54 protein-coding genes and 1 pseudogene (1 of these 55 only partly in view) are annotated in these 55,814 nt (G+C 71.2%); 29 read left to right on the forward strand and 26 right to left on the reverse strand.

The window, feature by feature from the left end:
- The 4 genes in view from ABTY62_RS14105 to ABTY62_RS14120 are tightly spaced (at most 11 nt apart) and all read left to right on the forward strand, a layout consistent with a single transcriptional unit that may run on beyond the window.
- Positions 1-900, forward strand: the 3' portion of a protein-coding gene (locus ABTY62_RS14105; protein WP_352129679.1) for an ABC transporter permease. 27 nt of this gene lie to the left of the window's left edge; 900 of the gene's 927 nt are visible here — the last part of the coding sequence; the start codon falls outside the window, past its left edge; its stop codon occupies positions 898-900.
- On the forward strand, positions 893-1,858 hold the full coding sequence (locus tag ABTY62_RS14110) for an ABC transporter permease (protein WP_352129680.1): 966 nt from the start codon (positions 893-895) through the stop codon (positions 1,856-1,858). Before ABTY62_RS14105 ends, ABTY62_RS14110 begins: the two co-directional genes overlap by 8 nt.
- An 11-nt stretch (positions 1,859-1,869) precedes the next feature.
- Positions 1,870-2,928, forward strand: coding sequence for an ABC transporter ATP-binding protein (locus ABTY62_RS14115; protein WP_352129681.1), 1,059 nt, complete (start codon positions 1,870-1,872; stop codon positions 2,926-2,928).
- Complete coding sequence (locus tag ABTY62_RS14120) at positions 2,921-4,066, forward strand: ABC transporter ATP-binding protein (RefSeq protein ID WP_352129682.1); 1,146 nt, start codon at positions 2,921-2,923, stop codon at positions 4,064-4,066. The genes ABTY62_RS14115 and ABTY62_RS14120 overlap by 8 nt, the downstream gene beginning before the upstream one ends.
- Before the next feature lie 143 nt (positions 4,067-4,209).
- Here the strand turns inward: ABTY62_RS14120 and ABTY62_RS14125 are convergent, their stop codons facing one another.
- From ABTY62_RS14125 to ABTY62_RS14145, 5 genes are all read right to left on the reverse strand, one after another.
- On the reverse strand, positions 4,210-4,908 hold the full coding sequence (locus tag ABTY62_RS14125; RefSeq protein WP_352129683.1) for a hypothetical protein: 699 nt from the start codon (positions 4,906-4,908) through the stop codon (positions 4,210-4,212).
- Entirely contained in the window at positions 4,908-5,807 is a 900-nt protein-coding gene (locus ABTY62_RS14130) for an ATP-binding cassette domain-containing protein (RefSeq protein ID WP_352129684.1), read from the reverse strand. Before ABTY62_RS14130 ends, ABTY62_RS14125 begins: the two co-directional genes overlap by 1 nt.
- Entirely contained in the window at positions 5,804-6,196 is a 393-nt protein-coding gene (locus tag ABTY62_RS14135; RefSeq protein WP_352129685.1) for a GntR family transcriptional regulator, read from the reverse strand. Before ABTY62_RS14135 ends, ABTY62_RS14130 begins: the two co-directional genes overlap by 4 nt.
- Positions 6,197-6,358: 162 nt before the next feature.
- Positions 6,359-6,640, reverse strand: a complete 282-nt coding sequence (locus ABTY62_RS14140) for a hypothetical protein (protein ID WP_352129686.1) — start codon at positions 6,638-6,640, stop codon at positions 6,359-6,361.
- 35 nt (positions 6,641-6,675) lie between these two features.
- A complete protein-coding gene (locus ABTY62_RS14145; protein WP_352129687.1) occupies positions 6,676-7,515 on the reverse strand; it encodes an MmyB family transcriptional regulator in 840 nt (279 codons plus the stop codon).
- Between the two features lie 120 nt (positions 7,516-7,635).
- Here ABTY62_RS14145 and ABTY62_RS14150 point away from each other — a divergent pair, with 120 nt between their 5' ends.
- The gene (locus ABTY62_RS14150) at positions 7,636-8,649 is read left to right on the forward strand and encodes a zinc-dependent alcohol dehydrogenase family protein (RefSeq protein ID WP_352129688.1); all 1,014 of its coding nucleotides are present in this window, start codon (positions 7,636-7,638) and stop codon (positions 8,647-8,649) included.
- 90 nt (positions 8,650-8,739) lie between these two features.
- Here ABTY62_RS14150 and ABTY62_RS14155 read toward each other — a convergent pair whose 3' ends face one another.
- Positions 8,740-9,879, reverse strand: a complete 1,140-nt coding sequence (locus ABTY62_RS14155) for an epoxide hydrolase family protein (RefSeq protein WP_352129689.1) — start codon at positions 9,877-9,879, stop codon at positions 8,740-8,742.
- 86 nt (positions 9,880-9,965) lie between these two features.
- The gene (locus ABTY62_RS14160) at positions 9,966-10,799 is read right to left on the reverse strand and encodes an NAD(P)H-binding protein (protein WP_352129690.1); all 834 of its coding nucleotides are present in this window, start codon (positions 10,797-10,799) and stop codon (positions 9,966-9,968) included.
- 91 nt (positions 10,800-10,890) lie between these two features.
- On the opposite strand from ABTY62_RS14160, the gene ABTY62_RS14165 reads away from it, so the two are divergent.
- The 7 genes from ABTY62_RS14165 (at position 10,891) to ABTY62_RS14195 (ending at position 18,334) form a co-directional block, all read left to right on the forward strand.
- The gene (locus tag ABTY62_RS14165) at positions 10,891-11,781 is read left to right on the forward strand and encodes an AraC family transcriptional regulator (RefSeq protein WP_352129691.1); all 891 of its coding nucleotides are present in this window, start codon (positions 10,891-10,893) and stop codon (positions 11,779-11,781) included.
- A 104-nt stretch (positions 11,782-11,885) separates the two neighbouring features.
- Positions 11,886-13,502 carry a peptide ABC transporter substrate-binding protein gene (locus ABTY62_RS14170; RefSeq protein WP_352129692.1) on the forward strand — a complete coding sequence of 539 codons (1,617 nt, stop codon included), beginning with the start codon at positions 11,886-11,888 and terminating at the stop codon, positions 13,500-13,502.
- A 3-nt stretch (positions 13,503-13,505) separates the two neighbouring features.
- Complete coding sequence (locus tag ABTY62_RS14175; RefSeq protein WP_352129693.1) at positions 13,506-14,429, forward strand: ABC transporter permease; 924 nt, start codon at positions 13,506-13,508, stop codon at positions 14,427-14,429.
- Entirely contained in the window at positions 14,422-15,426 is a 1,005-nt protein-coding gene (locus tag ABTY62_RS14180) for an ABC transporter permease (RefSeq protein ID WP_352129694.1), read from the forward strand. Before ABTY62_RS14175 ends, ABTY62_RS14180 begins: the two co-directional genes overlap by 8 nt.
- Before the next feature lies 1 nt (position 15,427).
- The gene (locus ABTY62_RS14185) at positions 15,428-16,474 is read left to right on the forward strand and encodes an ABC transporter ATP-binding protein (protein WP_352129695.1); all 1,047 of its coding nucleotides are present in this window, start codon (positions 15,428-15,430) and stop codon (positions 16,472-16,474) included.
- A complete protein-coding gene (locus ABTY62_RS14190) occupies positions 16,446-17,507 on the forward strand; it encodes an ABC transporter ATP-binding protein (protein ID WP_352129696.1) in 1,062 nt (353 codons plus the stop codon). The genes ABTY62_RS14185 and ABTY62_RS14190 overlap by 29 nt, the downstream gene beginning before the upstream one ends.
- Before the next feature lie 122 nt (positions 17,508-17,629).
- A complete protein-coding gene (locus tag ABTY62_RS14195) occupies positions 17,630-18,334 on the forward strand; it encodes a GNAT family N-acetyltransferase (protein WP_352129697.1) in 705 nt (234 codons plus the stop codon).
- 14 nt (positions 18,335-18,348) lie between these two features.
- On the opposite strand, the gene ABTY62_RS14200 is transcribed toward ABTY62_RS14195, so the two are convergent.
- Genes ABTY62_RS14200 through ABTY62_RS14215 form a run of 4 tightly spaced genes read right to left on the reverse strand, consistent with a single transcriptional unit; the run spans position 18,349 to position 22,839 of the window.
- Positions 18,349-19,551: a Gfo/Idh/MocA family protein gene (locus ABTY62_RS14200; RefSeq protein ID WP_352129698.1), complete on the reverse strand. Its 1,203-nt coding sequence runs from the start codon at positions 19,549-19,551 to the stop codon at positions 18,349-18,351.
- 41 nt (positions 19,552-19,592) lie between these two features.
- Positions 19,593-20,936, reverse strand: coding sequence for an ABC transporter substrate-binding protein (locus ABTY62_RS14205; protein ID WP_352129699.1), 1,344 nt, complete (start codon positions 20,934-20,936; stop codon positions 19,593-19,595).
- A 10-nt stretch (positions 20,937-20,946) separates the two neighbouring features.
- Entirely contained in the window at positions 20,947-21,864 is a 918-nt protein-coding gene (locus ABTY62_RS14210) for a carbohydrate ABC transporter permease (RefSeq protein ID WP_352129700.1), read from the reverse strand.
- An 18-nt stretch (positions 21,865-21,882) separates the two neighbouring features.
- Entirely contained in the window at positions 21,883-22,839 is a 957-nt protein-coding gene (locus ABTY62_RS14215; RefSeq protein ID WP_352129701.1) for a carbohydrate ABC transporter permease, read from the reverse strand.
- Between the two features lie 167 nt (positions 22,840-23,006).
- Here ABTY62_RS14215 and ABTY62_RS14220 point away from each other — a divergent pair, with 167 nt between their 5' ends.
- Positions 23,007-24,167 (forward strand): ROK family protein, encoded by a 1,161-nt coding sequence (locus ABTY62_RS14220; RefSeq protein WP_352129702.1) that lies wholly within the window; start codon positions 23,007-23,009, stop codon positions 24,165-24,167.
- 3 nt (positions 24,168-24,170) lie between these two features.
- On the opposite strand, the gene ABTY62_RS14225 is transcribed toward ABTY62_RS14220, so the two are convergent.
- The 7 genes from ABTY62_RS14225 to ABTY62_RS14255 all read right to left on the reverse strand — a co-directional run bounded on the left by ABTY62_RS14225 (position 24,171) and on the right by ABTY62_RS14255 (position 31,918).
- Entirely contained in the window at positions 24,171-24,569 is a 399-nt protein-coding gene (locus tag ABTY62_RS14225; RefSeq protein WP_352129703.1) for a cupin domain-containing protein, read from the reverse strand.
- A gap of 40 nt (positions 24,570-24,609) precedes the next feature.
- Complete coding sequence (locus ABTY62_RS14230; RefSeq protein WP_352129704.1) at positions 24,610-25,488, reverse strand: phage baseplate protein; 879 nt, start codon at positions 25,486-25,488, stop codon at positions 24,610-24,612.
- Between the two features lie 221 nt (positions 25,489-25,709).
- Entirely contained in the window at positions 25,710-26,849 is a 1,140-nt protein-coding gene (locus ABTY62_RS14235) for an ABC transporter ATP-binding protein (RefSeq protein ID WP_352129705.1), read from the reverse strand.
- An 11-nt stretch (positions 26,850-26,860) separates the two neighbouring features.
- Positions 26,861-27,922, reverse strand: coding sequence for an ABC transporter ATP-binding protein (locus ABTY62_RS14240; protein WP_352129706.1), 1,062 nt, complete (start codon positions 27,920-27,922; stop codon positions 26,861-26,863).
- 13 nt (positions 27,923-27,935) lie between these two features.
- Entirely contained in the window at positions 27,936-28,913 is a 978-nt protein-coding gene (locus tag ABTY62_RS14245) for an ABC transporter permease (protein WP_352129707.1), read from the reverse strand.
- Between the two features lie 151 nt (positions 28,914-29,064).
- Positions 29,065-30,864 carry an ABC transporter substrate-binding protein gene (locus ABTY62_RS14250; RefSeq protein ID WP_352129708.1) on the reverse strand — a complete coding sequence of 600 codons (1,800 nt, stop codon included), beginning with the start codon at positions 30,862-30,864 and terminating at the stop codon, positions 29,065-29,067.
- Between the two features lie 16 nt (positions 30,865-30,880).
- Complete coding sequence (locus ABTY62_RS14255) at positions 30,881-31,918, reverse strand: ABC transporter permease (protein ID WP_352129709.1); 1,038 nt, start codon at positions 31,916-31,918, stop codon at positions 30,881-30,883.
- Positions 31,919-32,388: 470 nt separating this feature from the next.
- Here ABTY62_RS14255 and ABTY62_RS14260 point away from each other — a divergent pair, with 470 nt between their 5' ends.
- Positions 32,389-33,609 carry a hypothetical protein gene (locus tag ABTY62_RS14260; protein ID WP_352129710.1) on the forward strand — a complete coding sequence of 407 codons (1,221 nt, stop codon included), beginning with the start codon at positions 32,389-32,391 and terminating at the stop codon, positions 33,607-33,609.
- Between the two features lie 6 nt (positions 33,610-33,615).
- On the opposite strand, the gene ABTY62_RS14265 is transcribed toward ABTY62_RS14260, so the two are convergent.
- On the reverse strand, positions 33,616-35,799 hold the full coding sequence (locus ABTY62_RS14265) for a S9 family peptidase (RefSeq protein WP_352129711.1): 2,184 nt from the start codon (positions 35,797-35,799) through the stop codon (positions 33,616-33,618).
- Positions 35,800-36,060: 261 nt separating this feature from the next.
- On the opposite strand from ABTY62_RS14265, the gene ABTY62_RS14270 reads away from it, so the two are divergent.
- The 8 genes from ABTY62_RS14270 (at position 36,061) to ABTY62_RS14305 (ending at position 43,838) form a co-directional block, all read left to right on the forward strand.
- Positions 36,061-36,255, forward strand: a complete 195-nt coding sequence (locus ABTY62_RS14270; protein WP_311727619.1) for a hypothetical protein — start codon at positions 36,061-36,063, stop codon at positions 36,253-36,255.
- Positions 36,256-36,304: 49 nt separating this feature from the next.
- Positions 36,305-37,210 carry an N-acetyl-1-D-myo-inositol-2-amino-2-deoxy-alpha-D-glucopyranoside deacetylase gene (gene mshB / locus ABTY62_RS14275; RefSeq protein ID WP_352129712.1) on the forward strand — a complete coding sequence of 302 codons (906 nt, stop codon included), beginning with the start codon at positions 36,305-36,307 and terminating at the stop codon, positions 37,208-37,210.
- Positions 37,207-37,575, forward strand: coding sequence for a DUF6113 family protein (locus tag ABTY62_RS14280; RefSeq protein WP_311727621.1), 369 nt, complete (start codon positions 37,207-37,209; stop codon positions 37,573-37,575). The genes mshB and ABTY62_RS14280 overlap by 4 nt, the downstream gene beginning before the upstream one ends.
- 173 nt (positions 37,576-37,748) lie before the next feature.
- Positions 37,749-39,938 carry a peptidoglycan binding domain-containing protein gene (locus ABTY62_RS14285; protein WP_352129713.1) on the forward strand — a complete coding sequence of 730 codons (2,190 nt, stop codon included), beginning with the start codon at positions 37,749-37,751 and terminating at the stop codon, positions 39,936-39,938.
- Between the two features lie 135 nt (positions 39,939-40,073).
- Positions 40,074-41,045, forward strand: a complete 972-nt coding sequence (locus tag ABTY62_RS14290; RefSeq protein WP_352129714.1) for an ABC transporter ATP-binding protein — start codon at positions 40,074-40,076, stop codon at positions 41,043-41,045.
- A complete protein-coding gene (locus ABTY62_RS14295; protein WP_352129715.1) occupies positions 41,042-41,785 on the forward strand; it encodes an ABC transporter permease in 744 nt (247 codons plus the stop codon). Before ABTY62_RS14290 ends, ABTY62_RS14295 begins: the two co-directional genes overlap by 4 nt.
- A gap of 160 nt (positions 41,786-41,945) precedes the next feature.
- Positions 41,946-43,112 (forward strand): sensor histidine kinase, encoded by a 1,167-nt coding sequence (locus ABTY62_RS14300; RefSeq protein WP_352129926.1) that lies wholly within the window; start codon positions 41,946-41,948, stop codon positions 43,110-43,112.
- A gap of 78 nt (positions 43,113-43,190) precedes the next feature.
- A complete protein-coding gene (locus ABTY62_RS14305) occupies positions 43,191-43,838 on the forward strand; it encodes a response regulator transcription factor (protein WP_352129716.1) in 648 nt (215 codons plus the stop codon).
- Between the two features lie 56 nt (positions 43,839-43,894).
- Here the strand turns inward: ABTY62_RS14305 and ABTY62_RS14310 are convergent, their stop codons facing one another.
- Together ABTY62_RS14310 and ABTY62_RS14315 are read right to left on the reverse strand one after the other, a co-directional pair.
- On the reverse strand, positions 43,895-44,734 hold the full coding sequence (locus tag ABTY62_RS14310) for a transglutaminase-like and tetratricopeptide repeat-containing protein (protein ID WP_352129717.1): 840 nt from the start codon (positions 44,732-44,734) through the stop codon (positions 43,895-43,897).
- A gap of 17 nt (positions 44,735-44,751) precedes the next feature.
- A complete protein-coding gene (locus ABTY62_RS14315) occupies positions 44,752-45,792 on the reverse strand; it encodes a GNAT family N-acetyltransferase (protein WP_352129718.1) in 1,041 nt (346 codons plus the stop codon).
- 114 nt (positions 45,793-45,906) lie between these two features.
- Between ABTY62_RS14315 and fdxA the strand changes: the two genes are divergently transcribed.
- Positions 45,907-46,233, forward strand: coding sequence for a ferredoxin (fdxA, locus tag ABTY62_RS14320; RefSeq protein WP_014054705.1), 327 nt, complete (start codon positions 45,907-45,909; stop codon positions 46,231-46,233).
- A 114-nt stretch (positions 46,234-46,347) separates the two neighbouring features.
- Positions 46,348-47,460 carry a succinyldiaminopimelate transaminase gene (gene dapC, locus ABTY62_RS14325; RefSeq protein ID WP_352129719.1) on the forward strand — a complete coding sequence of 371 codons (1,113 nt, stop codon included), beginning with the start codon at positions 46,348-46,350 and terminating at the stop codon, positions 47,458-47,460.
- A 99-nt stretch (positions 47,461-47,559) separates the two neighbouring features.
- Here the strand turns inward: dapC and ABTY62_RS47500 are convergent, their stop codons facing one another.
- Positions 47,560-48,276, reverse strand: a complete 717-nt coding sequence (locus ABTY62_RS47500; protein WP_502997457.1) for a hypothetical protein — start codon at positions 48,274-48,276, stop codon at positions 47,560-47,562.
- A gap of 202 nt (positions 48,277-48,478) precedes the next feature.
- On the reverse strand, positions 48,479-49,393 hold the full coding sequence (locus ABTY62_RS14335) for a VldE C-terminal domain-containing protein (protein ID WP_502997458.1): 915 nt from the start codon (positions 49,391-49,393) through the stop codon (positions 48,479-48,481).
- Between the two features lie 141 nt (positions 49,394-49,534).
- Here ABTY62_RS14335 and dapE point away from each other — a divergent pair, with 141 nt between their 5' ends.
- Together dapE and ABTY62_RS14345 are read left to right on the forward strand one after the other, a co-directional pair.
- Entirely contained in the window at positions 49,535-50,605 is a 1,071-nt protein-coding gene (gene dapE / locus ABTY62_RS14340) for a succinyl-diaminopimelate desuccinylase (protein WP_352129721.1), read from the forward strand.
- A 122-nt stretch (positions 50,606-50,727) separates the two neighbouring features.
- On the forward strand, positions 50,728-51,477 hold the full coding sequence (locus ABTY62_RS14345; RefSeq protein WP_311727632.1) for an LOG family protein: 750 nt from the start codon (positions 50,728-50,730) through the stop codon (positions 51,475-51,477).
- 62 nt (positions 51,478-51,539) lie between these two features.
- Here ABTY62_RS14345 and folP read toward each other — a convergent pair whose 3' ends face one another.
- Positions 51,540-52,400: a dihydropteroate synthase gene (gene folP / locus ABTY62_RS14350; protein ID WP_352129722.1), complete on the reverse strand. Its 861-nt coding sequence runs from the start codon at positions 52,398-52,400 to the stop codon at positions 51,540-51,542.
- A 120-nt stretch (positions 52,401-52,520) separates the two neighbouring features.
- Here folP and ABTY62_RS14355 point away from each other — a divergent pair.
- Positions 52,521-52,931 (forward strand): annotated as a pseudogene (locus ABTY62_RS14355) (DivIVA domain-containing protein); the annotation flags it as partial.
- Between the two features lie 107 nt (positions 52,932-53,038).
- On the forward strand, positions 53,039-53,635 hold the full coding sequence (locus tag ABTY62_RS14360) for a DNA-3-methyladenine glycosylase I (RefSeq protein ID WP_352129724.1): 597 nt from the start codon (positions 53,039-53,041) through the stop codon (positions 53,633-53,635).
- A gap of 4 nt (positions 53,636-53,639) precedes the next feature.
- Here the strand turns inward: ABTY62_RS14360 and chcB are convergent, their stop codons facing one another.
- Positions 53,640-54,443, reverse strand: a complete 804-nt coding sequence (gene chcB / locus ABTY62_RS14365) for a 2-cyclohexenylcarbonyl CoA isomerase (RefSeq protein WP_352129725.1) — start codon at positions 54,441-54,443, stop codon at positions 53,640-53,642.
- 381 nt (positions 54,444-54,824) lie between these two features.
- Here chcB and ABTY62_RS14370 point away from each other — a divergent pair, with 381 nt between their 5' ends.
- Positions 54,825-54,992 (forward strand): DUF3117 domain-containing protein, encoded by a 168-nt coding sequence (locus ABTY62_RS14370; RefSeq protein ID WP_003966491.1) that lies wholly within the window; start codon positions 54,825-54,827, stop codon positions 54,990-54,992.
- Positions 54,993-55,142: 150 nt separating this feature from the next.
- Here the strand turns inward: ABTY62_RS14370 and ABTY62_RS14375 are convergent, their stop codons facing one another.
- Positions 55,143-55,808, reverse strand: coding sequence for an O-methyltransferase (locus ABTY62_RS14375; RefSeq protein ID WP_352129726.1), 666 nt, complete (start codon positions 55,806-55,808; stop codon positions 55,143-55,145).
- Positions 55,809-55,814 lie beyond the last annotated feature (6 nt).

Below are 55,814 nucleotides of genomic sequence, written 5' to 3' on the forward strand. Positions count from 1 at the left end.
CTCCAGATGATCCCGGTGTTCATCGGGACGACTCTGTTGATTTTTCTCATGATCCACGTCCTTCCCGGCGACCCCATCAGGGCGATGTGGGGCGACAAGGCCGCGGACCCCGCGCAGGTCGTGCAGCTGCGCCACAAGTTCGGGCTGGACAAGCCCCTGTGGCAGCAGTACGTCGACTACATGGTCAACCTGTTCAAGGGCGACTTCGGCGAGACGTTCGGCGGCCAGCCGGTCCTGGACGAGATCACCCGGGCGTTCCCGGTGACCCTCCGGCTCGCGGCGGTGGCCCTCACCATCGAGATGATCGTCGGCATCGGGCTCGGCGCCTGGGCCGGACTGAAGGCCGGCAAGGCCGTCGACACCGGCGTGCTGATCTTCACGCTCATCGTCATCGCGATGCCGGTGTTCGTCCTCGGCTACCTCGCCCGGTTCCTCTTCGCGGACGAACTCCAGTGGCTGCCGCCCAACGTCCAGGACTCCACCAACCTGGAGCAACTGCTGCTGCCGGGCCTGGTCCTCGGGCTGCTGTCCATGGCGTATGTGGCCCGGCTGACCCGCACCACCTTCGCGGAGAACCTGCGCGCCGACTACATGCGCACCGCGCTCGCCAAGGGCCTGCCGCGCCGCCGCATCGTCGGCGTCCACCTGCTGCGCAACTCGCTCATTCCGGTGATCACCTTCCTCGGCACCGACGTGGGCAGCCTCATCGGCGGCGCGGTCGTGACCGAGGGCATCTTCAACGTCCAGGGTGTCGGGAACCTGCTGTACACCGCGCTCGTACAGCGCGAGGGCATCACGATCGTCGGCATCGTCACGGTCCTCGTTCTCATCATCCTGCTGATCAACCTGCTGGTCGACCTGCTGTACGCGGTCCTGGACCCGAGGATCCGTTATGCCTGACGTGACCAAGACCAAGACCGACACAGCGGTCGACACGGTGGCCCCGCCGGCCGAGCCGGCCGCCGCCCCGGCCGCCGGACCCGCCCCCCAGGGCAAGCCGCGCTCCCTGTGGGGCGACGCCTGGTACGAGCTGCGCCACCGGCCCATGTTCTGGATCTCGGCGGTCCTGCTGGTGCTGCTGCTCGCCATCGCCGCCTTCCCGGGGCTGTTCACCGGTGCCGACCCGCGCGACGGCGACCTGACCAACCACTTCCTGACCAAGCCGGAGCTGACCCACTTCTTCCAGGCCGACTGGTTCGGCTACGACGGCCAGGGGCGCTCGATCTACGCGCGTGTCATCTACGGCACCCGCGCCTCGGTCCTGGTCGGCCTCGGCACCACCGTTGTGGTCACGCTCGTCGGCGGGGTGCTCGGCATGCTGGCCGGCTACTTCGGCGGCTGGATCGACACGATCATCTCCCGGATCACCGACATCTTCTTCGGCTTGCCGTTCCTGCTCGGCACCATGGTCGTGATGAACGCCTTCACCGAGCGCAAGGTGTATGTCGTCATCGGCGCACTGGCGTTCCTCGGCTGGACCACCATCGCGCGGGTGACGCGCAGCTCGGTGATCACCGCCAAGCAGGCGGACTACGTGGTGGCGGCGCGCGCTCTCGGCGCCGGTACGCCCAGGATCCTGCTGCGCCATGTGCTGCCGAACGCGATCGCCCCGACGATCGTCGTCGCGACGATCGCCCTCGGTGCGTACATCTCTGCCGAGGCCACGCTGTCCTACCTGGGCCTGGGCCTCGCCGACCCGACGGTCTCCTGGGGCGTGGACATCTCCTCGGCCAAGGACGCCATCCGTGACAATCCGCATGTGATGCTGTTCCCGGCGGGGATGCTGAGCCTCACCGTCTTCGCGTTCATCATGCTCGGCGACGCGGTGCGCGACGCCCTCGACCCCAAGCTGCGCTGAGGAGGGCGTACGTGACCACCATCGAGAAGACCACGAGCGCCCCGGCGGCGCAGACCGAGGGTGACGACGCCACCCCGCTGCTGGACGTGCGCGATCTGCACGTCGAGTTCCACACCCGGGACGGTGTCGCCAAGGCCGTCAACGGCGTCAACTACAGCGTCAGCGCGGGCGAGACCCTCGCCGTGCTCGGCGAGTCGGGCTCCGGCAAGTCGGTGACCGCCCAGGCGATCATGGGCATCCTCGACATGCCGCCCGGCAGGATCCCGCAGGGCCAGATCCTGTTCCGCGGCGAGGACATGCTCACCATGTCCAATGAGGAGCGCCGCAAGATCCGCGGCCGGAAGATCGCCATGATCTTCCAGGACGCGCTCTCCTCGCTGAACCCGGTGCTCTCCGTCGGCTACCAGCTCGGCGAGATGTTCCGGGTCCACCAGGGCCTGTCCAAGAAGGCGGCCAAGGCCAAGGCCATCGAGCTGATGGACCGGGTGCGCATTCCGGCGGCGAAGGAGCGGGTGGGGGACTATCCGCACCAGTTCTCCGGCGGTATGCGCCAGCGCATCATGATCGCCATGGCGATGGCGCTGGAGCCGGACCTGATCATCGCCGACGAGCCCACGACCGCCCTGGACGTCACCGTCCAGGCCCAGGTCATGGATCTGCTCGCCGAGCTCCAGCGCGAGTTCAACATGGGCCTGATCCTGATCACCCACGACCTGGGCGTGGTCGCCGACGTCGCCGACAAGATCGCGGTGATGTACGCGGGCCGGATCGTCGAGACCGCCCCGGTCCACGAGCTCTACAAGCGCCCGTCCCACCCCTACACCCAGGGGCTGCTGGACTCGATCCCGCGCCTGGACCGCAAGGGCCAGGAGCTCTACGCGATCAAGGGCCTGCCGCCCAACCTGCTCAAGATCCCGACGGGCTGCGCCTTCAACCCGCGCTGCCCCAAGGCGCAGGACATCTGCCGCACCGACGTTCCTGTGCTGGAGCCGGTGACGGAGCAGGACGGCACCCCGCTGCCGGGCCGCGGCAGCGCGTGCCACTTCTGGAAGGAGACGATCCATGGCTGAGACCGACAAGAACGACGAGGCCATGGACGCCACCCCCAACGTGACCGAGGTCGAGGTGGTCGAGGCGGCCACCGAGGAGGCGGCCGTGGCCGCCCTCGACGCCCCGGTCGAGCGCGGCGAGCCGATCCTTCAGGTGCGAAACCTGGTCAAGCACTTCCCGCTGACCCAGGGCATCCTGTTCAGGCGGCAGATCGGCGCGGTCAAGGCCGTCGACGGCGTCTCCTTCGACCTCTACCAGGGCGAGACCCTCGGCATCGTCGGCGAGTCCGGCTGCGGCAAGTCCACGGTCGCCAAGCTGCTGATGACCCTGGAGACCGCCACGGCGGGCGAGGTCTTCTACAAGGGCCAGGACATCACCAGGCTGTCGGGGCGTGCCCTGAAGGCGGTCCGGCGCAACATCCAGATGGTGTTCCAGGACCCGTACACCTCGCTGAATCCACGGATGACGGTGGGCGACATCATCGGGGAGCCCTTCGAGATCCACCCGGAGGTGGCCCCGAAGGGTGACCGCCGCCGTAGGGTCCAGGAGCTGCTGGACGTGGTCGGCCTCAATCCGGAGTACATCAACCGGTATCCGCACCAGTTCTCCGGCGGTCAGCGCCAGCGCATCGGCATCGCGCGCGGTCTGGCGCTCAACCCGGAGATCATCATCTGCGACGAGCCGGTCTCGGCGCTGGATGTGTCCGTCCAGGCACAGGTCATCAACCTGATGGAGAAGCTCCAGGACGAGTTCAACCTCTCCTACCTCTTCATCGCCCACGACCTGTCCATCGTGCGTCACATCTCCGACCGCGTCGGCGTGATGTACCTGGGCAAGGTGGCCGAGATCGGCACCGACACCGAGATCTACGACCACCCGACCCACCCGTACACCCAGGCCCTGCTGTCCGCGGTGCCGGTCCCCGACCCGTCCTCGCGCGAGGGCCGGGAGCGGATCATCCTGGCCGGAGACGTCCCCTCCCCGGCCAACCCGCCCTCCGGCTGCCGCTTCCGCACCCGCTGCTGGAAGGCCGAGGACCGCTGTGCCAAGGAGGCCCCGCTGCTCGCCATCCCCGAGCGCTTCGCGGGCACGGACACGCCCGCGGCGCACGAGTCGGCGTGCCACTTCGCGGAGGAGAAGGACGTGGTCCACGCGTAGCGTTTGCTGCTCGGGCCATGACGAGGGCCGCCCGGACCGTATCGACGGTCCGGGCGGCCCTCGCGGTTGTTCAGGCAGGCCCGGCAGGCGGCCTCGATCCCGTCTGCCTGTCCACGGCGCGCTTTTCCGGGTGCGGCGCGGTCTTACACGGTCAGGCGGCGGATGGTGGCGAAGCCGCCGGCGAGCATGAGTGCGACGACGGCGGCGAGGGCGGCGGTGACTCCGGGGGCGGTGATGGTGGTGAAGAAGTGGCCGATGTCCGTCCAGCCGTGCACCCACGTCGCGATGATCGCGGCGAGGGCCAGCGCGCCGAGCTGTGCCGCGCCGAAGATCGCGGTGCCGGGTAGCCCGGCGCGGCGGTAGATCAGGCCGTACCACATTCCGTAGACGAACAAGAGGACGAACGTGGTCGTCGCGGTGATCCAGGACAGGTACCAGGGGCCGTCCAGGAGGTAGGGGACGCGGAAGTAGGCCATGTTGATGCCCCATCCGCCGGTCGCGCGTTCGAGGGTCTGGCCGACCGCGACGACGAGACCGAAGCACACGGCCAGGGCGAGGGCCAGTGAGGTGACGCCGAGAAAGTAGATACGGCGGCTGACTCCGAGGGCCAGGGCGAACGGCAGTGCGCGGGCAACGGACTGCACGCCCAAGACGAGTACCACGCTGAAGACCGCGGCCAGGCCGCCGACCCAGCGGTGGTCGGTGTGACCGGCCGGGGTGAGTCGCAGGACCACGACGTCGAGGACGAAGCCGAAGGCCGCCCACGCCCAGGGCAGAACGAGATAGGTGACGCGATCGAGGAGCAGGTAGCGGACGACGGTGACGACCGGGGTGGGACGCATCAGGATGCTCTCGCTGTCGTGAGGCCGGACGGGGCGTGGCGCTCGGCCGCGTAGACCGCGAGTTGCTGAAGGCTGACCCCCTCCAGACGCAGGCGGAGGTGGTCGGCGAGTTCGTGGTCGCGTTCGTCGAGCCGACCGACCATCACCGCCTTGGCCTGCGTGCCCATCGTGCGCCGGCTCAGCGTGGTGCGGTCGGCGACGAACCGTTCCACGCCGCCGGCCGGGCCGGTGACGATCGTGGCGGTACCGCGCAGGTCGTCGGTGAGCGCGTCGAGGACCAGTCGGCCGTGGTCGAGGACCAGGACCCGGTCGAGGAGCTCGGCGGCCTCGTCGATGAGGTGGGTCGAGAGCACGATGCACCGTGGGTGGGCGGTGTAGTCGGCCAGCAACTGGTCGTAGAAGAGCGTGCGGGCGACCGCGTCCAGGCCCGCGTACGGCTCGTCGAACAGGGTGAGTTCGGCGCGGGCGGCCAGCCCGACGGTGATGCCGAGCGCCGTCCGCATGCCGCGCGACAGCTTCTTGATCGGTCGGTTCGGCGGCAGCTCGTACGCGTCGAGCAGCGTGCCGGCCAGGTCGGCGTCCCAGTTCGGGTACACCAGCGACGCCGCTGTGACCGCGTGCCGAACCCGCAGGTCGGGGTACGTCTGGTCCTCCCGTACGAGGATCATCCGGCGCAGCACCGCATCGTTCTCCAGCGGCCCGCCCCCGAACACGTGCACACGCCCGGAGGTGGCGAACTCCTGGCCGGCCAGGATGCGCAGCAGCGTGGTCTTCCCGGCGCCGTTGCGGCCCAGCAGTCCGGCGATGCATGGCGTGTCGATGTCGAAGGTGACATCGGTCAGCGCCTGGTGGTCGCGGTAGCGGCGCTCGACCCCTGCTACCGAGATCGCCGGCGTCATGCCACTCCTCCCGTCGTCACCTCGACCGAGGTCAGCTCCTCGCGTACCAGCCCGAGCAGTTCGTCCAGCTCGATCCCGAGCCGTGCCGCCTCGACCGCCAGCGGCCGTACGTAGCGGTCGGCGAAGCGGCGCCGCCGGGCTTGCACCAGCCGCTCCCGCGCCCCCTGCGCGACGAACATGCCGACGCCACGCCGCTTTTCCACCAGGCCCTCGTCCGAGAGGACGGTGAGGCTGCGCGCCGCCGTGGCCGGGTTGACCCGGTAGAACGCCGCGAGTTCGTTGCTGGACGCGACTCGTTCTCCCTCGCCCACAGTGCCGTCGGCGATTTGATTCGCCAACTCGGCAGCGATTTGGGCGAAGATCGGCCCGCCGTCATCGAGGAGTGACATCATGCCTCCGTTGCTCAACTGGTTCACTACCTTACTAATGAACCTATGGGCTGAGCAAGGGGCACGGCCCACCCCCACCTCCGGGAGAGCGACGGCTCCGCGCGCTTCAGCGGGCCGCGAAGGCGGGGGAGTTCGACCGGATGATCTAGTGCCCGGCGACGGTCACTTCATGTAGCAGACCTTGTGGCCCTCGATCCAGATCTTGTAGGTCTTGCCGTTGTGGGTGACCGTCTTGGTCTTGGCCTTGACTTCCTTACAGTTTTTGCCCGTCATGGTGGGTGAGGGCGTGGGCGAGGGCGTGTCCTGGGCGGAGGCTGCTTTGGCGTGCGTCACCGACGCGACGGGGGTCGCGAAAGCGGTACTCGTGGAGGCCACCGCCGCTCCACTGGCCAGCAGGGCCGCCGCAGCGCCGGTCGCCAGGGTGCGTACGATCGAGTTCCGCATCACTGTCACCTTCTCGGATCGATTCTGAACTGCCTTTATTTCAATTCTTCGCTCGCTCTCGGCGAGGACGCACGTCGATCACCTCGATGCCGCTCCGCCCGAATCCGCAGCAGTTCCGCCGTGGCCTGATCGGCGGGCAGAAACGCCTCCAGGTGGAGTTCGGCGAGGGTGATGTCCGTGGCGGTGGCGAAGGAGGTCAGCGTGGTGATGAGGCGTAGCTCACCGCCCGCCGACGCCAGTCGCATGGGGACGGAGAAGCCGAGGTGGTCAGGGCCGACGGGGGCCTGGGGGACGTAGGCGGCCAGCTCGTCGGTGAACGCGTCGAGGCGGGGGTCCGGGCTGCGCCGGCCCCTGGCGCGGAGGTTTTCGATGACGTGGCGGCCCCACTCGGGCAGATTGCGGACGCGGCAGGCCATCCCGTCCGGGTGGAGCATGAGCCGCAGCATATTGACCGGGGGCACGAGCAGTTCGGGGGCCGCGTCCTCGGTGAAGACCTCGACGGCGTCGTTGGCCGCCACCACGCGTCCGTACGGCGCGATGACGAGCGCCGGGTAGGGAAGATGGCCGTGCAGGATCTGCTCGAGGGCCGTACGGACCGGCTGTAGCGCCGACTCGTCCAGGCCCGACTCGGCGAACACGGGGGCGTAACCGGCCTTGCCGAGCAGGTCGTTGCGCTCCCGCAGGGAGAGGCGGAGCGATTCGGCGAGCCGGATGAGGATCGCGCGGCCCGGCTGGGAGCGGCCGCTTTCGATGAAGCTCAGGTGGCGTTGGGTGGTGTCGGCCAGCGCGGCCAGTTCGAGCTGGCTGAGCCGGCGCGCCCGGCGCCAGCGTCTCAGCTCGGCGCCGACGCCCGGCTGCTCGACGGTGTTGTTCACCCGGGTAGTTGTATCCGGAGGTCGTGACATGCGGCGATTCCCTTGAGGGAATTGCCGCATCGCGGGCCGCCTCGCAGGATCGCTCGGCACAACCACTGAGCGACTGCGAAAGGCCGTTTCATGAAGAGCTACCACCTTGTTCCGGGCCATGGCCTCGCCGGGCTGACCGTCCGGGACCGGGACGAGCCCGAGCCGGGGCGTGGACAGGTCGTGGTCAGGATGCGCGCGAACTCGATCGGTTTCCGCGATCTGATGGTGCTGGCCGACAACTATCCGCTGCCGATCACGCCCGGCGTGGTGCCCGGCTGCGAGGGGGTGGGCGAGGTCGTGGCGGTTGGCGAGGACGTGGGGCGGGTGAAGGCGGGCGACCGGGTGGCCGCCGCCGTCTTTCCCCGCTGGCTCGACGGCCCGTTCCGGCGCGACAACGCCGCACAGCTCGGCACCATGATCGACGGCGCGCTGACCGAGTACGCGGTGCTGAGCGAGGACGGCGTCGTGCCGATTCCGGAGCATCTGTCGTACGAGGAGGCCGCGACGCTGCCGCTGGCGGCGGTGACCGCCTGGAACGCCCTGACCACCGGCGGCGCGCCGCGCCCCGGCTCGACCGTGCTGACCCTCGGCTCGGGAGCCGTCTCGCTGTTCACCTTGCGGTTCGCGAAGCTGGCCGGCGCCCGGGTGATCGTGACCACCTCCGGCGCGGCCAAGGCCGAGCGGCTGAGGGCGCTCGGGGCCGACGAGGTGATCAACTACCGGGAGCGCCCGCAGTGGTGGCGGGACGTACGCGCCCTGACCGGTGACCTCGGCGCCGATCGGGTCGTCGATCCGTCGGGCCCGCTGGAGCAGTCGCTGAAGTCGGTCGCGGTCAGCGGGGAGGTGGCGCTCGTCGGCCGCTGGCTGTCCGGGGTCGAGGGGGCCAAGCCCCTGGACCCCGCGGTCCTGTTCGGCGCGGGCGCGGTGCTGCGGCGGGTCGCCACGGGGAGCCGGGCCCATTTCACCGAGCTGAACCGGGCGGTCGCGGCGCATCGGGTGCGTCCGGTGATCGACCGGGTGTTCCCGTTCGACGAGGTGCCGGACGCGTTCCGGTACGTCCAGGCCGGCGGCGGCTTCGGGAAGGTCGTCATCAGCCACGGCTGACCCCGGCGGCCGAGACGGCCCTGCGGTGCGTGGCGTCGGCGTCCTCGGCATAGGGGCGCAGGCCGGCTCCTGGCCTAGAAGGACCGGCAGTCAGCGCAGCGTGCGGAAGAACGCCCGTACGTCGCCGACGAGCGGCTCCGGCACCTCCATCGCCGCGAAGTGGCCGCCCGCGTCGAACTCCGACCAGTGCGTGATCGTGTGGTACGGCTCGGTGAGGCGGCGGATGGCGCCGTCGCCGTGGAACACCGCCACGCCGGTGGGGATCCCGGACCGCTCCGGGGGAGTGCGCCACACCGACGCCGCCTCCTTGTAGAGCCGGGCGGCCGAGCCGGACGTGTCGGTGAACCAGTAGATCGAGACGTTGGTCAGCACGGCGTCGCGGTCGAGCGCGTTCGGCTTGTCGCCGTGGGCGGCGAACCAGTCGAGGTTCCAGGCGAGTTGGCCGGAGGGGGAGTCGGCGAGGCCGTAGGCCAGGGTCTGGGGGCGGGTGCCCTGGATGGCGGCGTAGCCGGAGAGGTCGCGGTGCCAGCGGCGGGTACCGGCCAGGCGGGACTGTTCCGCGGGGGTGAGCCCCTCCAGTTGGACCGGGTCGCCCGAGGGGATCGTCACCAGCGCGTTGACATGCACGCCGATGACCTCGGCCGGGGCCACCCGCGCCACCTCGGGGGAGATGAGCGAGCCGAAGTCGCCGCCCTGCGTCCCGTAGCGCTCGTAGCCCAGGCGCCGCATCAGCTCGCTCCAGGCGGTGGCGATGCGGCGGATGCCCCAACCGGGCTCGCGGGTCGGGCCGGAGAAGCCGAAGCCGGGGAGGGACGGGATGACGAGGTGGAACGCGTCGGCGGGGTCGCCGCCGTGGGCGCGGGGATCGGTCAGGGGGCCGATGATCTCGGTGAACTCGGCGACCGAGCCGGGCCAGCCGTGGGTGATCAGCAGCGGCAGGGCGGCCGGCTCGGGGGAGCGGATGTGCAGGAAATGCACCCGCTGGCCGTCGATGTCCGTGGTGAACTGCGGAAACGCATTGAGCCGCGCCTCCTGCGCCCGCCAGTCGAACTCCTCGGCCCAGTACTCGGCCACCTCTTGCACGTAGCCCAGCGCCACGCCGTAGGACCACCCGACGCTGGGGAGCTCATCCGGCCAGCGGGTACGGGCCAGGCGCTCGCGCAGGTCGTCGAGGTCGGGCTGGGGGATGGCGATGCGGAAGGGACGGATGGGGTGCGTGGTGTCGTTCATGGGGCGCACGGTAGGGCCCCTTGAGGACGGTTGATGTCCTCAAGGGGCCTGCCCCGGCGCGCGTCAGCGCACGTGCGCCCCCTTGGCTACGCCCACGCCCCGGCCGCGGCGGCCTGCGCGGCGTAGGCGCCGAAATCGATCGGTTCGCGTCCGAGGACCCGCCGCACCCCGTCGCCGGGCTCGGTGAAGTGCCCGGCGCGCATGACGGCGAACAGCCCGTCGAGATCCCTGACGGCCTCCTCCGGGAACCCCTCGGCCAGGAGCTCGGCCCGGTACTCCTCCGGCGTGAGCTCCACGAAGCGCATGGGACGGCCCGCCGCCTCGGCGATCGTCGCCACGGCGGCCTCGAAGGTGAGCGCCCGGGGCCCCGAGAGGTCGTACACCTGGCCGTGATGGCCGTCCGTGGTCAGCACGGCCGCCGCCACATCGGCGATGTCCTGGGTGTCGATGAAAGGCTCCGGCATGGAGCCGATCGGCAGCGCCAGCCGGCCGTCCCGCAGCGGGGCGTGCCACACGTCTTCGTCGAAGTTCTGGCTGAAGTTGTTCGGGCGGAGGATCGTCCACCGCGCGCCGGAGTCGCGTACGGCCTGCTCCGCGGCGGCCATGCCCTGGAAGGCGTCGGCGGAGACCTGCTCGATCCCGCGGCCGGACAGCGCCACGAAGCGTCCGACGCCCGCCTCGGTCGCCCGCTTGACGAAGACCTGGGCCAGGGCCGGGTCCTCGGGAGCCATGAGATAGACCGCCGAGGCCCCGTCCAGGGCGGTCGGCCAGGTGTCCTGGTCGGACCAGTCGAACCGCACCTCGCCTGAGCGGGAGGCGGCCCGGACGTGCTCGCCCGCCGCCCGCAGCGTGTGCACCAGGCGGCGGCCGGTCTTGCCCGTCCCGCCCAGGACCAGGATCTCGTTCGCGTGTGTCGTCATGGTCAGCAAGTCAACCGGCCGGGGCGCGGGCTGGGGATGGCCGGTCGTACACGGGGCATACGCGATCGTCCAGACGGTTATCGTGGGGCATATGGATCCGTTCGACGATCTGCTGCGGGGCGTCCGCGCGGACGGGGCCGGCTTCAGCCGGACGGAGCTGTCGCCGCCGTGGGCCCTGCGGTTCACCGATGCGGCGTCCCTGACGCTGTGTGTGCCGCTGCGGGGCGAGGGCTGGATCTCCCCCGAGCGTCCCGGAGAAGGCGGGGAACCACGGCCGGTGCGGGTCGGTGACACCGCGATCGTGCGCGGGCCGGGGCCGTACGTCCTCTCCGACCGGCCCTCGTCGGCCGGGCCTGCCGGCCGTGCGGTGCTGCTGGTCGGGACGTACCAGGTGCGGTCCGAGGTGTCACGACGGCTGCTCGGGGTGCTGCCGCCGGTGCTGGTGATGCCCGGAAACGACGGCTGCGCGTCGCTGCTCGACTTCCTCGACGCGCAGGTCGCCGCCTGCCCGCCGGGGCAGCAGGTGGTGCTGGACCGGCTGCTCGACTGGCTGCTGGTGTGCGCGCTGCGCGAGTGGTCCGAGCAACCGGAGGCCGTGCCGCCGGGCTGGTTCCGGGCGCTGGGCGACGAGGCGATCGGCCCCGTGCTGCGGGCCATGCACGCCGCACCGGACCGGCAGTGGACGCTCGCGGCCCTGGCCGGTGAGGCGGGGGTGTCGCGTACGACGCTGGCCGGGCGGTTCGCCAAGCTGGTGGGCAAGCCGCCGCTGACCTATCTGACCGACTGGCGGATGGCCCTGGCCGCCGATCTGCTGACCGGGTCCACCGCGACGGTCGCCGCGGTGGCGCGCCAGGTCGGATACGCGGACGCGTTCGGGTTCAGCGCCGCCTTCAAGCGGATCCACGGGGTCAGCCCCAGCGAGTACCGCAGGACCTGCCGTACGGACCCCGATGGCGTCGGCGGGGAGTGCTCGCAGGCCTGAGCGGTGAACACGGACGGACCCCATCCGGATGCGGAAAGTCATCTCATGGGATGCCATATGGGCCTAAGCCGGAACTCGGATCCGCCAGCTCACGGGAGGCACCCATGCGCATCGCCACGCGCGCCCCCGGCCTCGCCCTGCTGGCGGCGCTCGTCCTGGCCGCCGCGACGGGCTGCGGCGGCGGCGACGCCCCCAAGGGCGTCGTACGGTCCTCCTGGGGCGACCCGCCCAACCCGCTGGAGCCGGCCAACACCAATGACGTCCAGGGCGGCAAGGTCCTGGACATGGTCTTCCGGGGGCTCAAGCGGTACGACCCCGCCACCGGCGAGGCGAAGAACGCCATGGCCGAGCGGATCCTGACGAGCGACCAGCGGAACTTCACCGTCACCATCAAGGACGGCTGGACGTTCGGCGACGGCGAGAAGGTCACCGCCAAGTCCTTCGTGGACGCCTGGAACTACGGCGCCCTGCTCGACAACAAGCAGCGCAACGCGTACTTCTTCGAGTACGTCCAGGGCTACGACAAGGTCCACCCGGCGACCGGCCGCCCCACCGCGAAGACCCTCTCCGGCCTGCGCGTCAAGGACGCGCGGACGTTCACGGTCAAGCTCACCCAGAAGTTCTCCAGCTGGCCCAAGACGCTCGGCTACAACGCCTACGCCCCGCTGCCCCGCGCCTTCTTCGACGACCACGCCGCCTGGCTGCGCAAGCCCGTCGGCAACGGCCCGTACGAGGTGGTCTCGTACGACAAGGGCTCGGTCATGAAGCTGCGCGCCCGGGACGGCTACCCGGGCCCGGACAGGCCCCGCAACAAGGGCGTCGAGCTGCGCGTCTACACCGACAGCAACACCGCGTACACCGATCTTCAGGCGGGCAATCTCGACCTGGTGGACGATGTGCCCGCCGCCCAGCTGAAGTTCGTCCGCTCCGACCTCGGCGACCGCTACATCAGCCGGCCCGCCGGGATCATCCAGACCCTCACCTTCCCGATGTACGACCGCCGCTGGCGCGGGCCCGGCTCGGCCAAGCTGCGGCGCGGCATCTCCATGGCGATCAACCGCGCGCAGATCACCGACCGGATCTTCCACGGGACGCGGACCCCGGCCAGCGACTGGACCTCCCCGGTCCTGCGCCGTCAGGGCGGCTACCGGCCCGGCCTGTGCGGCGGCGCCTGCGATTACGACCCGGCGCGGGCCAGGGCGCTGATCAAGGCGGGCGGCGGGCTGCCCGGCGGCCGGATGACCATCACGTACAACGCCGACACCGGCTCCCACAAGGACTGGGTCGACGCCGTCTGCAACAGCGTCAACACCGTGCTGGGCAGCGACCGGGCCTGCGTCGGCCGGCCGGTCGGCACCTTCGCCGACTACCGCAACAAGGTGGCGAACCAGCGGATGACCGGCCCGTTCCGGGCGGGCTGGCAGATGGACTACCCGCTGATCCAGAACTTCCTCCAGCCGATGTACTACACCGACGCCTCCTCCAACGACGGCCACTGGAGCGACACCGGCTTCGACGAACTCGTCGACCGGGCCAACGCCGAGTCCGCGGACGGCCGGGCCGTCGCCACCTTCCAGGACGCCGAGAAGATCCTCGCCGCGCAGATGCCCGCCATCCCGCTCTGGTACCAGAACGGCAGCGCGGGCTACTCGTCCCGGCTCTCCGACGTGGCCCTCAACCAGTTCAGCGTCCCGGTCTACGACCGGATCGAGGTGGGCTGAGCCATGGGCCGTCATCTGCTGCGGCGGCTGCTCCAGATGATCCCCGTGTTCCTGGGCACCACCTTCCTGATCTTCTTCATGGTGTACGCGCTCGGCGACCCCGTCGCCGCGCTCTTCGGCGACAAGGCCCCCGACCCCGCCACCGCCGCCCGCATCCGCAAGGACCTCTACCTCGACGAGCCGCTGTGGCGGCAGTACGCGCACTACATGGGGCAGGTCTTCACCGGCCACTTCGGCACCGCCTTCGACGGCCGCCCCGTCACCGAGCTGATGGCCGATGCCTTCCCCATCACCCTCCGGCTCACCGTCGTGGCCGTCGTCTTCGAGACGGCCCTCGGGCTCACTCTCGGCGTCGCGACCGCGCTGGGCCGCGGGCGCGGCCTGGACAGCTCCGTCCTGCTGCTGACCCTGGTCGTGGTCTCCGTCCCGACCTTCGTCAGCGGCTCGGTGCTCCAGTATCTGATCGGGGTGAAGTGGGGCTGGACCACGCCCTCCGTCGCCCCGGAGGCGCCCCTGGAGCAGCTGCTGCTGCCCGGTGTCGTCCTCGGCCTGGTCTCGCTCGCGTACACCACGCGGCTCACCCGCACCTCCATCGTCGAGAACGCCCGCGCCGACTATGTGCGCACCGCCGTCGCCAAGGGGCTGCCGCACCGCCGGGTGGTCGTCCGCCATCTGCTGCGGAACTCCCTGATCCCGGTGGTGACCTTCCTCGGCACGGACATCGGCGCGCTCATGGGCGGCGCCATCGTCACCGAGCGGATCTTCAACATCCACGGCGTGGGATACCAGCTCTACCAGGGCATCCTGCGCCAGAACTCCCCGACGGTCGTCGGCTTCGTGACCATCCTCGTGATCGTCTTCCTGCTGGCGAACCTGCTTGTCGACCTGCTCTACGCCGTGCTCGACCCGAGGATCCGGTATGCCTGAGCCCTACGACACCCCCCAAGCGATCGCCCCGCCCGGCGGCGCGCCGGCCCTGGCCGGGGCCGACACCGCGACCCTGGCGGGCGCCCCCGCCCCCGCACCCGTGGTGCCCGCGGGCCGACGCGGCCGGGGCCGCCCCGGCGGGCGGGCCGCCGCGCCCCACAGCCTGTGGTCCGACGCCTGGCGGGACCTGCGCCGCAACCCGGTCTTCGTGGCCTCCGCCCTGGTCATCGTCTTCCTGGTGCTGATCGCGATCTGGCCGCAGCTGATCACGGACGGCAATCCGTACCGCGGCGACCTGTCCAAGGCGCAGGACGGCCCGGCGCCCGGCCACCCCTTCGGCTACGACCTCCAGGGCCGCGACGTCTACACCCGCACCGTCTACGGGGCCCGCGCCTCCATCACCGTCGGCATCTGCGCCACCGCGGGCGCGGCCCTGCTCGGCAGCGTGCTCGGCGGGCTGGCCGGGTACTACGGCGGCTGGTGGGACGCCCTGCTGTCGCGGATCGCCGACGTGTTCTTCGGCATCCCGATCCTGCTGGGCGGCCTGGTCTTCCTGTCCGTGGTCACCAGCGGGTCGGTGTGGCCGGTGGTCGGCTTCATCGTGCTGCTGGGGTGGCCGCAGATCTCCCGGATCGCGCGGGGCACCGTCCTGACCGCCACCCGGCAGGACTACGTCCAGGCGGCGCGGGCGCTCGGCGCGAGCGACGCCCGGACGCTGCTGCGGCACATCGCGCCCAACGCCGTGGCGCCCGTGATCGTCGTCGCCACCATCGCGCTCGGCACGTACATCGCGCTGGAGGCGACCCTGTCCTTCCTGGGCGTGGGGCTCAAGCCGCCGACCGTCTCCTGGGGGATCGACATCTCGTCCGCCTCCACCCAGATCCGCAACGCCCCGCACATGCTGCTGTGGCCCGCCGGGGCGCTGAGCGTCACGGTGCTGGCGTTCATCATGCTCGGCGACGCGGTGCGCGACGCGCTCGACCCGAAGCTGCGCTGAGATGAGCGGCGTCGAAGAACCGCCCGCCGTGCCGCGGCTGCTGGACGTACGGGACCTGCGGGTCGCATTCCGCACCCGGGATGGTGTCACCGAGGCCGTGGGCGGGGTGACGCTGGGCGTGGACGCGGGCCGGACGCTGGCGGTGCTGGGCGAGTCGGGGTCGGGCAAGTCGGTGACTGCCCAGGCGATCATGGGCATCCTGGACTCCCCGCCCGCCCTGGTGACCGGCGGGAAGATCTTCTTCCAGGGGCGGGACCTGCTGGCGATGGGCGAGGAGGAGCGCCGCCGGGTGCGTGGCGCCCGGATGGCGATGATCTTCCAGGACGCGCTCTCCGCGCTGAACCCGGTGCTGTCGGTGGGCGCCCAGCTCGCCGAGATGTACGAGGTCCACCAGGGCCTGTCGCGCCGCGCCGCGCGCGCCAGGGCCGTCGAGCTGATGGACCGGGTGCGGATCCCGGCGGCGAAGGAGCGGGTGGGGGACTATCCGCACCAGTTCTCCGGCGGTATGCGCCAGCGCATCATGATCGCCATGGCGCTGGCGCTGGAGCCGGATCTGATCATCGCCGACGAGCCCACGACCGCCCTGGACGTCACCGTCCAGGCCCAGGTCATGGAGCTGCTCGCGGAGTTGCGCCGCGAGTACGACATGGGTCTGATCCTGATCACCCATGACCTGGGTGTGGTTGCCGATGCCGCCGACACGATCGCGGTGATGTACGCGGGCCGGATCGTCGAGACCGCGCCCGTACGCGACCTCTACCGGCGCCCCGCCCACCCGTACACCCGCGGGCTGCTGGACTCGGTGCCGCGCCTGGACGCCCGCGGGGGCCGCGAGCTGTACGCGATCAAGGGCCTGCCGCCCGGCCCGGCGGACCTCCCGCCCGGCTGCCCCTTCACCCCGCGCTGCCCCCGCGCCCAGGACGTCTGCCGCACCGAACGGCCGCCGCTGTACGAGGTGACGTACGGGGACGGTCCCGTGGGCCGGGCCAGCGCCTGCCACTTCTGGAAGGACGAGCTCGATGCCCGCGACACCATCGCAGCCCCCTGAGCCCGCCGCCGAGCCGCTCCTGCGCGTCCGTGACCTGGCCAAGCTCTACCCGCTCACCCAGGGCGTCGTCTTCAGGCGCCAGGTCGGCGCGGTCAAGGCCGTCGACGGCGTCTCCTTCGAGCTGCGGCGCGGCGAGACGCTCGGCGTCGTCGGCGAGTCCGGCTGCGGCAAGTCCACCCTCGCCAGGCTGCTGGTCAATCTGGAGCGGCCGACCGCGGGGGAGATCCGCTACCGGGGCGAGGACGTCGCCAGGCTGTCGGGGCGGGCGTTGAAGGCCGTGCGGCGCAATATCCAGATGGTGTTCCAGGATCCGTACACCTCGCTGAATCCGCGGATGACGGTGGGCGACATCATCGGGGAGCCGTTCGAGATTCACCCGGAGGTGGCTCCGAAGGGCGACCGTCGGCGCAAGGTCCAGGAGTTGCTCGATGTCGTGGGTCTGAACCCCGAGTACATCAACCGGTATCCGCACCAGTTCTCCGGCGGTCAGCGCCAGCGCATCGGCATCGCGCGCGGTCTGGCCCTCAACCCGGAGATCATCATCTGCGACGAGCCGGTCTCCGCGCTCGATGTGTCGGTGCAGGCACAGGTCGTCAATCTGCTGGCGCGGCTCCAGGAGGAGTTCGCCCTCTCCTATCTCTTCATCGCCCACGACCTGTCCGTCGTCCGCCATATCTCCGACCGGGTCGCGGTGATGTATCTGGGCCGCTTCGCCGAGACCGGTACCGACACCGAGATCTACGACCACCCGACCCACCCGTACACCCAGGCCCTGCTGTCCGCGGTCCCGGTCCCCGACCCGACCTCGCACGACGGCCGGGAGCGGATCATCCTGGCCGGAGACGTCCCGTCCCCGGCCGACCCGCCCTCCGGCTGCCGCTTCCGCACCCGCTGCTGGAAGGCCGAGGACCGCTGCGCGGTGGAGGTGCCCCGCCTCGCGGTGCCCGCGGCCCTCCAGCGTTCGGGCGGCCCGGCCGCACACCCCTCGGCCTGCCACTTCGCCGGGGAACGCCTGCCCGCTCCCAGCCGCTGACGACCCGCCCTCCTGACCCCGCGCCGGGACACCTACGATCCCCCCATGCCATCGAGCGATCTCCATCGGGCCACGCCTTCCGGCTCGCCTTCGCCCGTCGCCAGGCCGCCGAGGTGCGGGAGGTGCCGGGAGGCTTCCTGGTGCTGGACGAGCGCTATGCCCGCTCGTACGAACACAACCAGCTCCACCTCGACGGGCCCGGCTCCCCCGCCGAGGTCTCCGCCCTCGCCGAGGCGGCCATGGCCGATCTGCCCCACCGCCTCATCACCGTCCACGACGACGCGCTGGGCGCCGCCTGCGAGCCTCACCTCGTCCGGGCCGGCTATGAGCACGCCACCGAGCTCGTCATGACTCACACGGGCCCCACCCCGCCCCCGGCCCCGGCCCGCGCCGAGCCCCTGGACCTGCCGGCCCTCGCGCCCGCGCTCGCCCGCCAACAGCGCCTTTGGATGCCGGACGCCGACGACGAGACGATCCGCCAACTCGTGGAGCGGCGCGCCGCTCGGCTCCGCGGAGCCGAGCGGGTCGAGTTCCTCGGCGTGTACGCCACGGGCGGCGACCTGGCCTCCTGGGCCGACCTCTACCTGGCCCCGGCGGACGGCGTCGCCCAGGTCGAGGACCTGGTCACCGCCGCCCCCCACGCCCGCCGCGGCCACGCGGACACCCTCCTGGCCGACGCCCTCCACCGCTCCGCCGCCGCGGGCTGCACCCTCCGATTCCTGATCGCGGACGCCGACGACTGGCCGCGCCACTGGTACGCCCGCCGTGGCTTCACGGCGGTGGGCCGCGCGCATGTGTTCACCCGCCACCCGGCCGCCACGCCGTGAGCCGTGCGGACCGACTACGCCTCGGGCGCGTCCCCGAAGTCCGGGATGTCCAGCCTGACGCCGCCCTGGAGCGCGGACTGGTGCGCGACGATGCCCGGCAGGGTGTAGCGGGCCGCGACCCAGGCGTTCACGGACGGCAGCGTGCGGGTGTTGACCGCGGTCACGAAGTCGTCCACCAGGAAGTGATGGCTGCCCTCATGGCCGTTGTGCAGATGGTCGAACGCCCTCGGCAGCCGCGACCGGTCGTGCACCGGCGCGGAACCCGAGGTGAAGGCGGCCCGCAGGGCGGGGGCGATGTGCTCGAGCGACGGATCGTCGGGCGCCAGCGTGGGCTTGGGCTCCAGCAGCTCGGTGATGTCCTTCACCCCCTCCCTGTCCTGCCAGAAGCTGACGGTGGCGAGCTGCTCCATGCTGGCCTCCGTACCGAAGAACCGGAATCGTGATTCCCGGATGTGCGAGGGATAGCCGACCCGCCGGAACTCGTTCGTACGGAACGACCCGCCACCCGCCACCTCGAACAGCGCGGTGGCGTTGGAGAAGTCGTTGCCGAACTGGCTGATCTCCCGGTCGAACACGCCGTCCCCGCGGTCGTCCTTCACCCCGATCGCGGACACGCTCACCGCATGCGTCTGCCAGGCGCCGAGCACCCCGCCGACGGAGTGCGTCGGGTAGAGCAGCGGGGGATAGCTGGCGGTCGCCTTCCAGTTCTCGCCGCCGCTGTACTGGTAGGCCTCGTAGAAGCCGAGATCCATGTCGTGGACGTAGTCGCCCTCCGCGTAGAAGAGCCGGCCGAAGGCGCCCTCGGCGATCTGATCGCGGGCATGGACGGTCGCCGGGTTGTACTGGCTGGTCTCACCCATCATGTACGTCAGCCCGGTGGCGCGTACGGCCTCGATGATCGCCGCTATCTCCTCGGTGCTGATCGCCATGGGGACGGCGGAGTAGACGTGCTTGCCCGCGGTCAGGCCCTGGAGCACCAGCGGACCGTGCGTCCAGCGCTGGGTGAAGATGGCGACCGCGTCGACCGCCTCCGACTCCAGCATCGCCTCGTACGAGGGGAAGGTGCCCGTCAGCCCCTGTGCGGCGGCGAGCTGTTCCGCGCGCTCGGGCAGCAGATCGGTGACGTAGATGTCGCTGACGCCGGGATGGGCCTGGAACAGCGTGGCGAACTGGCCGGAGAACTGGCCGGCGCCGACGATGCCGAGCGAGAAAGTCATGTGGGGGTTGCCCTTTCGGTGGTCGGGGAACAACGGGGGCCTCACTGGCCGAGGATGAAGTTGATCTGGTCGTTGGTCTTGTCGAGGCCGCTCACGGGCGCGTCGTTGGCGTAGACGTCCTGCATGGCGGGGCGGATCAGCGCGTACACGTCCGCCGCGTAGTCGGTGATCGGGAAGGAGAAGGTGGTGGAGTCCTTCTTGTCGGCGACCGCCCTGGTGAAGGCGGTGACGTCGATGCCCTTCTTCTTGTAGGCGGCGACCGCGGCGTTCGTGCCGTCGGGAGTGGCGGGGAAGACGATGCCGTACCTGCCCACCGTCTGCTGGCACTCGTTCGAGGACAGGTACTTCACCCATTTCTCGGCGCCCCGCTTGTTGCGGGCGTTCTTGGTGATCGAGTCGGCGAGGCCGTTCATCATCGTCGCCCGCTTGCCGGTGGGCCCGGTGGGGGTGAGGGCGGTGCCGATCTTCACGCCCTTGAAGCCGTAGTACGTGGAGATCATCCAGGCACCGTCGAAGGCGGTCGCCGCCCTGCCCGAGGCCACCTGGGCGTTGGCGGGGTTCGCGCCCTCGCTGTAGGCGGTGAACGGGGCGAGATAGCCCTTCTTCGCCAGCCCGAAGTACCACGTGATGACCGACTGGAAGGTCTTGCTGTCGTACTGGTACTTCGTGCCCCACCGCTTCTTGTCGGTGTAGGACCAGCCGGCGGAGGCGGCGAAGTTGCTCCACTGGGTCTGCCCGTCGCCGTCGCCCGCCCCTCCGGTGGCCAGGCCGTACACCTTGACGTGGCGCTTGTCGAAGCCCGGTTCGTCGCCGCGCCTGCCGTTCTTGTCGATGGTGAGGTGGGCGATGGCCTTCTCGAAGGTGCCGCCGTCCTTCGGGTTCCAGGAGAGGCTGTTCAGCTCTTCGGCGGTCAGCCCGGCCGCTTGGGCCATCTTCTGGTTGTAGAACAGGGCGACGGTGTCCCAGTCCTTCGGGGAGCCGTAGCGGTGGCCGTCCTGGCCGACCCAGCTGGACGCCAGCCCCGACTGGTAGTCGGCCTCGTCGATGCCGAGGCCGTCCAGCGGCTGAAGCACGTTCAGGTCGGCGAACTGCCCGAACTTCTGGATGTGGTCGGTGAACACGTCAGGCTCTGTGCCCGCGATGAAGCTCGCGGTGAGCTTGGTCCAGTAGTCGCCCCAGCCCATCTGGGTGATCTTGATACGGAGGCCCGGGTTCTGCTTCTCGAAGCCCTTGGCACAGGCCTGGTAGGCGGGCAGCTGGTTGGAGTCCCACAGCCAGTACGTCACCGTGTTCCCGGACGACCCGGCCGAGTCGCCCTTCGCACAGCCTGTCAGCAGGGACAGCGTCAGCGCCCCGGCCAGCGCCACCACCTTACGAATTCGCATCACGGTCCCCTTACTTGATCCCGGTGAAGCTGATGGAGCTGACGATGCGGCGCGCGAACAGGCCGAAGAGCACCAGCATCGGGAGCGCGGCGATGAGCGTCGCCGCCATCAGACCGGACCAGTCGGTGCCGGTCTGTGGCGTCTGCGCGCGGAAAATGGCCAGTGCCACGGTGAGCACCCGGGAGCTGTCGCTGTAGGACACCATCAACGGCCAGAAGTAGTCGTTCCAGGAGGTGATGTACGTCAGCACGGCCAGGGTGAGGATCGGGGTGGACGCCATGGGCAGCAGCACCCGGAAGAAGACGCGGACCTTGCCGGCGCCGTCGAGCAGCGCGGCCTCCTCGACCTCGCGGGGCACGTTCATGAAGAACTGCCGCAGGAAGAACACCGCGAACGGGGTCATGAACATGGTCGGCAGTGCGATCCCGAGCAGCGTGTCCACCAGCCCGAGTTGCTTGATGAGCACGAAGTTCGGCAGCAGGGTGAAGATCGCGGGCACCATCAGCCCGGCCAGGAAGAGGCCGAACACCTTGTCCCGGCCCCGCCAGCGCAGGCGTGCGAAGGCGTACGCGGCCATGGACGAGAAGAAGATCTGGCAGACGGTGATCAGCGTCGAGACGATCACCGAGTTCAGCAGATAGCGCCAGAACGCCAGCCCGCCGCCCGAGCCGCCCTGGGCGATCGCCTCCTGCGTGGACTGGAGGCCCAGGGCGCGTGCGAAGCCGCCGCCGGTGAGGTCCACGGGCAGTGGGTCGCCGGGGTGGGCGACGAGCGCGCTGTTGGCGGACAGCGCGGTGCGCAGGATCCAGTAGAAGGGCAGCAGGGTGATGAGCACGATCGCGGCCATCACCGTCCAGGCCAGGGCCCGCCCGAGAGAGGGCCTGCGCCGGACGCGCCGTACGGTGGTGGTCGTTGCCACGGCAGCCATGTCGGATCTCTCCTTCCGTCAGCCGAGGTCGGATTGGCCGGCCCGGGTGACCCGGTACTGGATGAAGGTGATCGCGCTGAGGACGACCAGCAGGGCGACGGACATCGCCGAGGCGTAGCCGAACTGGAAGCGGCCGAAGGCGGAGCCGTAGATGTAGTACTGGAGGACGTTGGTCGCGTTCGCCGGACCGCCCGCGGTGGTCACGGCAACCGTGTCGAACACCTGGAACGAACCGATCACCGTCATGATCAGGACGACCGCGAGGACCGGCCGCAGCAGCGGCATGGTGATCCGCCAGAACATCCGCCATTCGCTCGCGCCGTCGACCCTGGCTGCCTCGTACATGTCGCTCGGGATCGCCTGGAGGCCGGCGAAGAGCAGGAGCGCGGTGTAGCCGACGTGCCGCCAGACGTTGATCAGGGCGATGGTGGGGATCGCCCAGGTCTCGTCGGCCAGGAACGGGATGCGGTCGAAGCCGAGGCTCTGGAGGATCTCGTTGCCGATGCCGAGCTGGTTGTCGAGCATCCACAGCCAGACGATGCCCGCGACCACGTTCGACATGAGGTACGGGGCCAGCACGATCCCGCGCAGCAGCGCCGACTGCGTCAGCCGCTGGAGCAGCACCGCGATCACCAGCGCCGACACCGTCTGGACGCCGATGTTGATGACCACGTACTCGACGGTGACCTTGAGCGAGTCCCAGAAGATCGGGTCGTGGACCATCCGCACGTAGTTGTCCAGGCCGACCCACTCGGCCGGGGTGAGCAGGTTGAAGCGGGTGAAGCTCAGATAGATGCCCCGCAGCGTCGGCCAGAGCAGGAAGACCAGAAAGCCCAGCAGGGCGGGGGCGATGAACAGGGCCGCGAGGGCTCCGTCTCCGCGCTCCCGGGCCTTGCGGACTTCGACTTTCGGTGTGACTCCCTCGGCGCCGCGCAACGGCAGACGCGAAGGAGGGCTGCTGGAGGCGACGGTCATCGGAGACTCCCTCGTCTGCGGCGTCCTCAGGTTGAGGGCACTTACTTTTGATGCAAAAGAATCCACGCGTCAAGAGCCGTGCAAACATGTTCTGTGTCCGGATCCTTCGGCGTAGAGTGACGCCATTACTTCCTTGGTGAAAAAAATCTTGTGGGGGTCCGACCTTCATGACGACAGGTGCGGCGAGTTGGCCGCCGCTGAGTCCCGGTGAGCGCGCGGTGGCGATCGAGGTGCTGGTGCACGGCCCGCTGTCACGCAGCGAGATCGCCCGCCGGCTGAACCTCTCGGCGGGCAGCCTCACCCGGCTGACCAAGCCGCTGATCGAGTCGGGTCTGCTGATCGAGTCGGCCGAGGACACGACGCTCGCGGAGGTACGGCAGGGGCGGCCCTCACAGCCCTTGGACGTGATCCCCGAGTCCCGCTACTTCCTCGGGTTCAAGATCACCGGGGACCGGGTGTACGGGGTCGTCACCACCCTGCGCAGCGATGTCGTGGCCCGTTACGAACGGCCGCTGACCACACACGACCCCGCCGAGGTGGCCGACCTGCTGCATGAGATGACGGACGAGCCGGCTCGAGCGTTTCCCCGCCTGGCGGGGATCGGCATCGGCGTCGGAGGCAGCGTCCGGGACCGCTCCGCCGTCGTCGATTCGCCCTTCCTCGACTGGGCGGATGTGCCGCTGGCCGAACTGGTCGAGAAGCGCACCGGGCTGCCGGTGGTCGTCGAGAACGACGTGGCGGCGCTGGTGGAGGCCGAGACCTGGTTCGGCGCGGGGCGGGGCCTGGAGCGGTTCGCGGTGCTCACCATCGGGGCGGGTCTTGGCTACGGGCTGGTCGTCGGCGGCAGGCGGGTGGCCTCCTCGGAGGACGGTGCGGGCGTGGGCCGGCGGTGGATCGTCAACCCCTACGGACCGCTCACCCCCTTTGGCGATCGGGGCAGCGCCATCTCCCTGCTCACCATCCCCAGCATCCGCTACCAACTCCAGGCCGCGACGGGCCGTGAGATGACCTACGAGGAGATCCTCGCCCTCGCCGCCGAGGGCGAGCCCATGGCGGCCCGTGTCGTGGACGAGGCCGCCCGGGCCCTGGGCACGCTCGTGGCCCAGATCGCCAACTTCGCGATGCCGCAGAAGATCCTGCTGGCGGGTGAGGGGGTGAGCCTGGTCGATGTGGCCGGCCCGGCGGTGGAGGACGCCATCCTCGCCAACCGCCACCCCCAGGCCGACCCGGTCAACCTGGAAACAAAGGTCTCCGACTTCCACGACTGGGCCCGCGGCGCCGCGGTTCTGGCCATCCAGGTGCTGGTCCTGGGGTCGGCCGAGGTCTGACGGTCAGCCGCGCGGCTCCGCCGCGTCCGCCGTGTCCGCCGCATCCACCGCGTAGCCGGGCACGGACGGCCAGCGGACCGTCAGCACCACCGACTCCTCCTCCGCGAACCAGGAGTGGTCGACGCCGTGGCCCCACACGACGTAGTCGCCCTGCTGTTCCAGGAGCACGCTGCGGCCGGGCAGCTCGACGCGGAAGCGGCCGCTGATGAGGACCAGCAGAGCCGTGCGTTCCTCGCCCCGCACCCATTGGGCCCGCTCGTCACCCGGCGGGTGGATGCCCCACTTGATCTCCACGGCGTCGCTGTGGCGGGGATCGCCGGCGTCCTTGAAGTGACCGAGGATCCATCCCCGGTCCAGCGGGGCGTCCTTGCCCGCGTTGCCCACGTACACGCTGTCGTTCACGCGCTCGGACGCTACCAGCCGGGCTTACGGTTCGGGCGATCTACCCGGCGAGGTCGCTCTTGTAGAAGACGGTCGCCCGGAACTGGTCAGGACTGCCACTGATCTTGCTGGAGAAGCCGAACGCGAGGCGCGGGCCGCCCGACGATCGCCAGATCGCCATTCCCTGGGGTTCGCGACCGGGCAGCGACTCGCCCGCTCTCGTCCGGTACACCTCCTCGAACGAACCCCCGGTCTTGTTCATGTCGAGACGGACCAGGTAGGACGGCTCGGCCGGGTCCGAGGGGGTCGCGGGCGCGCCGCCGTAGGAGAGGTACGCGTACTGGCCGTACGAGGTCACGCCCTGGAAGAGGTCGGAGTCGGAGAGACCGAGTTGCGCGTTGGTCGGGAGGGCGCGCTTGGCAAGGATGGGAGTGGTGTCGCTGATGCCCTTGTTGATGACGGCGGGGAGGTCGAACAGCGCGAGGCGCCAGGGGCTCGTCGTCCCCATGTACCGGACGAGCAGCCGGTTGGTGTAGGGGTCGATCGACGGTCTCGGACAGTCCCGGAAGTCGGAGAGGCCGATCGGGAATTTCCAGACCCCCGCGTCCTCGGCGTAGTCGAGCACGCCCCCGTCGCTGTACTTGATGCGGCAGATCGTGTGGCTGTTGGGGGCCGTATCGGGGGACAGGCTCCGCCAGTCGCCCGCGAGCCACACATACGGAGAGCCGGACGTGTCCGGCTGGATCCCCATCGACGAACCGTGGTCGAACCCGTGGAGCGCCATGGCGCCCAGCACCGTGCCGCTCAGGTCGGTCCTGGTCATCCAGAGGTCGCCGTTCGCGCTCCCGACCTTGGTCTGCACGAAGTAGATGTGCCCGTGGACGTGGTCGAAGGCGAAGGACTGCATCGCCCAGTAAGGCTGGTGAAGCGTGGCCCGCACCACGGGATCGCCGCCGGCCCCCTCGAATACGAAGCGCTGCGATGTCGGGACGGTCGCGGACGCCGATTCAGCCGCGAATAAGGAAAGGCCGCCGCTCGCCGCGGCGGCTGCTAACCCTGTTCCGGTTCGGAGGAGCGTGCGACGGCTTACGGCAGACACTCCGCCGGTTTGGGTACTTTCACGCAAGTCCATCACCCTGTCAGTCGTTGGGTCGATTTCGCTCAGCCCTTGTGGAGGTCCTCCGCCGCTATCAGTGCCGGGTCGAGGATGACGTCCTGCTCGCGGGCCTCGGTGGTCGGGTCCTCGGGGAAGTGGCAGGCGGACAGATGGCCCTCGCGGTTGCCTTCGAGGCGGATCAGCGGGGGCTCTTCGCGGGCGCACTTGTCCTGGGCCTTCCAGCAGCGGGTGCGGAAGCGGCAGCCGGAAGGCGGGTCGATGGGGGAGGGGACGTCGCCGGCGAGGCGGATGCGCTCGCGGCGGGGGGTGGCGCTCGCCCCGGCGCCGTCGGCCTCTCCGCCGCCCTCGCCCTCGTCCTCGGCCAGCAGGACCGCCTCGGGGACCGCGGACAGCAGGGCGTGGGTGTAGGGGTGGCGGGGGCGGAGGTAGATGGAGTCGCGGTCGCCAACCTCGACGATCTTGCCGAGATACATGACCGCGACGCGCTGCGAGAAGTGGCGCACCACGGCCAGGTCGTGAGCGATGAAGAGGAAGGCGATGCCCAGCTCGCGGCGGAGCTCCTGGAGGAGGTTGACGACCTGGGCCTGGATGGAGACGTCGAGCGCGGAGACCGGTTCGTCGGCGACGATGAGCTTGGGTTCGAGGGCGAGCGCGCGGGCGACGCCGATGCGCTGGCGCTGGCCGCCGGAGAACTCGTGGGGGAAGCGGTTGTAGTGCTCGGGGCTCAGCCCGACGATCTCCAGCAGCTCGCGCACCCGGGCCTCGTGGCCGCCCGGCGGCTTGATGCCGTTGATCTCCATCGGCCCGGAGATGATCGCGCCCACCGTCTGCCGGGGGTTCAGCGAGGAGTACGGGTCCTGGAAGATCATCTGGATCTCGGAGCGGATCGGCGCGAGCTGTTTTCGGTCCGCGTGGGTGATGTCCTGGCCCTGGTAGGTGACGGTCCCGGCGGTGGGCTCCAGGAGCCGGGTCAGCAGGCGGCCGGTGGTGGACTTGCCGCACCCGGACTCGCCGACCAGGCCGAAGCTCTCGCCCGCCCGCACGGTCAGGTCGATGCCGTCCACCGCCTGGACGGCGCCCACCTTCCGCTTGAAGGGGAAGCCACCCATGATCGGGAAGTGTTTGGTCAGCTTCTCGGCGACGAGGAGGGGTTCCCCGGACGCGGGCGACGCGTTGCTGCTCATGTCCGTGACTCCTAGGCCAGCCGGGGCTTGATCTGCTCGATGAAGATGGTCTGTTTGCGCTCGGCGGCCAGATGGCAGGCCGCGCCCCGCCCGTCCGGGAGCGAGGGGCGCTCGGTGGCGCACCGGTCGCCGCCGACCTCCTCGGGGTAGGCGCAGCGCGGGTGGAAGGGGCAGCCGGGGGGCGGGGCGAGGAGGCTGGGCGGGGCGCCGGGGATGGGGCTGAGCGGCTCGTCGACGGCGGAGTTCAGGCGGGGCATGGAGCCCAGCAGCCCCCAGGTGTACGGATGCCCGGGGGAGCGGAGCACCTCGCGGACCGTGCCCCGCTCCACGGCCCGGCCGGCGTACATCACCAGCAGGTCGTCGGCGGTGTTGGCGACCACGCCCAGGTCATGGGTGATGAGGATGATCGCGGAGCCGAACTCCTGCTGAAGATCCTTGAGCAGGTCGAGGATCTGGGCCTGGACGGTGACGTCCAGGGCGGTGGTCGGCTCGTCGGCGATGAGCAGATCGGGGTCGCAGACCAGGGCCATGGCGATCATCGCGCGCTGCCGCATACCGCCGGAGAACTGGTGCGGATAGTCGCGCACGCGCAGCTTGGCGTTGGGGATGCCGACCTTCTCGAGCATCTCGATGGCGCGGCCCCACGCCTCGCGCTTGGAGGCCCCGGTGTGCTTCCGGTAGGGCTCGGCGATCTGGCGGCCGATCGTGTAATAGGGCGAGAGGGCGGTGAGCGAGTCCTGGAAGATCATCGCCATCTTGTGGCCGCGCAGCTTCTCCAGCGCGCGCTCGGGCGCCCGGGTCAGCTCCTGGCCGTCGAGCACGATCTCGCCGCGGATCTCGGTGTTGCGCGGGTCGTGCAGACCGAGGACGGCGAGGTTGGTGACGGACTTGCCGGAGCCGGACTCGCCGACGATGCCGAGGGTGCGACCGCGCTCGAGGTCGAAGGAGAGTCCGTCCACGGCCTTGACGACGCCGTCCTCGGTGGAGAAGCGCACATACAGGTCGCGCACGGACAGGAAGGCGTCGCCCGCGGCGGGGGCCGGGGTGGCCTCGGACTTGGTCAGGGTGGTCACGTCGGTCGTACTCCTAGGCGAGGCGCACGCGCGGGTCGATGACGGCGTACAGCGCGTCCACGATGATGTTGGCGATGACGATCGCCGTGCAGCTGAAGAGCATCACGCCCATCAGCATCGGGAGGTCCTTCTCGGTCACCGACTCCACGGCGAGCCGGCCCAGGCCGTGCAGGGTGAAGGTGAACTCCGTGATCATCGCGCCGCCGAACAGCGAGCCGAGGTCGATGCCGACGATGGTGACGATCGGGGCGATCGCGCCGCGCCAGGCGTAGCGGAAGAAGACCGTACGGCTCGACATCCCCTTGGCGCGCGCGGTGCGCACATGCTCCTCGCCCAGCTGCTCGACCATCTGGGAGCGCGTCATACGGCTGTAGTTGGCGATGAAGATGATGGAGAGCACCAGCCAGGGCAGCAGCAGCCCGCTGAACCACTTGGCCGGATTATCGGTGAACGGGGTGTACTCGGGCCGGTCCACCAGGCCCCAGGTGTCGACCAGCAGCCACAGCGCGATGACGCCGACGAAGTAGATCTGGAGCGAGTTGCCGATCAGCGACAGGGAGCTGAAGAACTTGTCGGCGAAGGTGCCCCGCTTGGCCGCGGCGATCATGCCGATGGAGACCCCGATGAGCAGGAAGACCGCGGCGCCGCCGACGGCGAGCGAGAGCGTGGTCGGGTAGCGGTCCATGATGGTCTCCCAGACCGGCTGGGAGTTGGTGAAGGAGTACCCGAAACAGGGGGCCGGGCAGTGGCCGACCTCGAAGTCCCGGCCGGCGAAGATGCCGACCAGATAGTGCCAGTACTGGACCGGGACCGGCTGGTCGAGGCCCAGGTTCTTGTTGATGAGGGCGATGGCGTCCGGGCCGCAGTTCTTCCCGCAGGCCAGCTGCGCCGGTTCGGAGGGCAGCGCGAAGAAGAGGAAGAACGTGATCGCGCTGATCAGCAGGATGATGACGATCGCGCCGAGGGAGCGGCGTACGAGGAAACGAAGCATGGCGTCGCGGGTCTTCCGGTACGGGCGCCTTGGGCGACCAGGGCGGGTCGGAGGGGCAGCGCCGTCCGCCACCCGCGGAGGGTGACGGACAGCGCGCCCTGGGGCTGGTGCGGTGATCACGCGGCGGAGCCGCGTGGCGATCGCGGTAGTGCTACTTCACATACACCCCGGTCGGGTCCGCGGTTCCATATACCGGCTGGTATTTGACGCCGCCGAGCCCCGAACCCCAGATGCTCCACTGGCGGTTGTAGAAGAGCGGGACGGCCGGCACATCGTCGGTGAGGATCTTGTTGGCCAGCGTGACCCACTCACCCGACGCCTTCTCCACGTCCGTGATCTTCAGGATGCGGGCGATCTCGGAGTCGACCTCGCTGTTCTTGAGGTGCCAGTAGTTCTGCGAACCGTCGGCGACGGCCTTGCTGTCGAACAGCGGCGGGATCACGGTCGAGCCGACCGGCCAGTCGGCGCCCCAGGAGGCCCGGTAGATGTCGAAGCCGTTGTCGATCTTGGAGATCTCGGTGGAGTAGTTGTTGGAGTCGATCTCCTTCTTCTGCACCTTGAACCCGGCCGCCGCCAGAGCCTTGGCGACGACCACGGAGACGTTCTGGTACTCGGTGGTGTTGGGGTAGGCGTAGACGATCTCCTGACCCTCCTTGCCCGCCTCCTTCAGCAGCTCCTTGGCCTTCTTGGTGTCGCCGCCCTCGTTCCCCTTCTTCGTCTTGCCGAAGGGGTCGAATTCCTTCCACCCGGCGAGCGAGGGAGCGAGCAGGTTGCCCGCGACCTGTCCGGCCCGCTTGCCGCCGAACTGGCCGAGGATCTGGTCGTTGGGCATGGCGTAGGCGAGGGCCTGCCGGACCTTCTTGTCCTTGATCCGGTCCATGTTGATGGCCATGTAGTCGACGTACGGCTGCACCTCGAGGAAGGTGCGCGCCTTGGCCCCCGCGTCCTTGGCCACTTCCTGGGCGGACTCGACGGTGACCGCGTTGGTGAAGGACATCGTCTGCTTGTCGCTGCCCCGGTCGGCCAGCAGCCGGCGGGCGGACTCGGGCTCCTGGACGCCGAAGCGGATGTCGAACTTCTCCGGGTACTGGTGGCGGACCGCGTCCGTCTTCGGGTCCCACTGGTCGTTGCGCACCAGGGTCAGCGACTTGTCCGGGTTGAGCTTCTCGATCTTGTACGGGCCCGAGGAGACCGGGTGGTTGGTGTACTTCTCGGCGGTGTCCTTCTTGCCGTCGGAGGGCACCGCGCCGATGTTCGGCATGCCGACCGCGTACGGCGTGTCCGCGTGCGGCTCCTTGAAGTGGAAGATCACCGTCTTGTCGTCGGGCGTGTCCAGCACGTCCTTGGGCAGGTGCTTGCCCTTGTACGGCCCGTCGGGCAGCGCCTTCCGGAAGGACTGGCCCTCACCCGAGAGCCACTGCGGGATGTACAGCGGTCCGTCGGTCGCCCACTTGGAGTAGAGCCGCTCGACGGACTGCCGGACATCGGCCGAGGTGATCGGGGACCCGTCCTCGAACTTGAGGTTGTCCTTGAGCGTGTACGTCCAGGTCTTGCCGCTGTCCGAGGACTTGCCGGTGTCGGTGGCGAGGTCGCCGACCAGCTTCACCTGGCCCTTGTCGTCGACCTTGTAGGTGGTCAGCGACCGGTTGTAGAGCATCTGGACGGTCAGCATGTCGGCGTAGTAGATCTGCGCCGGGTCGAGATACGTGAAGGCGTCGCGCTGGAGGACGTTGACCGTCCCGCCCTTCTTCGCGCCGGGCACCTCGGCGGCCGGGCCGGTGGAGTCGGCCGCGGTGCCGAGCGAGTAGTTCTCGGCCCTGGCCTTGTCCGGCTTGTTCTCGACGGGATCCTCTTCGCCGCCCCCGCCGCTGCTACAGGCGGAGAGCACGAGGGCCCCGATCGCCAGAGAGACGGCCGCCAGCCGCCCTCTGCCCCGTTGAGATGAGGTCATGTGTCGTTGCACCTGCCTAGCGCTTAGTCTTCGGATCGAATGCGTCCCGGACCGAGTCCCCGAGCAGGTTGAAGGCCACCACGAAGATCACCATGGCCACGCCCGGGAAGAACATGTACGTGATGTCGTTCTGGTAGTGCCTGGCGCCGGTGGCGAACATCCGGCCCCAGTCGGGAGTCGGCTCGACGAGCCCGACTCCGAGGAAGGAGAGCCCGGCCTCGGCGGTCACGAAGGTCGGCAGCATCAGCGTCGACTGCACGAGGATCGGCGTCCACAGATTGGGCAGCAGCTCCTTGCTGATGATCCGCCACGGGGAGGCGCCGGTCACCTTCGCGGCCTCCACGAACTCCCGCTCGCGCAGGCTGAGCACCTGACCCCGCAGCAGCCGCGCCAGGCCCATCCAGCCCAGCGCCCACTGGACCAGGATCAGCGTGATCACGCGCAGATAAGTGGGCGTCTCCTTCTCCGGGTTGACGAAGAGCGAGTAGACGACCGGGGTGAACGCCACGAAGGAGAGCTGCGCCGGGAAGGCGAGGAGCAGATCGATGAAGCGGCCCAGGAAGTAGTCGGTCCTGCCGCCCATATAGCCGGCCGTGACGCCGACGAGGATGCCGGTGAGGGTGCACAGGATGGTGACGGCGACCGCGATCAGCAGCGAGGTCCGTATGCCGTACAGGAGTTGGGTGAACACATCCCGGCCGAGCTGCGGCTGGAGGCCGAACCAGAACTCGCCGTCGATGCCCCCGTTGGGCTTGATGGGGTAGTAGAACTCGTTGAGCAGCCCGGGCCTGTCGAGTCCGTAGGTGGTGTACGGGTTCTTGCCGTACAGCCAGGCGATCAGGGGCGCGAGTAACGCGATCACAAAGAAGAAGATCACGATGTAGGCCGAAATCACGCCTGTCTTGTCGCGTTTGAAGCGCCGCCACATCAGCTGGCCGGGCGAGCGCCCCACCAACGGCGCGCCCCCCTTGCCGACTTCGGCCGCCGGGGCGGCATCCGGGCCGGGCGGGGGCGCGTTCGCCCCGGCCGCCGCGGCCTGGGAAGGACTCGTCATCGCGTAACGCCCCCCGGACTGTTCGCTGTGTCTTTTCGCGCTGGTCTACTCGCGTCATGTCGCAGCCCGGCCGCCGGTGGTCGTGCGCGTCTCGGGATGAGCGGACTTTCGCAACCGATTCGCAGCGCAGTCAAGGGGCCAGCGGAAGCGGAAGGCACCCACCGGGCAGTCTTGAGCGAACATTTTGCAGATCGAGGTCCCGGCGTGCTTGACAGAGATCGTCCGTCGGCGACAAAGAGTGAGCAACACACATCAAACGCGTTAACACGCAAGCAACTTGACTGACGCGATACCGATATACGGACGCGTCAGGCTGAACTGCGTACGGCCGTGCGGGTGCCGTAGACCGGCCGGGGCGCGCCATGTCGCCCCGGCCGGTCACCCATGTCGGCACACCTTCGCCACACTGTCGGCACATTGGTGGCGCCTCGACGGTTGATCCGGCGCCGGGGCGGGGCAAACCTACAGCCATGGGGCAGGGACGCATACTCAACCGCGGCGCGCGCACCTTCGGCGCGCGCACCTTCGGCGCACTGGTCTGCGCAGCGCTCGGACTGATCTCACTGGCGTGGATCATCCGGGACTTGGACAAGGCCGAGAAGGCCAGTGACGTGTGGTGGGCCTGGAGCTCCGGGATTCCGTACGGGCTCCTCGGCTCGTCCCTCGTCGACGTGGTCCTGCTGGCCGTCTATGCGGCCGTCGGCATCACGGCGCTGCGCTCGTCGGCCGCCGCCGGGGCGCTGGCCTCGGCCGCCGTCGCGACGGTCGTGCTGCGCCTGCCCAGCCTGTGGAATCTGCAGGCCGACTGGATGCAGGGCATCCCCGGCGGGCTGAAGACCCGCGCGCAGCTCAGCGTGTGGGCGGCCGTTGTGCTGGGCGGCCTCCTGCTGGCCGTCGTGGCCGCCGCCCGGCGCCCGGCCGATGCGGCCGTCCCCGACCACGCCGTCTCGCCCGCCGACCGGCCGCCCGCCCGGCCGACGCCCGCGGTCGCCGTGACGGCCGCGCTGTTCCTGGGAGCCGTCGCGGTCGTCGGCGGCGCCTGGCAGATCTACTGGGCCCAGAAGCGGGGCTGGGACAACTACAAGTACCTACTCTCCGGCGAGCACACGATCTCCACGCTGCTCTCGCCCCCCAGTGCCTGGGCGTCGTGGACGGTGGTGGCGCTGGCCCTGGCCGCCGCCTTCGCGGCGCTCGGCCGGGCGCCGCTGGCCCGGCCGCTGGGGATGACGGCGGCGGCGCTGGTGCTGGGCAGCGGGATCGCCGAGGTCTCGGTGTACATCAAGGTCAAGGTCGTCGAGCACCTCGACGAGGTGCCGACCGTGGTCGTGCTCGGCGTGCTCACCGCGTTCTTCGAGGTACTGGTCGGCCTGGTCGCGCTGATCGCCCTGGCGCAGCGCGGCGTCGCCACGGACGACGAACCGCTCACCGGATGGGGCCGGCCCGCGCCGCCGTACGGGGGCTACGGCGGCTACGGTGCCGCGCCCGGGGGGTACGGCGACGCGACCGGCGGCTACGGCGCCTACGGCAGCGCGTCCGGCGGCAGCGCGCCCGGCGGCTACGGCTACCCGTCGTCCCCGCCGACGGCTCCGCCCCCGCCGCCCGCGACCCCGCCCACGGTCCCGCCGCCGCCCACGGTCCCGCCCCCGCCCTCCTCGCCCCAGCCTCCGCCTCCGCCCCCGCCGGGCTGGTAGGAAGGCTCAGCTCGCGCCCAGCGACCGCCTCAGGAAGTCCACCTGGAGCAGGAGCAGGTTCTCGGCGACCTGTTCCTGCGGCGTCATATGGGTCACGCCGGACAGCGGCAGCACCTCATGGGGGCGGCCGGCCGCGAGCAGCGCGGAGGACAGCCGCAGGGTGTGCGCGGCGACCACATTGTCGTCCGCCAGGCCGTGGATGATCATCATCGGGCGGTGCGGGTCCGCCGCGCCGGACAGCCCCTCGTCCGTCACCAGCGAGTTCGCGGCGTAGACCGCCGGCTGCTCGTCCGGGTGGCCCAGGTACCGCTCGGTGTAGTGGGTGTCGTACAGCCGCAGATCGGTGACGGGGGCGCCCACGATGCCCGCGTGGAAGACGTCGGGGCGGCGCAGCACCGCCAGCGCGGCGAGATAGCCGCCGTACGACCAGCCGCGGATGGCCACGCGGGAGAGATCCAGCGGATAGCGCTCGGCGAGCGCCCGCAACGCGTCGACCTGGTCCCGCAGCGTCACCTCCGCCAGGTCGTCGCGGACGGCCTTCTCCCAGGCGGGGGAGCGGCCGGGCGTGCCGCGGCCGTCGGCGACGATCACCGCGAACCCCTGGTCGGCGAACCACTGCGAGGTCAGGTGGGGGTTGTGGGCGGCCAGTACACGCTGGCCGTGCGGGCCGCCGTAGGGGTCCATGAGGACGGGCAGCGGGCCGTCGTCCGCGGTGTGGCCGGCCGGCAGCAGCACGGCGCACGGGATGTCGCGCTCGCCCGCGAAGACCAGGTGCGGGCGGGCGGTGATGACGGGCCGCTCCGCGTACGAGGCGATCTCCGCGAGCGGCTCCGCCGAGCCGTCGGCGGCGGGACGGACCACCTCGACCGTGGCGCCGGGCCGCTCCGGCTCGGCGTACGACAGGACGATCACCTCGCCGCCGCGCACGGCGGAGTGCATGGCCGGGAAGGGCCGCTTGCCGACCGCCTCCCAGCCGCCCTGGTCCCCGCTGCCGCGGTACCAGGCGCGGAAGACACCGATCTCGCCGGGCCGCTCGGGCAGGTCGGCGTCCGCGCCCGGGGAGGCGGAGAAGAGGACGTCCTCCTCGCCGATGTCGAGGACCGCCCGGACGTGCAGCGCGCCCGAGGTGAGCTTGCGGTCGCCGACCATCAGGACGCGGGCGCCGCCCTCGTCAGCGATGCGGACCAGCCGTCCGTCCGGGGTCCAGGCCGGTACACCAGGGAAAAGATCAAGCCAGACCGGGTCCTCGTCCACATGGACGGTGCGGGTGCGCCCGGAATCGGGATCCACGGCCAGATAGAGCTGGCTGCGCTGGTCGCGGGCCTGGACGAGCAGCAGCGGCGGGCCGTACGCGGACCAGTGCACCTGGGCGAGGTACGGATAGCGCTGCCGGTCCCACTCGACCTCCGTACGGGACCCGTCCAGGCCCAGCAGCACCAGCCGCACCTCGGCGTTGTCGGTGCCCGCGGCCGGGTAGGCGACCTCGGCGGGCTCCCGGTCGGGGTGCGCGGGGTCGGCGATCCACCAGCGCCTCACGGGCGCGTCGTCGACCCGGGCGACCAGCAGGGCGTCGCTGTCGGGCGACCACCAGAAGCCGCGCGAGCGCTGTGTCTCCTCGGCGGCGATGAACTCCGCGAGCCCATAGGTGACGGTGTCGCCCTCCGGCAGGGCCAGCGCCCGGTCGCCGGCGCCCTCGGTGCCCCCGGCGCTGCCGTCGGCGTCCGTTACGCGCAGCGCGCCCTGCGCCACATAGGCGATGTGGCGTCCGTCGGGCGACGGGCGCGGGTCGATCACCGGTCCGGGCGTGGGGAGTCGACGGGTCACGCCGGCGCGCAACTCGGTGGCGAACAGCCGTCCGGAGAGTGCGAAAGCGGCCAATTCGACGGCCAGGTCGGTGGCGTAACCGATAACGCCCGCCGAGCCCTCCCGGCTGCGCTCGCGGCGCGCCCGCTCCTCGGCGGACAACTCCTCGTCGGCGCCGCCGAGCAGGGCGGCGGGGTCCGCGGCCGGGTACTCCCGCCGCTCTTCGAGGTCGTACACCCACAGGAGGTTGGCCCGGTCGGTGCCCGAGCGGGAGCGCAGGAACGTCACGCGCGAGTCGTCGGGGGCCACGGCGAAGGCGCGCGGCGCACCGAGGGTGAAGCGCTGGGTGCGGGCGTGCTGCCGGGGGAAGGAGAGCTGTCCGGTCATGGGCCGAGCGTACGGCCCGGGCCGGGTTGCCGGGGGCATGTTCGTCCCGCGACGCCCGAGAAGATCAACTCACCGAATGTGGCGAGAATCAGGCCTGATGACGAGGGCGATCGTGCGAACAGGCATGCGCCCCTGTCATGCTCCCGTGCACCGAGTCGTGCGCACGGGCCCATAGTTATGATCGATTGCGCATAGTGGGTAGGCCCCCTGTGGCATGAATATGTTGTCCGTTCGAGCGCGTGTACCTGGAGGTGAGCCGCTGTGGCGCTCTCGATTTCGTTGGTCGTGCTGTTGCTGATCGTCGTCTTCATGCTCGTCCAGAAGGCTGGGCTGAAGTCGGCGCACGCGCTTGTCTGTGTGCTGCTCGGCTTCTACCTCGCCAGTTCGTCGATCGCCCCGACGATCGACGACCTCACGACGAACGTGGCGAACATGATCGGAGATGTCGACCTCTGATCCGCGGGTGACCCACGATCCTCCCCCAGGGGGCTCGTAGGCTGTGCCCATGACCCCGGTCCTTCCCGCCCGACGCCTGCTCCTGGTACACGCACATCCGGATGACGAGTCGATCAACAACGGCGCGTCCATGGCCAAGTACGCCGCCGAGGGTGCTCATGTCACGCTGGTGACCTGCACGCTCGGCGAGGAGGGCGAGATCATCCCGCCCGCCCTGGCGCAGCTGGCCGCCGATCGCGACGATGCGCTCGGCCCGCACCGGATCGGCGAACTCGCCGTGGCCATGAAGGCGTTGGGGGTCAGCGATCACCGCTTTCTGGGCGGACCGGGCCGGTATCGCGACTCCGGGATGATGGGCGCCCCGCAGAACGCCCGCCCGGAGTGCTTCTGGCGGGCGGAGGTGGACGAGGCGGCCGCGCACCTGGTCGAGGTGGTCCGCGAGGTGCGCCCGCAGGTCCTGGTCACCTATGACCCGCACGGGGGCTACGGCCACCCCGACCACATCCAGGCGCACCGCGTCGCCATGCGCGCGGCGGAGCTCGCCGCCGAGCCGGTCTACCGCCGGGATCTCGGCAACCCGCACGAGATCGACAAGATCTACTGGAACTGCGTCCCGCGTTCGGAGCTCGAGGAGGGCTTCGCCCGGCTGCGCGCCGCGGGAGCGGAGGCCCCCTTCCCGCGGACCGCCTCGGCCGAGGACGTGCCGGGGGTGGTCGACGACGCGCGGGTGACCACGACCGTGGACGGCGCCGCGTACGCCGGGGCGAAGGCGGAGGCCATGCGCGCCCACGCCACCCAGATCGTGGTGGACGAGCCCTTCTTCGCGCTCTCGAACGATCTGGGGCAGCCGCTGTTCGCCACGGAGCACTATCTGCTCGTCGGGGGGCGGGCGGCCGTGGCGGCGGACCCGGCGCGCGGCCGCGAGGACGACCTGTTCGCGGGGGTGCCGGCATGACGGCCGTGCGCCTGGCGGGGTATGTGGGGCTCGGGGTTCTCGGGGTGCTGGTCGCCGCCGCGGGCGCGCTGGTCCAAGCGGCCTGGTTCCCCGGCGGGTTGCTGCTCGCGCTGCTCGGGATCGGCGCGCTGTGCGTCGGCGGGGTCAAGGCGATGGACGCCCGGCTGGGCGGGGTGGTGCCGGCCGGCGCCTGGGTGATCGCCGTGTTGTTTCTCACCGCGGCCCGGCCCGAGGGGGACTTCCTGTTCGGGGCCGGACTGGGTTCCTATGTCTTCCTGCTGGGCGGAATGTTCGCGGGTGTGATGTGCGCCACGATCCCGAAGGTGTCGCAACCGGGCAGAGGCCCGGCCCGACTTGTTAAGTGACGTCACGTTTCGCCGGGGCCTTTGCCAGGGCGGCGGGCGGTGCCCGCCGGTGCGCGGGCCGCGCTGTCGCAGCGGTCGTCAAGTGCATGTCCGCGGGGCCCAGTAAGGTGGTGCCGCCGCCGAGCCGCCCGCGCGAGTCTGACGGGCGGCGGAGCTAACTGGGAGAACCTGCTTTGAGCCGTGAATCTGACAGTTCGTCCTCCGGGACCCGGAAGGGCAGTGGCGCCGCCGCGTACCCGTCCGGCACTCCGCCGTACGGATCCCGCCAGTACCCGTCGCAGGATGCCCAGGAGGGCGGTTCCGGAGACGGCGAGGCGCGTGCCGCGGCCAGGCCGGAGGAGCCGAAGACCGAGACCACACTGACGACCCGGATCAGGATCAACATCCCCGGGTCGCGGCCCATCCCCCCGGTGGTCATGCGCACACCGGTCGGCGAGGAGGGCGTGCCGAACCAGCGCTCCGCCGACGACCCCGAGGGCGCCGACGACCAGCCCGGGCCCGACGCCGCCCCGGCGGACGGCCCGCGCCCGCCCCTGCCGGTGCGCGGAGAACACGGAGAACACTCGGCGAACAGGGCCGAGAAGAAGAAGGAGGACCGGACCAGCGACTGGTTCGCGCCCCGCAAGGGCAAGGGCGGCGGGTCGACGACGGGCAGCTCGCCCAAGCCCCCGGTGCCGCCGGCCGCCACGCCCCCGGCCCCCGGGCCCTCCGTGGCCGAGCCGTTCGGGGCGGCGGCCGCCGCTCCGGAGACCACCCAGCAGTTCCCGGCGCCCGACTTCTCGGCGGCCGACTTCTCGGGCCCCGACTTCTCGGGCCCCGACTTCCCGGCCGTCGATTTTTCGGCTCCCGAGACCACGCAGCAGTTCCCCGCCCCCTCGCTGGGCGGCGGGCCGGGCGCCGACCTGCCGTACTTCACCGACACCCCGCCGGGCGGCTTCTCCGGGGTGCCGGAGCCCAGCGGCCCGACGACCGGCCCGGTCACCGGCGACATGCGGCTGCCCCGGCCTTCGGGCGCCACCCGGCCGCCGCTGGGCGGCGCCGGGCTCGCCGCCCAGCCGCCCACCCCGCCGAACGGCTCGCCGCTGTCCGGCAGCCTCGGCGCCACCACCGGCACGAGCCCCGTGGCGCCCGCCGGGCCGTTCGGCGGCCCCGGCGGCAAGCCGGGCGCTCAGACGGACACGGCGCCGCCGCTGTTCCGCGACCCGGACCCGACCCCCAGTGGGGGCGTGCCGGCCGACCAGGCCTCCGGGGAGACGCTGGTCAGCGGCATCCCCGTGGTCCCGCCCGCTGCGAAGGGGCCGGGCTCGCCGTTCCCGTCCGCCCCGAGCGGCGCGGCCTCGCCCCCCACGCCCGACGAGGGGACCGCCCCGCCGAGCGGCCCGAAGCCGCCCGCGGCCCCGGCGGCCGCCCGCCCCAAGAAGAAGGGGCGCTCCAAGCTGGTCCTGGTGGTGGGCGCGCTCGTCTTCATCGGCGGCGTCGCGTACGGCGCGGGCCTGGTGATGAACCACGCCGACGTCCCGAACGGCACCACCGTGCTGGGCGTCGACATCGGCGGCACCTCCAAGGCGACGGCCGTCCAGAAGCTCGACACCGCCCTGTCGGGCCGTACCACCGCCCCGCTGAAGGTGTCGGTCGACGGCCAGCAGAAGGAGATCAAGCCATCCGTGGCCGGCCTGACGCTGGACACCGAGGCCACGGTCCGCGGCGTCGCGGGCCGCGACTACAACCCCGTCACCGTGGTCGGCTCGCTGTTCGGCGGCACCCATGAGGCCGAGCCGGTCGTCACGATCGACGAGGAGAAGCTCAAGGACGCCCTGGAGCGGCTCGCGGGCACCTCGGGCACGGCGCGCGAGGGCACCATCGAGTTCAAGCCCGGCAAGGCCGTCGCGGTGTACGGCAAGGCAGGCAAGGGGCTGGACGTCGACAAGGCGGTCGCGGCGGTGGACGAGGCGTTCCGGCAGCGGGCCGCCACGGGTGAGAACAAGGTCATCACCCTGCCCGTCGTCACCAAGCAGCCGCAGATCAGCAACGCCGAGGTCGACCGGAAGATGCGGACCTTCGCCCAGCCCGCGATGTCGGAGTTCGTCAAGGTCCAGACGGACCCGGCGCACTCGCTTCCGCTGAGCCCGCAGAACTCCCTGTGGAAGGTCCTGTCCATGAAGGTGGTGGACGGCAAGCTGGTGGAGCACTACGACCTGAAGGCCCTGAAGGAGCTGTACGGCGGCTTCTTCGACGGCGTCCTCATCGAGCGCGGCAACGGCAGCAAGCAGCCCGTCGCCCCGACCGATGTCGCGGTCGCGCTGGGCAAGGCGCTCCAGGGCAAGACCCCGGCCGAGCGGATCGGCATCATCGCGACCAAGTGAGCGAAGCGCGTACGGCCCCCGTCCGGCATCGGGCGGGGGCCGCGGCGTGCCCGGCCCGGACCATGACATCTGTCATGCCGAGCCCACGACCGCAGACACTGCCGGGAAGCCATCGCTCCGGGCGAAGCTTGGGCCATGACCGCAACAACCGCTCAGTCCGCTTCCGGCCAGGCCACCGCGTCCGGCGGCGCCCCGGCGTCCGCGCCGGTGGTCGCCTTCGACAAGGTGAACAAGAGCTACGGCAGCGTGCGCGCCGTGGCCGACCTGGACCTCACGCTGCACGAGGGCGAGACCGTCGCGCTGCTCGGGCCCAACGGCGCGGGGAAGTCCTCCACCCTCGATCTGCTGCTGGGGCTGCGCACCCCCGACTCCGGCGCGGTCCGGCTGTTCGGCACCAGCCCGCGCCAGGCGATCGAGGGCGGCCGGGTGGGCGCGATGCTTCAGAGCGGCGGCCTGATGGAGGACGTCACGGTCCAGGAGCTGGTGCGGCTGGCCTGCGATCTGCACCCCCGGGCCCACCCGGTGCGGCAGGTGCTGGAGCAGGCGGGGATCACGGAGATCGCCGACCGTAAGGTGAACAAGCTCTCCGGCGGCCAGGAGCAGCGGGTGCGCTTCGCGCTCGCCACCGCGGGCGCCTCCGATCTGATTGTGCTGGACGAGCCGACCACCGGCATGGACGTCTCGTCCCGGCAGACCTTCTGGGCCGCGATGCGGGCACAGGCGCGGCAGGGGCGCACCATCCTCTTCGCCACCCACTACCTCGAAGAGGCCGACACGATCGCCGACCGCGTGATCGTGCTGCACCGCGGGAGGGTGCTCGCCGACGGCTCGTCCGCCGAGATCAAGGCGATGGCCGGGGCCCGGCGGATCGCCTTCGAGCTCGACGAGCCGGCCGATGAGGCGGCGCTGCGCGCACTGCCCTGCCTGACCGGGATCGAGATATCGGGGCGCACGGTCCGGATGCGGTCCAGCGACGCCGACGCGACGGTCCACGCGCTCTACGGCCTCGGGGTGTATCCGCGCGGCATCGAGGTCGCGGGCCTCGGCCTGGAGCAGGCGTTCCTCGCCATCACCGACGCCGCGACCGCTGAGGAGGCGGCACGATGACCACCCTGATCAAGCTGGAGATCCTGCGCGCCCTGCGCAACCGGAAGTTCATGTTCTTCACGATCATCTACCCCTCGGCGCTGTTCCTGATGATCGCGGGTACCAGCGACACCACCTCCCTGGTGTCCAACACCCATCTGACGATGCCGCTGTACTACATGGTCGCGATGGCCTCCTTCGGCTCGCTGACCGCCGTGCTGATGGGCAACAGCGAGCGCATAGCCAAGGAGCGCGAATCGGGCTGGGTGCGGCAGCTGCGGCTGACCTCGCTGCCCGGGCGCGGCTATGTGCTGGCCAAGATCGCCTCGGCGGCGGTCGCCACTCTCCCGGCGATCGTGGTCGTCTTCGTCGTGGCCGCGGCGGCCAAGGACGTGCGGTTCGACGCCGCGTGGCAGTGGTTCGCCCTGACCGGCGTGATCTGGGCGGGCTCCCTGGTGTTCGCCGCGCTGGGCGTGGCCATCGGCTATCTCGCGTCCGGCGACGCCGTACGCCCCCTGACGATGATCATCTACTTCGGGCTCTCGATTCTCGGCGGGCTGTGGAGCCCGACGACCTCCTACCCCCAGTGGCTTCAGCACATATCCGACTACCTGCCCACCCACGCCTATGCCGCGCTCGGCCAGGCGATCGAGCTGGGCGGCGCGCCGCACACCAAGGACGTCGCGCTCCTGGCCGCGTATCTGGTCCTCTTCGCGGGCGCGGCCGCCTGGCTGTACCGCAAGGACACCCGCAAGGCCTGAGCCGCAGGGAGGGACCATACGAGAGGCCGAGGGCCGAGGGCCGAGGGGCCGAGAAGGGATGCGAGGCGTGGACGAGCGGTGCGAGCGGGAGAGCGGGGCGGCCGGGCGGGGCGGCACCCGCCGGGCGGCCTGGCGCCGGTCGCTGACGCGCGAGGACGATGTGCTGACCGGCATCGGCCGCGAGGTCAGCGATCGTAGGCAGGCCCTGATCAGGCTGCTGTGGGTCGGCATCTGGATGGCGTATATGACCGCCCCGGTCAATGATCTGCTGGACGGCGACCGCAGCCCCCTCGCCACCGCCCTGGGCTGCCTGGGGCTGCTGGTCTTTCTCACCGCCTATTGCATGCTCCTGTTCCGCCCTGCCGGTCGGCCCCTGGACCTCAGAAAGGCCGGCGCGGCGCTGGTCGCGATGGCCGCGCTGGCCGCCGTCCTGGCGCTGACGCTCGGCGCCTCCTGGCTGGTGCTCTTCGTCTATGTGTCGGTGGCCTGCGGCGCGGTGCTCCCGCTCAGGGCCGCGCGGCTGGCGATCCCGCTGGTCACCGTCGTCCTGCTACTCGTCGGCCTGACGGCCCGGGACGCCCGGCATCTGCTGCCCGCCCTGGTGATCCCCGCGCTGCTCGGCGGGTTCGCGATGAGCGGGGTGCGGCAGCTGGTGCGTACGACCAGGGCGCTGCGGGAGGCGCGGGCCACGGTCGCCCAGCTCGCCGCCAACGAGGAGCGGCTGCGGCTCGCCCGCGATCTGCACGACCTGCTCGGCCACTCGCTGTCGCTGATCACGCTCAAGAGCGAGCTGGCAGGGCGGCTGCTCCCCGCTCGGCCCGAGGAGGCCGGGCGGCAGGTCGCCGACATCGAGCGGGTCAGCCGCCAGGCGCTCGTGGACGTACGGGAGGCGGTCGGCGGATTCCGCCGCCCGACTCTGGAGGCCGAGGTGGCCGGGGCCCGTACCGCGCTGGCCGCCGCGGGCATAGCCGCCGACCTCGGCCGGGCCTCCGACGGCCACCCGGATCTGCCGCCCGACGAGGAGGGGGCGCTGGCCTGGGCGCTGCGCGAGGCGATCACCAATGTGGTGCGGCACAGCGGGGCGCTGCGCTGCGCCGTGACCCTCACCGAGGCCGGCGACGAGCTGTGCCTGACCGTCAGCGACGATGGCCGGGGCCCCGAGGGCCCGCCGGGCAACGGCCTGTCCGGGCTGTCCGAGCGGCTCCAGCTGACCGACGGCAGGCTGGAGACCGGGAGCGGCGAGCGGGGCGGGTTCGCGCTCCGGGCGTATGTGCCTCTCTCCCGCCGAGCCGCCGCCCCCGAAGTCTCGTCGTCCGCACCCGGGTAAAGCTGGTTGTCCACAGCCGGGTAGAGCGTCGTCCACACCCGGGCAAGGGGTGTCGGGGTCGCCACTTACCCTGGGCCCATGAATGTGCAGACGGGGGAGCCGGGCGGGGCGCCGGGCGGTCGCATTCGGGTGCTTCTCGCCGAGGATCAGTCGATGGTTCGGGAGGCGCTGGCCGCGCTGCTCGGGCTGGAGCCGGATATCGAGGTCGTCGCCCAGGTCGCGCGCGGGGACGAGGTGGTGGACGCGGCCCGGGCCCACCGGCCGGATGTCGCGCTGCTGGACATCGAGATGCCCGGCATGACCGGCCTCGACGCCGCAGCCGCGCTCCGCACGGAGCTCCCCAGCGTACGGATAGTGATCCTGACCACCTTCGGCCGCCCCGGCTATCTGCGCCGGGCGATGGAGTCCGGAGCCGAGGCCTTCCTGGTCAAGGACGCCCCCGCGGCCGAGCTCGCGGGCGCGGTGCGCCGGGTGCTGCGCGGCGAGCGGGTCATCGACCCGACGCTGGCCGCGGCCGCGCTCGTGGACGGGGCGTGCCCGCTGACCGCGCGGGAGCGGGAGGTGCTCCGGGCCTCGGCCGACGGCTCGACCAACGCGGAGCCGGCGCGCAGGCTGAACCTCTCACAGGGCACGGTCCGCAACTACCTCTCCACGGCCATCCAGAAGACCGCCGCCCGCAACCGCGCCGACGCGGTGCGCATCGCCCGCGACAAGGGGTGGCTCTGACCAGGATCTGTATCTGACCATCTGACCAGGCTCAGCAGCCGGTTCGGCGGCGAAGCTCAGTTCAGCCTCGCCCGGGCGGCCCGCGCCTGGCGCCGTACGGCCTCCGCCGCGTTCGGCTCCATCGCGGCCACCACCTCCGCGTACTCCTCCATCTCCTGAGCGCCGCCCACGAAGTCCCCGCGCTCCACGAGCAGTTTGGCCCGCTCGTAGCGCAGCCTGGCCGGATGGCTGGGCAGCAGCAGCGACAGCTCGACCGCCCAGAGCTGGACGTCGGTCCGTTCGGGACGGGCGGCGGCCCAGGCGCGGATGTTGTTGAGGATCCGCAGGACGATCTCCAGCGGGGTGGCCGGGGCCGGCCTGGTCGGGCCCGGCGGGGTCCCCAGTGCGCCTGCCACCATCAGGGCCGCGTCCTCGTCGGACAGCGACCGCCCGCCGTCGAAGGGGTCGGCCAGCACATGGCTCGCGTACGGATCGCCGAAGCCGACCACGAAGTGGCCCGGCAGTGCCACCCCGTACACTGGCGCGCCCGCCCGCCGCGCGACCTCCATCCAGACCACGGACAGCAGGATCGGCAGCCCGCGCCGCCGCCGCAGCACCTCGTGCAGCAGCGAGGACTCCAGCCGCCGGTAGTCGGCCGCGGAGCCGCGGAAGCCGAGGCGTTCGCCGAGCAGCCCGCCCAGCGCCGCGGCCCAGGCGCCGGGCCCGTCGGGGGAGTAGGGCACCAGACCGGCCAGCCGGTCGAGTTCGATCTGCGCGGCGTCGATCGCGTCCTCGTCCAGCTCCGGATCGGCCTCCTGGGCCAGCAGCAGGCACAGCAGCGCCAGGTCGGGGCGTTCCTCGCGGGCCGCCTCGGCGAAGCGCCGGCGCCGGGCCGGGGTGTCGTCTCTGCGTGGCATAGGTGCCTCGTACCCGATCAGCGGTGGTTCTCGTGGGGTGCGCGCCAGTGGTGGTAACGGTGGTGGAGGGTGAAGCCCATGCCCTCGTAGAGCGCTCGGGCACCGTCGTTGTCCGTCTCGACCTGGAGATACGCGGCCGAGGCGCCCTCCTCCAGGGCCTTGCGGGCGAGCGCCGTCATCACGGCGGTGGCCAGCCCCTGACGGCGCAGCCGCGGATCGGTCTCCACGGCGGTGAACCCGGCCCAGCGGCCGTCCACCACACACCGCCCGATCGCGGCCGGGACGCCTTCGTTCTCCGTCTCCGAGCCCGCCTCGGCGGTCGCTATGGTCGCGAACCACACCGACGGGCCGCCGCCGAGCACCCGCAGCACCTCGGGGGCGGGTTCGGCGGAGGCGGAGCGCTGATAGCGGGCCAGCCAGGCCTCGTCGATGTCCTGGGAGAGGGCGACCCGTGAGACATCGGCGTCGAGGTCCGCGAGGGGCGCGAGGGCGGCGATCCGTATCTCCGCGGAGACCTCCTGGCTCCAGCCGTGGGCCGCGAGCTCCGCGGCCAGCAGCTCCTGCGTCCCCTCGGCGCCGGTGCTGACCTGGATGTACGCGGGCAGCCCGCGCTCGGCGTACCAGGCGGTCACCAGCCGCAGCGCCTCCTCGACCGGGACGCCGGGGTCGCCGAGCGGCAGCACGGAGTTGGCGCGCCGGGTGAAGCCGCCCGCCGCGCGCAGCTCCCACGCGCCGAGCCGCTCGCTCTCCACCGGCGGCCAGGCGCGGGCCGCGGCCCGGTCCAGCTCGGCCGCGGTCGCCGCCGGGCCGCGGCGGCGGGCCGGAGCGGCGGGCACCACCTTGCCCGCCACGAGCGAGGCTTCCGCGATGCGGACTTCCTCTCCCGTGCGCCGGGTGACGCACAGCACACCGCCCGTCCACGATGTGAGCACCCCGACGACGTCCGTGAACCGCGCGCCGCTGTTCCCACCCTCGATCGTCAGCCTGACGGACACACGTTTACCCACGTCGGATGGGGTAATCCGGACCTCTAGCCGTCCGCCAGTGGTGAAATCCACAGCTCTGCTCGCCCCTCGTGTGCGTCTGGTGCCCAAGAACGGAGATACTAGGTGCGGGCATCGACGACGCCGCGCTCCCGCGCGATAGCAGCCCTAACGAGGAGGAACGACAGCGTGACCTACGTCATCGCGCAGCCTTGTGTCGACCTGAAAGACAAGGCGTGCATCGAGGAGTGCCCCGTCGACTGCATCTACGAGGGCCAGCGGTCCTTGTACATCCACCCGGACGAGTGCGTCGACTGTGGGGCCTGTGAGCCGGTCTGCCCGGTCGAGGCGATCTTCTACGAGGACGACACTCCCGAGGAGTGGAAGGACTACTACAAGGCCAACGTCGAGTTCTTCGACGAGCTGGGCTCGCCCGGTGGCGCGAGCAAGCTGGGCCTGATCGAGCGTGACCACCCCTTCATCGCCGCCCTGCCCCCGCAGGAGCACGACGAGTGACCTCGCGGCGCGCGGGCGCGTTCTGAAGACGCCCCGGCACCGCGCAGCCTTCGGTCCCGCAAGCCACCCGGGCCTGCGGGGCCGGGCTGTTTTTCCCGAGAAAGCGAGCCAGTTGTGCCACCCGTCTCCGCCCGTCTCCCCGTCTTCCCGTGGGACCGGCTCGAACCGTACAAGGCGACCGCCGAGGCGCATCCGGACGGCATCGTCGACCTGTCGGTCGGCACCCCCGTGGACCCGGTCCCCGAGCTGATCCGCGCGGCGTTGAGCGGCGCGGCCGACAGCCCCGGCTATCCGACCGTGTGGGGCACCGCCGCGCTGCGGAACGCGCTGACCGGCTGGGTGGAGTGGCGGCTGGGTGCGACGGGTGTGTCCCACACCCAGGTGCTGCCGGTCGTCGGCTCCAAGGAGCTGGTGGCGTCGCTGCCGACCCAGCTGGGCCTCGGCCCCGGCGACCGGGTCGCCTTCCCGCGGCTGGCCTACCCGACGTACGAGGTGGGCGCGCGGCTCGCGGGCGCGGAGCCCGTGCCGTACGACGAGCCTACGGAACTCGACCCGGCCGGGCTGAAGCTGCTGTGGCTCAACTCCCCGTCCAACCCGACCGGCCGGGTGCTGGACAAGGACGAGCTGCGGGCGGCGGTGGCCTGGGCGCGCGAGCACGGCGTGCTGCTGGTCAGCGACGAGTGCTACCTGGAGCTCGGCTGGGACGCCGACCCGGTGTCGGTGCTGCACCCCGAGGTGTCGGGCGGCAGCTTCGACGGCCTGGTGGCGGTGCACTCGCTCTCCAAGCGCTCCAACCTGGCGGGCTACCGCTCGGCGTTCCTCGCCGGTGACGCGGCGGTCCTCGGCGAGCTGCTGCAACTGCGCAAGCACGGCGGGATGATGGTGCCCGCGCCCGTACAGGCCGCCACCGTCGCGGCGCTCGGCGACGACGCCCACGTGGCCGAGCAGCGCGAGCGCTACGCCCGCCGCCGCTCCGCGCTGCGCGGCGCGCTCGAGGGGTGCGGCTTCCGGATCGAGCACAGCGAGGCGTCGCTGTACCTGTGGGCGACGCGGGACGAGCCGTGCTGGGACACCGTCGGCGCGCTCGCCGAGATGGGCATCCTGGTGGCGCCGGGTGACTTCTACGGCGTGGCGGGGGAGCGGAACGTGAGGGTCGCGTTCACCGCCACCGACGAGCGGGTGGCGGCGGCGGTCCAGCGGCTGGGCGGCGGTCTGCCCAGGAGCTGAGGGCGCGGCCGGGACACAGCGGCCGGGACACACCGGCCGGCACTGACATGACGGGCCCGGGGAGCCGATGCTCCCCGGGCCCGGGTGTGTCGTGGGGCGTCAGCCGCTGATGAACGGCAGGCCCTTGAGCGGCAGGCTGTCGGTCAGAGCGGCGAGGGGCGACGGGTTCGGGGCGACCGGGGCGGAGGGCGTGGTCGAGGCCGGCTGCTCGGGCGCGGCCGCGCCCTCCTTGCCGACCCTCTCCACCTTGCCCGACTTGCCCTTGCCGGTGACGGCCTTTCCGACCTTGCCCATCACGGCCTTGCCACGGCTCGGCGCGGCGTGCCGGCCCTTGCCCTTGCCCTGGACCCTGCCCTTGGCGGCCGGGGCCGCGGCCTTGCCGTGCTCGCCCTCGGCGGCCTTGGCGCCCTTGGCCCCCTTGTCGGCCCTGGCGGCCTTGTCCTCTCCCGCCTTGCCCGCGACCGCCTTCGTTCCGGATGCCTTCGTTCCGGACGCCGCCTTGGCCCCGGAGGGGGCCGCCTTGCCCGCCGCCGGAGCGGTCTTGTCCGCGGGCCGGGCGGCCGGGGCGGCCTGCTCCGGGCCCCGGAGGGCGCGCTTGACGGTCCCGCCCGCCGCGTTCCCGACCTGCCGCGAGGCGGAGTCCGCGAGGTTGCCGACCGAGGAGGTGTCGAGCGCGCTCAGCCCGCCCAGCTTGGGGGTCTGCGAGAGGTTCAGGTCCGCTGCACTCGCGGCGCCGGCGGCACCGGCCACGGGAGCTGCACCCGCTGCGACCAGCAGCGCGGTTCGCGCGATCCGACGCGTGAGGGGGAGGGACATGATGCTCCTTTGACGGAGGGACATTTGGCGTGAATGTCCGGCAGGCGGACGCAGTGAATACCGCGTGAGAAGCGGGAAGGTTGCGGTACGCCAAGGTAAAGAATTGATAATGCGTCGCATAATCCGTTTAAGATGTGAGTGAGTTTCGGGGAATGCCTCAGAACCCGCTCCAACCCACTGTCACCTGCGGATATGTATCGCGCTATCGGGCGGTGGAGATACGCACTTCCGAGCCGGATCCGTCTTCGGTGGTGCGCCAGCGGGCCTCTGAATTCCCGGCGGTCCACACGTGATTTCCGTAAGAAACGCGTTCGATGCGCAACTCGTCCGAGTGGGCCACCGCCCAGTACGCCAATTCCCAGCCGCGCTGCTCCGCACCGCCGCGGGCCGTGGTCGCCCCGGTCGGCACCCGCACCACATCCGGGGCCGCGGAGCGCCCGCCGCCCTGCCCGGCCGGCCGCACCGCCGCAGCCACCTCGGCGCCGAACTGCCGCTTCAGCTCCGCCCGGACCCGCGCCGGATCGCCCGGAATCCCGTCGTCCGCCGGGCCGGGGCAGGAGAACGCGGCCGCCGAACGCCCCGTCAGCGCGCCGGTCAGCACCACGGCCTCGGTCTCGTGCTTCGCGTACGCCTGCGGGAAACCGCTGTACTGCACCCGCTGGGCGGCCACCGTGAGCGGAAGCCGTGAGTAGCCCGGGACCTTGACCAGGCGGTCGTAGAACTTCCCCGCCGCGTAGACGGGATCGAGGATCTGCCGCGCGGTGCCCCAGCCCTGCGAGGGCCGCTGCTGGAAGAGCCCCACCGAATCCCGGTCGCCATGGCGGATGTTGCGCAGCCCCGACTCCTGGAGCGCCGTGGCCAGCGCGATGGTGACGGCCCGCTCGGGCAGTCCCCGGGAGGCGGCCACCGCCTCGATCGTGGCCGCGTTCACGGCCTGTTCGGGGTCGAGCGACACCCCCTCGCCCTCCGCCCGCACGAGACAGCGGGGCGGGCCCCAGCCACCGGTCAGGGCGTGCAGCGCCACATATCCGACCAGGGCCAGCAGTACGGCACAGGCGATCGCGGCACGCGTCCGGCGGGCGCGGCTGGCGAGGACGGGCAGGGGCACGGCGGACACGTTACTTCAGGGCCGCCCGGACCCGGACCGGCTTGTGCCAACAGGAGCATCACCGGCCCGGGGGCCCCGCCACCGCCGCCGTGAGAGCCGCCGCCACCACCGCCGCCCGGCGTACGCCGGGAACGGGCTAGGGTCGCGGGTATGGCACATCCCGCACTCGATCTGTCCCTGGACGCCGCCCGGCTCACCGCCCGCCTCGTCGACTTCCCCTCGGTCAGCGGCGACGAGAAGGCGCTCGCCGACGCCGTCGAAGAGGCCCTGCGCGCCCTGCCGCACCTGACCGTCGACCGCGACGGGGACGCCGTCGTGGCCCGGACGAACCTGGGGCGGGCGGAGCGGGTCGTGCTCGCGGGACACATCGACACCGTGCCGATCGCCGACAACGTGCCCTCCCGGCTCGACGAAGACGGCGTGCTGTGGGGCTGCGGCACCTCCGACATGAAGTCCGGCGTCGCCGTACAGCTGCGCATCGCCCAGACCGTCCCCGCCCCCAACCGCGATCTGACCTTCGTCTTCTACGACCACGAGGAGGTCGCCGCGGAGCTCAACGGGCTGCGGCGGCTGGCCGAGCGGTATCCCGAGTGGCTGGCCGCCGACTTCGCCGTCCTGCTGGAGCCCACCGAGGGCAATGTCGAGGGCGGCTGCCAGGGCACCCTGCGGGTGCAGGTCACCACCGGCGGCCGGCGCGCCCACTCCGCGCGCGACTGGCTCGGCGAGAACGCCATCCACAAGGCCGCGCCCGTCCTCGACCGGCTGGCCGCCTACCGGGCGCGCCGCGTGGACATCGACGGGCTCACGTACCGTGAGGGCCTCAACGCGGTGCGCATCGACGGCGGCCACGCCACCAACGTCATCCCCGACCACTGCGCCGTGACGGTGAACTTCCGGTTCGCCCCCGACCGCTCCGAGGAGGAGGCGGCCGCGCATGTGCGCGAGGTCTTCGACGGCTTCGAGGTGGAGGTCACCGACAGCGCCCCCGGCGCGCTGCCCGGGCTGTCCCACCCGGCCGCGGCAGCCTTCGTCGAGGCCGTCGGCGCGGAGGTGGGTCCCAAGTTCGGCTGGACGGACGTCGCCCGCTTCTCGGCGCTCGGCGTACCCGCGATCAACTACGGCCCCGGCGATCCCAAGCTCGCGCACACCCGGGAGGAGCATGTGGCCACCGCGGCGGTGCTGGAGGCCGAGGAGCGGCTGCGGGCCTGGCTGACTGCCTGACCTCCTGACCTCCTGACCGCCCGACCGCCGCCCCGACCTGGCTGACGTGCCGAATCGAGGGGCCTACGCTGAACGACAGATCTGCGGCTGATCGGAGGCAGATCTTGGCGAAGGGAGCACACATGGGCAACGCGGAGGACGAGCGAGCGCTGCGGGAGCAGCGTGAGGGTCCGGTCGTGCGCCGACGCCACCAGATGCGGCCGGGCACGACCGACCAGCGGCTGCTGGACACCCAGGGCGCGACGCACTGGGTACACGAGGATCCGTTCCGGGTGCTGCGCATCCAGTCGGAGTTCGTCGAGGGCTTCGGCGCGCTCGCCGAGCTCGGCCGGGCGGTCAGCGTCTTCGGGTCCGCCCGCACGCCGCGGGAGTCGCCGGAGTACGAGGCGGGGGTGCGGATCGGGCGGGCGCTCGCGGAGGCGGGGTTCGCGGTGATCACGGGCGGCGGCCCGGGGGCGATGGAGGCGGCGAACAAGGGCGCGTGCGAGGCGGGCGGGGTCTCCGTCGGGCTGGGCATCGAGCTGCCGTACGAGCAGGGGCTCAACCCCTACGTCGACATCGGTGTGAACTTCCGCTACTTCTTCGTCAGAAAAACAATGTTTGTGAAATACGCCCAAGGATTCGTGGTGCTGCCCGGCGGGGTCGGCACGCTGGACGAGTTCTTCGAGGCGCTCACCCTCGTCCAGACCAAGAAGGTGACCCGCTTCCCGATCGTGCTCTACGGCTGCGCCTACTGGCAGGGGCTGATGTCCTGGCTGAAGGACACGCTGGTCGCGGAGGGCAAGGCGAGCCCGGCGGACCTGGAGCTGTTCCGGCTCACCGACGACGTGGACGAGGCGGTCGACCTGATGACGAAGGAGTCCGGCGGCTGACCCCGCCCGCCGGACCGCCCGCCCGGCGCCTTTCCGGCCAGGTGCTGTCCGGCCGGGTGCTGTCAGGCCAGGCCGCGCCGGGCGACCGCCGGGGGCCGGTGCCCGGCGATGGACGAGACCATGTCCAGCACCTGGCGGGTCTCGGCCACCTCGTGCACCCGGTAGACCCGCGCGCCGAGCCAGGCCGAGACCGCGGTCGTCGCCAGGGTGCCCAGCAGCCGCTCCTTGACCGGCCGGTCGAGCGTCTCGCCCACGAAGTCCTTGTTGGACAGCGACACCAGCACGGGCCAGCCGGTCTCGGCCAGCTCGCCGAGGCGCCGGGTCGCCTCCAGGGAGTGCCGGGTGTTCTTGCCGAAGTCATGGCCCGGGTCGATCATGATCGACTCCGGCGGTACGCCCAGCTCGACGGCGCGCCGCGCGAGCCCGAGCGTGACCCGCAGGATGTCGGCCACCACGTCGTCGTACCCGACCCGGTGCGGCCGGGTGCGCGGCTGGGCGCCGCCCGCGTGGGTGCACACCAGGCCGGCGCCGTGCCGGGCCGCGACCTCGGCCAGCTTGGGGTCCACCCCGCCCCACGCGTCGTTGAGCAGGTCGGCGCCCGCCGCGCAGACCGCCTCCCCGACCTCGTGGCGCCAGGTGTCCACGCTGATCACCACGTCGGGGTGGCGCCGGCGGACCTCGGTCACGAAGCCGACCGTGCGGCGCACCTCCTCGGCGGCGCTCACCTCCTCGCCCGGACCGGCCTTGACCCCGCCGATGTCGATGATGGCGGCGCCCTCGGCCACGGCCTGCTCCACGCGGGCCAGGGCGGGCTCGTCGCGGAAGGTCGCCCCCTGGTCGTAGAAGGAATCGGGCGTCCGGTTCACGATCGCCATGATCACTTGCTCGTTCTCGCCGAACTCACGCCGTCCGAGCCGCAACATCCGCACTTCCTCTCGCTTCCTCCCCGGAGGGGCTGCCAGCGACGATAACTGTCGGTGGGGCATGGCACGATCGAGGCAGACTGGTAGGACGTACGAGCGCACCCCGGGGAGACGATCGTCGTGTTTTGGTTCTTGCTGATCGCGCTGGTCGTGGTGGTCGGCGCGGTCACGCTCGCCGTCGTCGGGGGCGGTGACGGCAGTGTGCTGCCCGAAGCGCCCCCCGACCGGCTGGACGACGCGCTGCCCGCCGACCGGCCGCTGGGCCGGGCCGATGTGGAGGCCCTGCGGCTGCCGATGACCGTGCGGGGCTACCGGATGGCCGATGTCGACGATGTGCTGGGCAGGCTCGGCGCCGAGCTCGCCGAGCGCGACGCGCGGATCGCCGAGCTGGAGACGGCCCTGGCCGGGGCGCACGCGTCGGCGCGCGGTGGGCCGGGTCCGCTGAAGGGGCCCGGCGGCTTCCCGCCGCCCGATGTCGCCCCTCCGGGCTTCCCCCACGACCTGCCACCCCATGACCTGCCGCCGCCCGGGCTGCCCACGCACGACTTGCCCACCCATGACCTGGCCCCGCACGACCCGCCCCCGAACCATCCGCCCGCGCCCGACTTCCCGCCGCGCGGCCAGGACGGGGAGGGCGCATGAGCGCCGACGGCGTGGTTCTGGGGCCGGACGGGCTGGCGCGCTGCCCGTGGGGGCTGGAGGCCGAGGGCATGGCCGACTACCGCGCCTACCACGACACCGAGTGGGGCCGCCCGGTCCATGGCGACGACGCCCTGTTCGAGCGGATCTCCCTGGAGGCGTTCCAGTCGGGCCTGTCCTGGCTGACGATCCTGCGTCGCCGCGAGGGGTTCCGCGCCGCCTTCGCCGACTTCAAGATCGCGGCGGTCGCGGAGTTCACGGAGGCGGACGAGCAGCGGCTGCTCGGCGACTCCCGCATCATCCGCAATCGCGCCAAGATCTCGGCCGTCGTGGCGAACGCGCGGGTGGCCGCCGAGCTCGCGGCGGGCGAGCTGGACAAGCTGATCTGGTCGCACGCCCCGAACGCGGCCGGCCGCCCGGCGCCGCGGACCTTCGCCGACGTCCCCGCGACCACCCCGGAGTCGACGGCGCTGGCCCGCGATCTGAAGAAGCGCGGCTTCCGCTTCGTCGGCCCCACCACGGCCTACGCCCTGATGCAGGCGTGCGGCCTGGTCAACGACCACCTGGCCGACTGCCATGCGCGGGGCGCCGGCTGAAATATCAGCGCCCGGTGAAGCGGGGCTTCTGCTTTTTGACGAACGCGTCCACCGCCGCCAGGTGGTCCTCCGAGGCCCCCGCGCGCCGCTGGAGCTCGTCCTCCTTGGTCAGGGCATCGGTCAGGCCGTGCCCGGCCGCGAAGGCGAGGGATTCCTTGATCGCCGCATAGGCGCCGGTGGGGCCCTCCGCCAGCCGCCGGGCCACCGCCGCCGCCTCGTCGGCCAGCTCCGCGGCCGGGACGACCTTGTTGGCGATGCCCAGGTCGTACGCCTCCTGGGCGCCGACGTTGCGCGGGAAGAGGAGGAGGTCGGCGGCGCGGCCATGGCCGATCAGCCGCTGGAGGGTCCAGGAGACGCCGGAGTCGGCGGTGAGGGCGACCCCGGCGAAGGAGGTGTTGAACGAGGCGGTGTCCGCGACGATGCGGTAGTCGGCGGCGAGGGCGAAGCCCGCGCCCGCGCCCGCCGCGACCCCGTTGACCGCGGCGACCACCGGCTTGGGCATCCCGGCGATCGCGGTCACGATCGGGTTGTAGTGCAGCGCGACGGTGCTCATGGTCGAGCCCTCGCCCTCCCCCGCCCGGTCGGCCGCCAGCAGCCCGATGTGCTCCTTGAGGTCCTGGCCCACGCAGAAGGCGCGGCCGGTGCCGGTCAGCAGCACGGCCCGTACGGCCGTGTCCCCGGCGGCCCGCAGCAGGGCGTCGCGCAGCGCGACCTTGGTGTCGATGTCGAGCGCGTTCATGGCGTCGGGACGATTCAGGGTGATCGTCGCGAGTCCGTCGGTCAGCTCGTAGAGCACGGTGTCGGCCATGGTGGGTCCTCCGGTGCGGCTGGGGCGGGGCCCGGTCCGGGCCGCCGGTGGCGCCGCACCGGCGGCCCGGTCGGGGCCCCGCCGCGGCGGTCAGCGCTCAGCATGCCGAAAGATCGGCTCGGCCGACATGTGACCTGCGTCAAAGAATTCGGCCCTCTCCGGGCCATCACCGGCGGGTGCCCCGGACATCGGCGCCCGTACGGTATCGCGACCCCTCCCCGAATTGGGTGGTTTTGGCCGAGCGCGTTGCGCGGGGGTTGCCGACTGATGTTGGTCATCGGGTCGTGCCATGCGGGATAATGACAGGGAAGCAACGTGTTCGATGCCGGTGACACCTGGGTTGTCGGCTGCGATGAGCTGGTTTCAGGAAGGGGAACGAGCATGGCGGCCATGAAGCCGCGGACGGGCGACGGCCCGCTCGAGGTGACCAAGGAGGGGCGGGGCATCGTCATGCGCGTTCCGCTCGAAGGCGGCGGTCGGCTCGTCGTCGAGCTGACACCGGACGAGGCCGACGCGCTCGGCGACGCTCTGAAGAAGGTTGTCGGCTGAAGGCTCAGGCCCTACCACCACCCGTGTGCCGCCCCGGCGGCCGGTGTATACCCACCGGTCGCCGGGGCGGTGCTTTACCCATGCTTGACCAGGCACTCTTGACCATGCGTGCTTGACCACGCGCGGTTGACCGCCGGCGCCCCAGCGTGGCTATCCGCGCTTGACCGCGCAGAGCAGCCCGTCGCCCACCGGCAGCAGCGAGGACTGGAGCGCGGTGGACTCCCGTACGGTGCGCAGCAGCTCGCGCAGGCGCAGCACCTCGGCCGGCTGCGCGGCGGAGTCCACGGTCCGCCCGTTCGCGAAGGCGCCCTCGAAGCAGACCAGCCCGCCGGGCCGCAGCAGGCGCAACGATTCACCGAGGTATTCGAGGCACTCGGAGCGGTCGGCGTCGAAGAACACCAGGTCGTAGCCGCCGTCGGCGAGCCGGGGCAGCACATCCAGCGCCCGGCCGGGGATGAAGCGCGCCCGGTTCCCGGCGAAGCCGGCGGCGCGGAACGCCTGCCGGGCGAACTGCTGCATCTCCGGCTCGGAGTCCACGGTGGTCAGCACGCCGTCCGGCCGCATGCCGTGCAGCAGGTGGATGCCCGAGACCCCGGTCCCGGTGCCGATCTCGGCGACGGCCTTGGCGTCCGCGGTGGCGGCGAGCAGGCCCAGCGCGGCGCCCGTGCCGGACGACACCGAGCGCATCCCCGCCTCCCGGGCCCGTTCACGGGCCCAGCGCAGGGCTGCGTCCTCGGCGACGAACGCATCGGCGAACGCCCAGCTCGTCTGCCGGTTGGCGGTAATGGCCCTCTCCTGTCCCCGTAGTTGACGCAAGCGTGA

Origin of the sequence: Streptomyces sp. NPDC097640 (assembly GCF_040302705.1) — a bacterium.
Taxonomy (GTDB): Bacteria; Actinomycetota; Actinomycetes; order Streptomycetales; family Streptomycetaceae; genus Streptomyces.

Bases quoted from the DNA above. Each gene is read 5' to 3' on its own strand.
- folP (WP_352129722.1), bottom strand. From the start codon at position 52,400: ATGTTGCGGCTCGGACGGCGTGAGTTCGGCGAGAACGAGCAAGTGATC.
- ABTY62_RS14120 (WP_352129682.1), top strand. From the start codon at position 2,921: ATGGCTGAGACCGACAAGAACGACGAGGCCATGGACGCCACCCCCAAC.
- ABTY62_RS14160 (WP_352129690.1), bottom strand. From the start codon at position 10,799: ATGACGACACACGCGAACGAGATCCTGGTCCTGGGCGGGACGGGCAAG.
- ABTY62_RS14370 (WP_003966491.1), top strand. From the start codon at position 54,825: ATGGCGGCCATGAAGCCGCGGACGGGCGACGGCCCGCTCGAGGTGACC.
- ABTY62_RS14245 (WP_352129707.1), bottom strand. From the start codon at position 28,913: ATGCTTCGTTTCCTCGTACGCCGCTCCCTCGGCGCGATCGTCATCATC.
- ABTY62_RS14255 (WP_352129709.1), bottom strand. From the start codon at position 31,918: ATGACGAGTCCTTCCCAGGCCGCGGCGGCCGGGGCGAACGCGCCCCCG.
- ABTY62_RS14190 (WP_352129696.1), top strand. From the start codon at position 16,446: ATGCCCGCGACACCATCGCAGCCCCCTGAGCCCGCCGCCGAGCCGCTC.
- ABTY62_RS14110 (WP_352129680.1), top strand. From the start codon at position 893: ATGCCTGACGTGACCAAGACCAAGACCGACACAGCGGTCGACACGGTG.
- ABTY62_RS14170 (WP_352129692.1), top strand. From the start codon at position 11,886: ATGCGCATCGCCACGCGCGCCCCCGGCCTCGCCCTGCTGGCGGCGCTC.
- ABTY62_RS14235 (WP_352129705.1), bottom strand. From the start codon at position 26,849: ATGAGCAGCAACGCGTCGCCCGCGTCCGGGGAACCCCTCCTCGTCGCC.
- ABTY62_RS14260 (WP_352129710.1), top strand. From the start codon at position 32,389: ATGGGGCAGGGACGCATACTCAACCGCGGCGCGCGCACCTTCGGCGCG.
- ABTY62_RS14205 (WP_352129699.1), bottom strand. From the start codon at position 20,936: ATGCGAATTCGTAAGGTGGTGGCGCTGGCCGGGGCGCTGACGCTGTCC.
- ABTY62_RS14345 (WP_311727632.1), top strand. From the start codon at position 50,728: ATGGGCAACGCGGAGGACGAGCGAGCGCTGCGGGAGCAGCGTGAGGGT.
- dapE (WP_352129721.1), top strand. From the start codon at position 49,535: ATGGCACATCCCGCACTCGATCTGTCCCTGGACGCCGCCCGGCTCACC.
- ABTY62_RS14215 (WP_352129701.1), bottom strand. From the start codon at position 22,839: ATGACCGTCGCCTCCAGCAGCCCTCCTTCGCGTCTGCCGTTGCGCGGC.
- ABTY62_RS14210 (WP_352129700.1), bottom strand. From the start codon at position 21,864: ATGGCTGCCGTGGCAACGACCACCACCGTACGGCGCGTCCGGCGCAGG.
- ABTY62_RS14280 (WP_311727621.1), top strand. From the start codon at position 37,207: ATGACGGCCGTGCGCCTGGCGGGGTATGTGGGGCTCGGGGTTCTCGGG.
- ABTY62_RS14265 (WP_352129711.1), bottom strand. From the start codon at position 35,799: ATGACCGGACAGCTCTCCTTCCCCCGGCAGCACGCCCGCACCCAGCGC.
- ABTY62_RS14130 (WP_352129684.1), bottom strand. From the start codon at position 5,807: ATGACGCCGGCGATCTCGGTAGCAGGGGTCGAGCGCCGCTACCGCGAC.
- ABTY62_RS14125 (WP_352129683.1), bottom strand. From the start codon at position 4,908: ATGCGTCCCACCCCGGTCGTCACCGTCGTCCGCTACCTGCTCCTCGAT.
- ABTY62_RS14175 (WP_352129693.1), top strand. From the start codon at position 13,506: ATGGGCCGTCATCTGCTGCGGCGGCTGCTCCAGATGATCCCCGTGTTC.
- ABTY62_RS14250 (WP_352129708.1), bottom strand. From the start codon at position 30,864: ATGACCTCATCTCAACGGGGCAGAGGGCGGCTGGCGGCCGTCTCTCTG.
- ABTY62_RS14140 (WP_352129686.1), bottom strand. From the start codon at position 6,640: ATGCGGAACTCGATCGTACGCACCCTGGCGACCGGCGCTGCGGCGGCC.
- ABTY62_RS14155 (WP_352129689.1), bottom strand. From the start codon at position 9,879: ATGAACGACACCACGCACCCCATCCGTCCCTTCCGCATCGCCATCCCC.
- ABTY62_RS14185 (WP_352129695.1), top strand. From the start codon at position 15,428: ATGAGCGGCGTCGAAGAACCGCCCGCCGTGCCGCGGCTGCTGGACGTA.
- ABTY62_RS14150 (WP_352129688.1), top strand. From the start codon at position 7,636: ATGAAGAGCTACCACCTTGTTCCGGGCCATGGCCTCGCCGGGCTGACC.
- ABTY62_RS14295 (WP_352129715.1), top strand. From the start codon at position 41,042: ATGACCACCCTGATCAAGCTGGAGATCCTGCGCGCCCTGCGCAACCGG.
- ABTY62_RS14165 (WP_352129691.1), top strand. From the start codon at position 10,891: ATGGATCCGTTCGACGATCTGCTGCGGGGCGTCCGCGCGGACGGGGCC.
- ABTY62_RS14305 (WP_352129716.1), top strand. From the start codon at position 43,191: ATGAATGTGCAGACGGGGGAGCCGGGCGGGGCGCCGGGCGGTCGCATT.
- mshB (WP_352129712.1), top strand. From the start codon at position 36,305: ATGACCCCGGTCCTTCCCGCCCGACGCCTGCTCCTGGTACACGCACAT.
- ABTY62_RS14360 (WP_352129724.1), top strand. From the start codon at position 53,039: ATGAGCGCCGACGGCGTGGTTCTGGGGCCGGACGGGCTGGCGCGCTGC.
- ABTY62_RS14220 (WP_352129702.1), top strand. From the start codon at position 23,007: ATGACGACAGGTGCGGCGAGTTGGCCGCCGCTGAGTCCCGGTGAGCGC.
- ABTY62_RS14135 (WP_352129685.1), bottom strand. From the start codon at position 6,196: ATGTCACTCCTCGATGACGGCGGGCCGATCTTCGCCCAAATCGCTGCC.
- ABTY62_RS14180 (WP_352129694.1), top strand. From the start codon at position 14,422: ATGCCTGAGCCCTACGACACCCCCCAAGCGATCGCCCCGCCCGGCGGC.
- ABTY62_RS14200 (WP_352129698.1), bottom strand. From the start codon at position 19,551: ATGACTTTCTCGCTCGGCATCGTCGGCGCCGGCCAGTTCTCCGGCCAG.
- ABTY62_RS14290 (WP_352129714.1), top strand. From the start codon at position 40,074: ATGACCGCAACAACCGCTCAGTCCGCTTCCGGCCAGGCCACCGCGTCC.
- chcB (WP_352129725.1), bottom strand. From the start codon at position 54,443: ATGGCCGACACCGTGCTCTACGAGCTGACCGACGGACTCGCGACGATC.
- ABTY62_RS47500 (WP_502997457.1), bottom strand. From the start codon at position 48,276: ATGTCCCTCCCCCTCACGCGTCGGATCGCGCGAACCGCGCTGCTGGTC.
- ABTY62_RS14310 (WP_352129717.1), bottom strand. From the start codon at position 44,734: ATGCCACGCAGAGACGACACCCCGGCCCGGCGCCGGCGCTTCGCCGAG.